The 57,671-nt window shown below is 44.2% G+C and carries 44 protein-coding genes; 18 read left to right on the top strand and 26 right to left on the bottom strand.

All coding sequences use genetic code 11. The annotated features are described in order from the left end of the window. The first annotated feature begins 72 nt into the window (after positions 1 to 72). Entirely contained in the window at positions 73 to 1,275 is a 1,203-nt protein-coding gene (gene nhaA / locus H9653_RS02735) for a Na+/H+ antiporter NhaA (RefSeq protein WP_191690292.1), read from the top strand. Between the two features lie 103 nt (positions 1,276 to 1,378). Continuing rightward, positions 1,379 to 2,764: an oxygenase MpaB family protein gene (locus tag H9653_RS02730; RefSeq protein WP_191690290.1), complete on the top strand. Its 1,386-nt coding sequence runs from the start codon at positions 1,379 to 1,381 to the stop codon at positions 2,762 to 2,764. A gap of 256 nt (positions 2,765 to 3,020) precedes the next feature. On the opposite strand, the gene H9653_RS02725 is transcribed toward H9653_RS02730, so the two are convergent. Beyond that, a complete protein-coding gene (locus H9653_RS02725) occupies positions 3,021 to 3,758 on the bottom strand; it encodes an NUDIX hydrolase (protein ID WP_191690288.1) in 738 nt (245 codons plus the stop codon). A gap of 122 nt (positions 3,759 to 3,880) precedes the next feature. Between H9653_RS02725 and H9653_RS02720 the strand changes: the two genes are divergently transcribed. Together H9653_RS02720 and H9653_RS02715 are read left to right on the top strand one after the other, a co-directional pair. Further along, on the top strand, positions 3,881 to 4,396 hold the full coding sequence (locus H9653_RS02720; RefSeq protein ID WP_227514902.1) for an HPP family protein: 516 nt from the start codon (positions 3,881 to 3,883) through the stop codon (positions 4,394 to 4,396). Positions 4,397 to 4,755: 359 nt separating this feature from the next. Further along, positions 4,756 to 5,319 carry an NUDIX hydrolase gene (locus H9653_RS02715; protein ID WP_144297815.1) on the top strand — a complete coding sequence of 188 codons (564 nt, stop codon included), beginning with the start codon at positions 4,756 to 4,758 and terminating at the stop codon, positions 5,317 to 5,319. A 121-nt stretch (positions 5,320 to 5,440) separates the two neighbouring features. On the opposite strand, the gene H9653_RS02710 is transcribed toward H9653_RS02715, so the two are convergent. After that, positions 5,441 to 8,506: an insulinase family protein gene (locus H9653_RS02710; RefSeq protein WP_191690286.1), complete on the bottom strand. Its 3,066-nt coding sequence runs from the start codon at positions 8,504 to 8,506 to the stop codon at positions 5,441 to 5,443. Between the two features lie 392 nt (positions 8,507 to 8,898). Between H9653_RS02710 and H9653_RS02705 the strand changes: the two genes are divergently transcribed. Then, a complete protein-coding gene (locus H9653_RS02705) occupies positions 8,899 to 9,360 on the top strand; it encodes a universal stress protein (protein ID WP_068403584.1) in 462 nt (153 codons plus the stop codon). Between the two features lie 152 nt (positions 9,361 to 9,512). Here H9653_RS02705 and H9653_RS02700 read toward each other — a convergent pair whose 3' ends face one another. Continuing rightward, positions 9,513 to 10,445 (bottom strand): LysR substrate-binding domain-containing protein, encoded by a 933-nt coding sequence (locus H9653_RS02700; RefSeq protein WP_068403587.1) that lies wholly within the window; start codon positions 10,443 to 10,445, stop codon positions 9,513 to 9,515. A 201-nt stretch (positions 10,446 to 10,646) separates the two neighbouring features. On the opposite strand from H9653_RS02700, the gene H9653_RS02695 reads away from it, so the two are divergent. Beyond that, positions 10,647 to 11,729, top strand: a complete 1,083-nt coding sequence (locus tag H9653_RS02695; RefSeq protein ID WP_191690284.1) for a YeiH family protein — start codon at positions 10,647 to 10,649, stop codon at positions 11,727 to 11,729. Positions 11,730 to 11,926: 197 nt separating this feature from the next. Here H9653_RS02695 and cspE read toward each other — a convergent pair whose 3' ends face one another. Beyond that, positions 11,927 to 12,136 (bottom strand): transcription antiterminator/RNA stability regulator CspE, encoded by a 210-nt coding sequence (gene cspE / locus H9653_RS02690; RefSeq protein WP_068403593.1) that lies wholly within the window; start codon positions 12,134 to 12,136, stop codon positions 11,927 to 11,929. A gap of 281 nt (positions 12,137 to 12,417) precedes the next feature. After that, positions 12,418 to 12,843, bottom strand: coding sequence for a YbaN family protein (locus H9653_RS02685; RefSeq protein WP_191690282.1), 426 nt, complete (start codon positions 12,841 to 12,843; stop codon positions 12,418 to 12,420). 718 nt (positions 12,844 to 13,561) lie between these two features. On the opposite strand from H9653_RS02685, the gene H9653_RS02680 reads away from it, so the two are divergent. Continuing rightward, on the top strand, positions 13,562 to 14,458 hold the full coding sequence (locus tag H9653_RS02680) for an ABC transporter substrate-binding protein (protein ID WP_191690280.1): 897 nt from the start codon (positions 13,562 to 13,564) through the stop codon (positions 14,456 to 14,458). Between the two features lie 70 nt (positions 14,459 to 14,528). Here H9653_RS02680 and H9653_RS12595 read toward each other — a convergent pair whose 3' ends face one another. Next, positions 14,529 to 14,657 (bottom strand): hypothetical protein, encoded by a 129-nt coding sequence (locus H9653_RS12595; RefSeq protein WP_263612362.1) that lies wholly within the window; start codon positions 14,655 to 14,657, stop codon positions 14,529 to 14,531. A 302-nt stretch (positions 14,658 to 14,959) separates the two neighbouring features. Here H9653_RS12595 and H9653_RS02675 point away from each other — a divergent pair, with 302 nt between their 5' ends. Beyond that, positions 14,960 to 15,925 (top strand): DUF1311 domain-containing protein, encoded by a 966-nt coding sequence (locus H9653_RS02675; RefSeq protein ID WP_191690278.1) that lies wholly within the window; start codon positions 14,960 to 14,962, stop codon positions 15,923 to 15,925. Between the two features lie 216 nt (positions 15,926 to 16,141). Here H9653_RS02675 and H9653_RS02670 read toward each other — a convergent pair whose 3' ends face one another. Continuing rightward, on the bottom strand, positions 16,142 to 19,111 hold the full coding sequence (locus H9653_RS02670; protein ID WP_191690276.1) for a valine--tRNA ligase: 2,970 nt from the start codon (positions 19,109 to 19,111) through the stop codon (positions 16,142 to 16,144). Between the two features lie 251 nt (positions 19,112 to 19,362). Between H9653_RS02670 and H9653_RS02665 the strand changes: the two genes are divergently transcribed. Beyond that, positions 19,363 to 20,508, top strand: coding sequence for a formate/nitrite transporter family protein (locus tag H9653_RS02665; protein WP_191690274.1), 1,146 nt, complete (start codon positions 19,363 to 19,365; stop codon positions 20,506 to 20,508). A 266-nt stretch (positions 20,509 to 20,774) separates the two neighbouring features. On the opposite strand, the gene H9653_RS02660 is transcribed toward H9653_RS02665, so the two are convergent. From H9653_RS02660 to H9653_RS02635, 6 genes are all read right to left on the bottom strand, one after another. Further along, positions 20,775 to 21,698: a bile acid:sodium symporter family protein gene (locus tag H9653_RS02660; RefSeq protein WP_191690272.1), complete on the bottom strand. Its 924-nt coding sequence runs from the start codon at positions 21,696 to 21,698 to the stop codon at positions 20,775 to 20,777. Positions 21,699 to 22,111: 413 nt separating this feature from the next. Then, positions 22,112 to 22,600: a YbjQ family protein gene (locus H9653_RS02655; protein WP_191690270.1), complete on the bottom strand. Its 489-nt coding sequence runs from the start codon at positions 22,598 to 22,600 to the stop codon at positions 22,112 to 22,114. Between the two features lie 48 nt (positions 22,601 to 22,648). After that, entirely contained in the window at positions 22,649 to 23,119 is a 471-nt protein-coding gene (locus H9653_RS02650; protein WP_191690268.1) for a YbjQ family protein, read from the bottom strand. A 91-nt stretch (positions 23,120 to 23,210) separates the two neighbouring features. Beyond that, complete coding sequence (locus H9653_RS02645; protein ID WP_191690266.1) at positions 23,211 to 23,768, bottom strand: UPF0149 family protein; 558 nt, start codon at positions 23,766 to 23,768, stop codon at positions 23,211 to 23,213. A gap of 250 nt (positions 23,769 to 24,018) precedes the next feature. After that, positions 24,019 to 24,255 (bottom strand): PA3496 family putative envelope integrity protein, encoded by a 237-nt coding sequence (locus H9653_RS02640; protein WP_191690265.1) that lies wholly within the window; start codon positions 24,253 to 24,255, stop codon positions 24,019 to 24,021. Positions 24,256 to 24,444: 189 nt separating this feature from the next. Further along, complete coding sequence (locus H9653_RS02635; protein WP_191690263.1) at positions 24,445 to 25,950, bottom strand: hypothetical protein; 1,506 nt, start codon at positions 25,948 to 25,950, stop codon at positions 24,445 to 24,447. A gap of 450 nt (positions 25,951 to 26,400) precedes the next feature. On the opposite strand from H9653_RS02635, the gene serB reads away from it, so the two are divergent. The 6 genes from serB (at position 26,401) to hemJ (ending at position 32,098) form a co-directional block, all read left to right on the top strand. Next, positions 26,401 to 27,588 carry a phosphoserine phosphatase SerB gene (gene serB, locus H9653_RS02630; RefSeq protein WP_191690261.1) on the top strand — a complete coding sequence of 396 codons (1,188 nt, stop codon included), beginning with the start codon at positions 26,401 to 26,403 and terminating at the stop codon, positions 27,586 to 27,588. Positions 27,589 to 27,726: 138 nt separating this feature from the next. Continuing rightward, positions 27,727 to 28,737 carry a DUF368 domain-containing protein gene (locus H9653_RS02625; protein WP_191690259.1) on the top strand — a complete coding sequence of 337 codons (1,011 nt, stop codon included), beginning with the start codon at positions 27,727 to 27,729 and terminating at the stop codon, positions 28,735 to 28,737. Between the two features lie 225 nt (positions 28,738 to 28,962). Beyond that, entirely contained in the window at positions 28,963 to 29,352 is a 390-nt protein-coding gene (aciT, locus tag H9653_RS02620) for an AciT family ciprofloxacin tolerance protein (RefSeq protein WP_068403623.1), read from the top strand. Between the two features lie 211 nt (positions 29,353 to 29,563). Continuing rightward, positions 29,564 to 30,070, top strand: coding sequence for an SCP2 sterol-binding domain-containing protein (locus H9653_RS02615; RefSeq protein WP_068403625.1), 507 nt, complete (start codon positions 29,564 to 29,566; stop codon positions 30,068 to 30,070). A 322-nt stretch (positions 30,071 to 30,392) separates the two neighbouring features. Further along, entirely contained in the window at positions 30,393 to 31,559 is a 1,167-nt protein-coding gene (gene bioB, locus H9653_RS02610; protein ID WP_191690257.1) for a biotin synthase BioB, read from the top strand. 104 nt (positions 31,560 to 31,663) lie between these two features. Then, the gene (gene hemJ / locus H9653_RS02605; protein ID WP_191690361.1) at positions 31,664 to 32,098 is read left to right on the top strand and encodes a protoporphyrinogen oxidase HemJ; all 435 of its coding nucleotides are present in this window, start codon (positions 31,664 to 31,666) and stop codon (positions 32,096 to 32,098) included. 140 nt (positions 32,099 to 32,238) lie between these two features. Here the strand turns inward: hemJ and H9653_RS02600 are convergent, their stop codons facing one another. The 5 genes from H9653_RS02600 to H9653_RS02580 form a co-directional block, all read right to left on the bottom strand. Beyond that, positions 32,239 to 33,087, bottom strand: a complete 849-nt coding sequence (locus H9653_RS02600) for a hypothetical protein (protein WP_191690255.1) — start codon at positions 33,085 to 33,087, stop codon at positions 32,239 to 32,241. A gap of 360 nt (positions 33,088 to 33,447) precedes the next feature. Then, positions 33,448 to 33,939 (bottom strand): hypothetical protein, encoded by a 492-nt coding sequence (locus H9653_RS02595; protein WP_191690253.1) that lies wholly within the window; start codon positions 33,937 to 33,939, stop codon positions 33,448 to 33,450. Between the two features lie 73 nt (positions 33,940 to 34,012). Beyond that, the gene (gene rph / locus H9653_RS02590) at positions 34,013 to 34,729 is read right to left on the bottom strand and encodes a ribonuclease PH (RefSeq protein WP_191690251.1); all 717 of its coding nucleotides are present in this window, start codon (positions 34,727 to 34,729) and stop codon (positions 34,013 to 34,015) included. A gap of 225 nt (positions 34,730 to 34,954) precedes the next feature. Beyond that, the gene (locus H9653_RS02585) at positions 34,955 to 36,676 is read right to left on the bottom strand and encodes an AMP-binding protein (protein WP_404814801.1); all 1,722 of its coding nucleotides are present in this window, start codon (positions 36,674 to 36,676) and stop codon (positions 34,955 to 34,957) included. A 546-nt stretch (positions 36,677 to 37,222) separates the two neighbouring features. Further along, positions 37,223 to 38,950: an AMP-binding protein gene (locus H9653_RS02580; RefSeq protein WP_191690247.1), complete on the bottom strand. Its 1,728-nt coding sequence runs from the start codon at positions 38,948 to 38,950 to the stop codon at positions 37,223 to 37,225. A 742-nt stretch (positions 38,951 to 39,692) separates the two neighbouring features. Between H9653_RS02580 and parC the strand changes: the two genes are divergently transcribed. Then, a complete protein-coding gene (parC, locus tag H9653_RS02575; protein ID WP_191690246.1) occupies positions 39,693 to 41,990 on the top strand; it encodes a DNA topoisomerase IV subunit A in 2,298 nt (765 codons plus the stop codon). A gap of 142 nt (positions 41,991 to 42,132) precedes the next feature. Here the strand turns inward: parC and H9653_RS02570 are convergent, their stop codons facing one another. Continuing rightward, the gene (locus H9653_RS02570; protein WP_191690244.1) at positions 42,133 to 42,612 is read right to left on the bottom strand and encodes a BLUF domain-containing protein; all 480 of its coding nucleotides are present in this window, start codon (positions 42,610 to 42,612) and stop codon (positions 42,133 to 42,135) included. Positions 42,613 to 43,178: 566 nt separating this feature from the next. Between H9653_RS02570 and H9653_RS02565 the strand changes: the two genes are divergently transcribed. Next, positions 43,179 to 44,009 (top strand): Cof-type HAD-IIB family hydrolase, encoded by an 831-nt coding sequence (locus H9653_RS02565; RefSeq protein ID WP_191690242.1) that lies wholly within the window; start codon positions 43,179 to 43,181, stop codon positions 44,007 to 44,009. A gap of 88 nt (positions 44,010 to 44,097) precedes the next feature. Here H9653_RS02565 and H9653_RS02560 read toward each other — a convergent pair whose 3' ends face one another. Then, complete coding sequence (locus tag H9653_RS02560; protein WP_191690240.1) at positions 44,098 to 44,361, bottom strand: hypothetical protein; 264 nt, start codon at positions 44,359 to 44,361, stop codon at positions 44,098 to 44,100. A 383-nt stretch (positions 44,362 to 44,744) separates the two neighbouring features. On the opposite strand from H9653_RS02560, the gene H9653_RS02555 reads away from it, so the two are divergent. Continuing rightward, on the top strand, positions 44,745 to 45,866 hold the full coding sequence (locus H9653_RS02555; RefSeq protein WP_191690239.1) for an ABC transporter substrate-binding protein: 1,122 nt from the start codon (positions 44,745 to 44,747) through the stop codon (positions 45,864 to 45,866). A gap of 132 nt (positions 45,867 to 45,998) precedes the next feature. Here H9653_RS02555 and H9653_RS02550 read toward each other — a convergent pair whose 3' ends face one another. From H9653_RS02550 to aroK, 6 genes are all read right to left on the bottom strand, one after another. Continuing rightward, complete coding sequence (locus tag H9653_RS02550; RefSeq protein ID WP_191690237.1) at positions 45,999 to 47,234, bottom strand: FUSC family protein; 1,236 nt, start codon at positions 47,232 to 47,234, stop codon at positions 45,999 to 46,001. 235 nt (positions 47,235 to 47,469) lie between these two features. Further along, positions 47,470 to 48,891 (bottom strand): FAD-dependent oxidoreductase, encoded by a 1,422-nt coding sequence (locus H9653_RS02545; protein ID WP_191690359.1) that lies wholly within the window; start codon positions 48,889 to 48,891, stop codon positions 47,470 to 47,472. Between the two features lie 140 nt (positions 48,892 to 49,031). Next, entirely contained in the window at positions 49,032 to 53,495 is a 4,464-nt protein-coding gene (gene gltB / locus H9653_RS02540; protein WP_191690235.1) for a glutamate synthase large subunit, read from the bottom strand. Positions 53,496 to 54,312: 817 nt separating this feature from the next. After that, positions 54,313 to 55,440: a hypothetical protein gene (locus H9653_RS02535; RefSeq protein WP_191690234.1), complete on the bottom strand. Its 1,128-nt coding sequence runs from the start codon at positions 55,438 to 55,440 to the stop codon at positions 54,313 to 54,315. A gap of 207 nt (positions 55,441 to 55,647) precedes the next feature. Then, positions 55,648 to 56,823 (bottom strand): 3-dehydroquinate synthase, encoded by a 1,176-nt coding sequence (gene aroB, locus H9653_RS02530; protein WP_191690232.1) that lies wholly within the window; start codon positions 56,821 to 56,823, stop codon positions 55,648 to 55,650. A gap of 62 nt (positions 56,824 to 56,885) precedes the next feature. Continuing rightward, positions 56,886 to 57,449, bottom strand: coding sequence for a shikimate kinase AroK (aroK, locus tag H9653_RS02525; RefSeq protein WP_191690230.1), 564 nt, complete (start codon positions 57,447 to 57,449; stop codon positions 56,886 to 56,888). Between the last annotated feature and the right edge of the window lie 222 nt (positions 57,450 to 57,671).

The raw sequence follows: 57,671 nt of genomic DNA, 5'->3' as shown, positions 1-57,671 counted from the left end.
CAAACCAAATAACAGTAGGTACTTGAAGTTCTTGAATGATTTAGCACGTTTTATTTAGTTAATGAGGATAATATGGCAATACAAAGAATCAAAGCGTTTTTCAACCTCGAGGCGTCAGGCGGCATTGTCTTAGCGCTGGCAGCTATCGCGGCAATGATTATTGCCAATACCCCTCTGAATACTTGGTATGAATCCTTTATTCATGCCCCCGTTGTCATTCAAATCGGCAGCTTTGCGATTGCAAAAGACGCCCATCATTGGATCAACGATGGTCTGATGGCCGTGTTCTTTTTCTTAGTCGGTCTTGAGCTCAAGCGTGAAGTACTCATCGGCGAGCTCTCGAACGTCAAACAAATTATCTTACCAGCTGGCGCGGCATTGGGCGGCATGATTATGCCTGCTATTGTCTACTTGCTTTTTAACTATAATGAGCCTGAGTTTTGGAAAGGTTGGGCAATTCCGGCGGCGACCGACATTGCCTTTGCCCTTGGTATTTTAAGCCTACTTGGCAATCGTGTACCAAACTCACTCAAAGTCTTTTTGGTATCCATCGCTATTTTTGATGATATTGGTGCTATTTTAATCATCGCTTTATTTTATACCAGCGACTTATCACTTGGTTCATTGGCTATCGCCGCTTTATGTTTACCGTTCTTATATCTACTCAATCGCCGTAACGTCACCAGCATTACCCCTTACATATTAATCGGGGTGATTATGTGGATTGCCGTGCTCAAATCCGGCATTCACGCGACCTTAGCTGGGGTGGTACTGGCATTATTTATTCCACTATTTGACCGTACGGATCCTGAACACTCGCCGCTTGAAGAACTTGAGCACGATTTGCAAAATACCGTGTCTTACGGCATTCTGCCTTTATTTGCCTTTGCCAATGCCGGTATCTCGCTTAAGGGCGCAGGCTTTGCAGAGCTATTTCATTCCGTGCCATTGGGTATTGCCGCCGGACTGTTTATCGGTAAGCAAGTAGGCGTCATGCTGATGTGCTGGTTGATTTTCAAACTGGGTATTTCTACTATGCCAAAGGGCATGAACTTTAAGCAAATCTACGGCGCAGCGTTACTTTGCGGCGTTGGCTTTACCATGAGTTTGTTTATCGGCGGCCTTGCTTTCGGTGGCGCAACACCATTATTTGATGAGCGCCTAGGTATCATTATGGGTTCAATCGTATCTGGTATCGCAGGTTACTTGATGCTAAAAGCCACCTTAAAAGAAGAGGTCAGCAATACCTCGGTGGACTTAACCCATCATTCTTAAGCACTCATTAAGCGTGAGCGACTTATAGCTATCACGCTAAATAAGTCGCTTAATGCGCTTAAGATGAGTGGATAAAAGCAGACGATATAAAGTAGCTAATCATATGGGTCCCATCGATATCGCTAAAGAAAATGCCAAAGCCAATAGCGCCAGCGCTCGGCAAAAAGCTGACCCTAACCCGGCAATTCATGCTTACCAGCGCCATGGACGCACGACGGCGATTGACGACCATAGCGACCTACAAGTCTTAAAGCGTATTAAGCGTTATTTATTGCCAAAAGACTTTGTTATCTCGCAAGAGTTATTGCAGGAAATGGTTGCCGGCTACGATATTGGTGATTCACTAGCCGATGCGTTGGCCGCTGACGGTATTCGTTTTACCAAACCCTTGCAGCAATTTATCATTAACGATAGTAATGGTGGCAGTGACAGTAACTTCGATGCTACCCTTTTAAGCAACCCTGCATTTAATACCTTAACCGAGCAATTTAGCAGCCATCCTGCTTGGTTTGACCCCAAGCTTGCACAAATCGGTGCGGTTGCTTACCGACGTTATCCATTGATGCTCATTTGGCTGTTGCGCAATGTCGCGCTAATGGCCGGCTATAGTATTCCCGCCCTCTCCCTGCCGCTCATTCAAACGGGCGCCTTAATGCACGACGCCCTACCGCGCTTGATGCGTACTTATGCCTATATTCTAGCCGTCTCTGAACACCCACAACTAAATTCTAGCTCTTATAATAACCGTCAACCGATTAAGCAGGTATTGGCAATTGGCTCAGAAGGCTGGCGGCAGTCTATCAAGGTGCGGCAAATTCACACGACGGTGCGGCAAAACTTGCTCAGAGGTAAAGGCAATGCCGCTAAAGGTGTCATACCCGATGCCGACCAACACCACAATGTAGATGGCAGCTGGAACACCGACTATTGGGGTATTCCTATCAATCAAACCGATATGATTGCTACCCATTTGCAGTTTTCATTATTGATTATGCGTGGGCTACGGCTGCTTGGTGCCCGTATCAGCGGCGAGGAAGCCGAAGGTATCTTACATCTATGGAATCTTGCCAGCTATTGGATGGGCGTTGATTTACAGCGCTTACCGAAGGATGAAGCCGCTTGTTGGGAATGGCTTTATACCTATTTATCAGTTCAGCAACTTGATTTTAAAATGGGTCAGCCACTGGCAAAAGCCCTGCACGATTTACCGCGTCAGCTGATGGGCGAAGACAATCGACGGGGGCGTTTCGTTGAGATGGTCAATGCTAGCGTGACCCGTACTTTGGTCGGCGATGATATCGGCGATGGGCTGGATTTGCCAAAATCAAAAATCCGCTTTGGCGTCTTATCGTCAGTGCCGATTCTCTTTGCGCTCGATACGGCACGCCAACACAATCAAAGTGTGGCTGAAAAATTAGAAGCCTTCCGTGCTAAACGCCAAGATAATATGAATTGGTGGTTAAAGAAAAATGACGATTATTATAAATAACTTGTGCTAATTACAGATACTCTAAGAAGAATAATCACTCAGTATTAGATAAAACCAATAACGAATAATATTATGCAAATCTATAACCATAACCAGAGGGCATAAGTCGAATATTATTAGTAGTAAATAGAATATATCAAGCCATTATCAACCGCCTCTACAATAACTATAATAAATCCGCAAAAGACGCGCTTGGTTTGATTAGAAAATGGTTTTATTGTAAACAATTCAATGGCTAATTCCACCGCTATAAGGGTTAATTACGCGTATCTTGAATGCGGTAATACCACTCAAGCTGCCGATCAAAGCCCGTCTCTAGCAAGCTGGCGATGACGCGTCCTGTCAGACCCCATATTGTTTCGCCATCTACTTGCCAGCTTGGCGTGAGGATGGTCGCAGTCTGATCTTGCATCGTATACTCTATCGCATACTCAACGGTAGGCTGCGTCAGCAAGGTTTCAAAATCTGCCCAAAAAATACGCGAGATTTCATCAAGCTCCGGCACTAACAATAAATCTGGCGCAATTAGCGCCACAATAGGACGCACACTCATGCCACTTTTAGAGGTTTGAATCGGTAATTGACCAAGTAGCTGCACTTTATTGGGTGGTAGCGCGGTCTCTTCGCAGGCTTCACGCAAGGCGGTGATGACATTATTACCGTCACCGGCGTCATGTTTACCGCCTACGCAAGACACTTCGCCAGCATGACTGTTCATATGCGCAGCGCGGCGCGTCAGTAGCAGCTTTGGATGGCGCTCATGAGTGATGGCAACCAATACCGAGGCATCAGCAATCGGTGTCTGATACAGACTCTCTAAAATACGCTCGCTAAGAGAAGTATGAGAGCTATGGTATAACGCAGGATTGGTGACCGCATTTAAGGTCTCATGCTGCACGCGTTCCGCAAGTTTTCTAATAGTGGGATAGCGAATAAAGTCTGGCACAGCGACGGAAAATTCATCGAAATGGACAGACTGCGGGGGGAGTAACATTATTATTGCCCTATGTTTTTATCAGTATCAAGCATCAATGCCGTTCAACATAAATAACCATTAAATAAGATGCTGATTACGCAAGTAAGCACTTTAAGATTACATGTTTTTAGGAAATATTTGTGGATAAGATTTTTTCATTAAATAAAATGCAGGGCAAAACCGATGATTGCCCGCAAAGATTGCCATTAATTATCATTGCCCTTGCTTGGGTTGGCGGTACTTTCGCCACCGCCATACTGGCGCTACTGGGCAGCTGGCAAAATGTCGCCATGATTTTGGGCTCATTTGGTGCCAGCTGTTTGCTTATTTTTGCGTATCCAGAGAGTCCATTTGCCCAGCCTAGAAACATCGTTGGCGGTCATCTTATCACCACTTTTACGGGGCTATCGTTCTTGACCTTGTTTGGTATCGAGTGGTGGAGCTTGTCGCTAGCGGTCGGTACAGCGATTGCGCTGATGCTATTGCTGCGCGTGCCGCATCCACCGGCAGGCTCTAATCCCTTAATCGTCATGCTCGGCGGCGTCAACTGGCATTTTTTAGTCACCCCTACGCTAATCGGTGCGCTAGCCTTGGTCGCAGTGGCGCTGATTTATAACAATATCGGTCGCGGTCGCCATTATCCGCGTTATTGGTAAATCCATCCTTCAAGGTAAAAAGTAAAGCGATCATTTATTATTTAACATCAGTCTAGTCTAGACTAGCTTAATCTAAAAGCGGCTGCATATACTTTATGTGACTGGACTGATGCGCAATCGCAGCGCTGACAATGACGCTTAAAAAGACTTCTTTCATAAACGTAAGCCTAGCTACCATCAGTTTAGCAAAAATGTGTGCTTTTTATTATCACTGCCAGTGCGATGGAAATTTGTGTTATCTTAGGCTTCATAGCTATGATGCCAGCTGACAAGCGAACGTCATAACATAAGAATTATAATTCTTACAACACCGATAACCTTTTTTCCATCTTTCGTTTATCTTATATAAGGCAGTTGATATGCGCTATTGTCTACAATGCGGCCATGAAGCAGAACGCAAAATACCAGCCACCGATAATATGCCGCGTTTGGTATGCCCAAACTGCAATTATATTCACTACGAAAATCCAAAAGTGATTTGTGGCTCACTGGTCGTACATAAAAATAGAGTGCTGCTATGCCGCCGTGCGATTGAGCCACAATATGGCTTATGGACGCTGCCAGCTGGCTTTATGGAAAACGGCGAAACCATGGCAGAGGGCGCGGCGCGAGAAAGCTTTGAAGAGGCGGAAGCAGTGGTTATCAACCCGCATTTATATTGCTTATATGATATCCCCGATATCGGGCAAATCTATAGCATTTATATCACCGAGTTAAAAGACGGCGCTTACGGTATTGGCTCTGAAAGTCTGGACTGCGCGTTATTTGCTGAAGAAGACATCCCGTGGGATAAGCTTGCCTTTGAAGCCGTGCGCCGTACCTTAAAAAGCTACTTTGCCGACCGCAAGGAGTTTGACGACCATAACGACTTTCCTATTCATCAAGATTTGATTGGCAAAGACCAAGCGATTAAGCGTTATTAATACAGCTTTTTAAAATACTTACTGGCAATAAAAACCGCCGCTTTCAATACAAACACTGAGAGCGGCGGTTTTTTTATACAGTCAATGATTTGCGATGACTGTTTTTGCGCTAAATTAACAACTAGCTTTTAATTTTACAAACGTTAAAACCTAACTCTTTTACGGCTTCTTCTTTATCATAGGGTGCTAATACGGCACGCACGTGTTTTTGTCCTTGCAGATATTGCTTAGCGACGCGCTGCAAGTCAGCAACCGTCACAGATAATATCGCCGCGCGCATTTTACGCTGCCAGTCGACGCCGCGATGATGCAGATTGGCAAAGCAGGCTTTTACCGCCTCTCCTGCTGGAGAGCCAGGTTTATCCATGCCTGAGATAATACCCAAAATCGCTTCTTCTAATTGCTCATCGGTTTGCTGCTCATTTAATAACCACTCGATACTGGCTTCAAAATGCGCAAAAGTTTCAGCGCACTGCGGATCGCGATAGCTAAAGAACTTAAAGGCACAAGCATTGGCATCGTAACCTGCACCGCCGCCATAAGCACCGCCGCGCTCACGAATGGCACTATGCAAGTAACCATTGCGCAGGTACGGCGCTAACACCATTAAGGCTGCCGTATCAGGATGGTCGGCGGCTGGTACAGTATAAGCGCTGGCATTATGATAAACGTTGGTCGGCACTAGCCACGCCAAATCGTCAGCAGTAACCTCTTCTAATTGAGCGCCATCATTCTTACCATTGAGCGCCGAGTCTAACTGTAAATCTGCAAACTCACTTGGAATGCTCGCTTCAATAGCCGTTTCAGTATTACTTAATTTTTCCGCAATTTGTGACGCTTTACTGTTTTTCCAGCTCTCAACAATTAAATTACTTAAACGTTCAGTTTGCTCGGCTTCACAGATAATGACGGCGTGTTTCGGCAAACTTATTATACGCTGATGTAAATCCATCAAACTGCTTGCCAATTTATCCCACTGCCTATCGTCACTACTGGCGTGGGTTAAGAAGTCTTTTAGCGCGTTCAATGCTGGCAGCCCGCTACGCACATATTCTAACTGCGCTTGACGGCTCATGCCGCGACTGGCGGTTTGCATAGCATACGAATGCCCAGAACCGGCAAGGTTTGATTGCCAACCAGCTGCGCGCTGCTGCAAAATCTCTTTAATACGGTTATGCTCGCTAAAGACGCTGTGCTCCATGACTTCTTTAAGCAAATCAATGGCTTCAGCCTTACGATTTAGCGCGCGTGTAGCGACGACGAAGTAGCTGCTAATCGCTTGGCTATCATCGATATTGGTACGCTGGCTGATACGCGCCGTCACTCCTGATGAATGCGCCGCTTGCTTGGCCTGCATTTCATGAGCGCTTAGCGAGTCCGTGCCCAGTTCTGACAATAAGCTTAAATAGATCGGCAATAGCGGATGATTGATGACTTCATTAACCGGTAGCTCGCTGGTGTCTTGATTACCAATCGCATCGGTCAATGGCACTATCACTTGGTAATAATACAAGCCATTAGTGCCCGCTTCATATTCAAATAAGGTGCTGTCTTGCCCGCTTAAATTTACTTGTTTTTGCGTGCCTTGTTTAAAGCTGATATCGGTTGGCACGTCTTCTAGACCAACTTTTGGCAATAAGCTTAAATCATCAGGCGCAGCTTGGCGCGCTGCCAAATCAAGCGCTTGCTGTTTTAAGATAGCTTTATCATCAGCGGTCAAATCCATCGCAATGGTATCAAGACGGGTTTGCTCAGCGGCTGCCAAACGGGCAGTTTTTTCGCTATCAGGCGTCAACGTGACACGGACACGATGCTGATTATCGAGCAAATGGGTCTTTATTAAATTCGGTAACCACTGTTCGTCTTTGACTTGCTCACGCAGCCATTGCAAGTGCTCATCAACTTCCCACACATCGATAGGGTTGCCATCATGAATCGCCGTGCTAAAGCCCTCTAACATAAGGTTTAAACCATACGGCATGCTATCACCGCCGATATGGCGCTGATCAATCTCGATTTGGTGCAAAATGGTTTCGATGGTTTCATCATCAATCGGATTGCTCGCGACCTCTTTAAGTAAATCAAGAATGCCCTGCTCTACCGCTTCGGCATGCTCAGGGTTTGAACCGCGTAGACCGGTATAGAATACCATTTCATAATGACTGTCATCGAGACCCAATAGCGGACTCGGCGCTTTACCGAGTGGATGGCTGTCCAAATACGCACGCAGGGGCGAACCAGCATGCTCAACCAACACGCCTTCTAATAGACGCAGTGCCAAACGCTGCTTTGGATCAGTAATCGATGGCAATAACCACGCCACCACATGATGCGTTTGGTCAGGACCGGCTTCATCAGCAGTATAAGTATCGACCGCACTAATCGGTCCAGACAAACGCTGCTCTGGACGCGAGACGTGTTTTTTGCCCGCTTCAAATTGAATCAAGGCATCTTCATGGATTTTCGCTTGCGTTTCAGCAACCGGAATATTACCAAAGCTCATAATCACGCTGTTTGATGGGTGATAATGGCTTTGATGAAATTCAACCAGCTCATGATGGGTCAAATCAGGAATATCAGCAGGATCGCCGCCCGAATTGTAATGATAGGTCGTCGTTGGGAACAAATGATGGGCGACCGTATGATAAAGCTGGTCAATCTCGCCACTCATTGCGCCTTTCATCTCATTGAAAACAATACCTTTAAACTGCGGCTTATCATTTTCATCTAATTCTACGCGAATACCTTCTTGGGCAAAATCCAGCGGATGAATATTGGGGAAAAACGACGCATCAAGATAAACAGCCAGTAAGTTAAAGTAGTCGTTTTTATTTTGGGTCGCGTACGGATACGCCGTCCAATCGGCGGCGGTCATGGCATTCATAAAGGTGTTTAATGAGCGTTTAATCATCGAAAAGAACGGGTCGCGAACAGGGAATTTCTCAGAGCCACACAAAGCCACGTGCTCTAAAATATGCGCCTCACCTTTTGAGTCCATTGGCTGGGTACGAAAGCCGACCAAAAAGGCATTTTCATCGCTTGGATGCGCCAAATGGTAATGCATGGCGCCTGTCTTGACGTGCTGGCTTATCAATACGTCCATCGACAATGCATCGATATGACGGTGCTCAAGCAGCTCAAACGCTGGATGTAGGGTTAAATCAGCGGTAAATGGCGTGTCAGTCATAGTTGTCCTTATAGAGTAACCTGATAGCTTCTTCGTTAAGCGCTCATGTGGCCGTTAAATGATAAAGCAGCTCAGGATAAACAATCAAAAATGGAAAGGTTTATATTTATAAAATTGATTGGTCTAAAATTAATAGCGTTGTAAAAGTTATAAAAATAGCAGTGTTATAAAAATATAGGTAATCTTTAAATAGAATGGCAATTATCAGCTAAAAAGGATTTGCCTAACGAAACTAGATGGGGCTTAGGGCTTGATAAGTCAAGATAGCGCTAGGAGAAAAATAATAACGCTTCAACAATACATCATAAAGATAGTGTGGATTTAACAAAGCATACTTAACAGCAGTCAGTAGTAGTGCTATAGTTGAAATCATCTGTCAAAAGGAGCAGCTCATGAGTTACGAACATATTTTATTGGTCACCGACTTGATGTCCGACGCTGATGTGGTCGCCCAAAAGGCCAAACGTATCGTCGAGAATCGTCCGAACGCCAAATTATCGGTATTACATATCGTCAAAGATACCATGGTCGGCTTTGGCTATGAGCTGGTGCCTGCCTCAAGCTTATACGATGAAATCGATGATGAACGCTGCCAAGAAGCGCGCGCCAAACTGGCTCAGTTTTTGGAGCGTAATGACTTACACGCGGTCAACTCTGAAGTAACAACCGCTATCTCTAACAGTGAGGGTATCGTCAATTATTGCCATAAGCATGACGTTGATTTATTGGTCATCGGTCGGCATGAGCGCCACGGTATCTCGGCTTGGCTTAGTGGCGCGACGGCAGATAATATCTTGCCAAACGTCCCATGCGACAGCTTAGTGGTGCGACTCGATAAACCTGTTAATAAATAACGCTAAGAACAGACTTAACATAATTCCCAAGTTATTAAAAAAGCTCATTGAGAAAAGCGCACTGTGTGACAGTGCGCTGTTTTATTATCCATCAAAATAGTAGGGACTCTATCCAATGCCTCTATCCAATGCCTCTATGTTTACTACTAAAATCAATCTTCTGTCAAAATATCAATAAAACTCTGCCAAATGGGGCTTTGATGACGCGCTTTATGCCACACCAGCCACCACGTGCGCGCTAAATCAATACCTGCTACTTTCACCTGCACCAGCTCTGCTTTATCCAATTCTGCTTGAATGACATACTGCGATAAGCAGCCAAGCCCAATATCGGCGCTGACCATATGCTTAATGGCTTCTGACTGCTGAATTGCCATGACAATCTCGGCATGCGGTAGATGCTGCAATAACTGCTCATCGATAATCTGCCGCGTCCCCGAACCCGCCTCTCGTACCAGTAATGGCAGCCTTGCCAATCGTTCCACGCTGAGCTCATAGCATTTTTCTTTATGGTTATAGTCCATGTTTGCCAGCCATTTACTATGAGATTTAGCAAATACCATCAAGGTATCGGTCCGCCAAGCGCGCTGCTCAATGACTTTCATATCTGTCGGGCGCGGCATACCTTCTACAAGCGCAATATCGATATTTAATTGCTCAACCTCGCCGACCACTTCTTGGGTATTGGCAATATACATATCGATATGGGCATCGGGTAGCGCTTCGTACAATTTGGCAAGCAGCGGTGGCAATACATAATTACCGATAGTCGTACTAGCACCAATATGAATCTGCCCTGCTTGATGCTTATGATAATGCTCAAGCGTTAAAGCTTGTCCCAAAATCGCTTGCGCCTGTATATAGATAGGATGGGCGTTTGGATGCTGATTAAGCCTGCGACCGACGCGCTCAAATAGCGGCATTTGTAACCGCGCCTCCAGCTCAGTGAGTGCACTGCTGACCGCTGACTGCGATAAATGCAGCTCTTCACTGGCACGGCTGGTACTGCCAGTTTGATAAATACTGACAAACACCGATAGCTGCTTAAGGGTAATCCTCGGTAGCAGCTGCATAACTTTTTTCATGATTGGATCACCTCTTTCATCGGCCTTTTATCTTTAACTAATTAGGACATGACCTAGCCTACAACAACTTACTAACCTAAAAAATCGATAGTTTATATCTTATTAATCTGTTTTTATTATAAATCGGTTTATCTTATACTGTCTATTCATAAGCTTATGCTTATTTCGATTATAGATGATAAAAAATAGGATGCGTACGATATGAACGCAGTAGCACAAACCATGAATAATTACTTCCCGCATAATCGTCATGCGATGGGACTTATTGTCGTGCTGATTGGGAGCTTGTTTTGTTTGTGGTTAAATGTCAGCCTAGACACATGGTCAAATGGACGCATTGTTGGTCTGTCATCGTTGACGCTAGCAATTTTACTTGGCATGGTACTTGGCAATACGATTTATCCAAATTTTTCTGATCAATTAAGTGCGGGTGTTGGTTTTGCTAAAGGTCAAATACTGCGCCTAGCCATTATATTTTATGGTTTTAAACTGACTTTAACCCAAGTCGCAAGCGTTGGTATGCCCGCCGTAATGACTGATGCATTGGTATTAACCTCAACGTTTTTACTTACCTATTGGCTCGGTACAAAGTGGCTTAAAGTCGATAAGCAAACGACCTTATTGATCGGCTCAGGGGCAAGTATTTGTGGCGCTGCAGCGGTAATTGCCGCAGAACCCGTGGTCAAAGCCGAAGCGCATAAAGTCACCATTGCCGTTGCCACCGTGGTGGTCTTTGGCACGATTGCCATGCTGCTCTATCCATTTTTATATCAACTTGGCTGGCTACAACCTTGGCTAAACGCTCAGCAATACGGCATTTATACTGGTTCAACCATTCATGAAGTCGCGCAAGTAGTGGTTGCTGGTAACGCTGTTAGCACTGAGGTTGGCAATACAGCGGTCGTGACCAAGATGATTCGCGTTATGATGCTGGCACCTTTCTTATTGATTTTATCGTTTGCCTTAACCAAGAGCAGTAACGATAATGGCGAAAAACCATCATTTATCAATCGCGTGCAACAAGTGAAAGTCCCTTGGTTTGCCTTTATCTTTATTTTGGTGGTGGTATTGCATACGTGGATACCGATGACGGCAAGCTTTGAGCAGAGTATGGTCATGCTTGATGATGTGTTATTGACGATGGCAATGTTTGCCCTTGGTTTGACCACGCATATGAGTGCCATTAAACAAGCTGGCGTCAAACCATTGATACTCGGTGCCATTATGTTTACTTGGTTAATTATCGGTGGCGGCTTGATCAATATTGGCATCGCTTCACTATAAAAAAGCTATTAACGCACCAATAAAACTAAAAATGCCGACGATTATTCCTATAATCGTCGGCATTGTTGTCCTAAGACTTTATTCAACACTTTACTATTTATTTATCAAAAGCAATAAACATAAATAATAGGCGAAAAAAAACGAACCCTAAGGCTCGTTTTTTTATTCATCTTGCTCTAGTTGTCTATAAAGACGAATTAGATAGCAACGATGTTATGTGCTTGTGGGCCTTTTTGGCCTTGAGTTACAGTGAACTCAACTTCTTGGCCTTCAGCCAAAGTTTTAAAACCTGAACCAGTGATTTCGCTGTAATGAGCAAAAACGTCTGCGCCATTTTCTGGAGCGATGAAACCAAAGCCTTTAGCTTCGTTGAACCACTTAACTGTACCTTTTTGAACGTCTGACATAGTCATAACCCTGATATTTAATTTATTTTTGGCCTAATTGGCCGATAACGCTTGCAAATAGCTACTGAACGATAAATATTAAAACGAAGGATTATAACTAATACTACGAGGTAATGATTTGGTGCAGAACTGCTCTTAAGCTTGGAAGTATTATAGGTGGCCTAGCGCAGTATCGCAAGCCTTATCTTATCTTTAGTGTAACAAAGCGCAATTATTGGCTATTTTTTGCACTTATTTGCTTTATTTTTAGATACTTAACAAAAATTTTAAGCATTTAACCGCTAAGTATAGGCATTTGGCAAACGAAATAAATATATAGCGACGCTACTACATACCGCTGCAACTAGCCACGCTACCCATAGCGTATCGGCTGGCAAGCGATAAAATAACATCGCCGTCGATATAGACATCATAATCGTGGCTAACCACTTGGCATATAGCGGAACAGCGCGGCGCTCTTCCCAATCGCGAACAAACTTACCAAAATACTTGTGATTAATCAGCCAAAAATGAAAGCGTCGTGAGCTTCGTGCCCAGCAACCTGCTGCTAATAAGATAAAAGGCGCGGTCGGCATCACGGGTAATAATGCGCCAATAATTCCCAAGACAAAAAATATCCAACCAAATATCAAAAATGCCCAACGCACCGCTGGGCTATTGTGTTGATTGGTCTTTGGGCGGTAGTAGAAGTGCTTTTTTTGGCTCATAAAGGATGTCGTTGGATAGTGGATATCGTTGGATAGTGTCAGATAATCAGGTTTTGGCCGGCAAATTTATGACAAAGACGGCGGCTTATAGAACTCACTAAGGATGCCGTATGAGGAGATATGCTACAAGACTATTTTTATGAGGGTTTTGCTATCAATCGGTATGTTTGGTTAGTGATTGGGTAAGTACCAATTACAGATAGTGCGCTCTTCTATTAACACGTCGATTGAAAGCGCCTATAAGATTGAAAGCGCTTATAAAAAGCCGTCACAAATGAGAACTGTTATAAAGGACGGTTAACGAGCGTCAGTCATCACCTTTCATTGTCATTCCTGATACGCTTGCATCACCGCTTACAAGTCGTCTATGATAATGCAGTAGCTATCGATAATAGTCATTAGCAGTACGGATTCATGAGCAGTACTGATCAAAAATAATGCAGCACCACTCAATCTTGTCGGGGTGCTTTGCTTTTAACCTTGTAACGATTGTTAAAACCATCGCTGAGAGACACCCGTGAACCTGAAGCAGTTAGCACTGACGTAGGAAACAAGCATGACAGACCCTAAGCAGTCTATGAATAAGAGAAACCTCTACCTGACGCGCTGATCTGATGGCGTATCTGACTTTGAGATTTTTCCTTTCTTGTTTTGCCTTTTTTGTTTTATTTAAACAGCATCAGTCTGATTGTTTTCTATCATTAAGAAGGAAACAACCATGCAGTCAACCACCAAACTTACTCTGACCCTCGAATGGTTTTTAAACCCTGATCACCTGCCCTTTATCGCGGGTGTGACCACAGGCGCATATGAGCAGGCAGGGCTAGATATCACTATCATTGAGCCTGATGACCATTATGATGGCTTTGCTGAATTGCAAAATCAAAGTATCGATCTGCATGTGAATGAGCCGATTCATCTGTTTGAGCATTATGCGCCTAATCTGCGTGCGCTTGGCTGTTTTTTTGAGACCGATGGCGGCATATTGATGCAGCAATCCAGTATGGATAAGCTCAAGAACAATCAGCCGATTCGCATTTGTACCCCGGCGGCTGAAGAAAAAACCAATCGCATTGGCTTTGAGATATTAGCGCGCTATGCTAAGAAAAACGGCTTTACTATCAGTCGTGACAATGTGAGCTTTGTACAAAAGGACTTTTATCATATAAAAAACTTGCAAGAAGACCCAAGCCTAGATGGTGCATGGCTATGCTTTTATAACTTTGAAGGGGTTGAGGCAACTCATGAAGGTTTAGACTTTACGTTTATTGACCAGCATCTGTCACCTTATCCGAATTTTTCGGCGTTAGAGATTCTCACGACGGATGAGATCTATAGTGCGAAAAAAGACGGGATAGATACCTTTATCCAAGTGACCAATCAGATGACAGAACACTGTAAAAGTGAGCCTGAGTCTGCGCGCCGCATGTATTATGACTATAGTAAAACTGACGCAGATGCTCTGATGGACAGCATCATTGATAATACGTTAGGCAGATTGATCACACCAATCACACCTAATGCAAATAAATGGCAAGCCCTACGCGAGATGCTAGCTGAAATCGATATCGTGACGTTGACTGATGAGCAGTATCAATCGCTTTGGGCGCTATAAGCGTTAAAATAGTTTGAGTAATAAAAAACCGCCATCGTGTTTGCTATGGCGGTTTTTTATTGCTTTTAAATTAAACTAATATAAATATGATATCAATCCCTATCGGACTTTGGCGAGTAAATTTAAGCGTGATAGGTGCGGTATCGTCAATAGCAAGGTTGCTTAATGGTGCGCGTTGTCCGACAGTAAGATGGTTCATGGTGCTTCCTTACGTTAGCGTGCTATTCCTTTAGAAATAATAGACTAATTGAGGGCACAAAAAAGCCGCTAAAGCATAAGCCATAACAATTTTTAAGGCAAACTCCAATCTAGTTATAACTAAAAAACTAAAATTACTTATTGAAGATAGAACTTTAGTTTGCCTTATTAAATGGCAATTAGCGAAAAATTCAGGCATAATTTTTATGTTTCTTAATTATGTATTAAAAGTAACTATTTATGACCCCAATAATTCTAAATTATTATTTAATTCGCTAATTCGCGATACATTACAGGTGATTTATGAGGTTAAAATTTGCGATTGTGCTTTCTATACCCTTCTTGATCGGTCTTAGTGCCTGTGATAAAGGTCTTAGTGCTATATCTAATAACAACACAAACTGTGGCGATGAAAGTTCTCTTCAATTAATTCAATCTTTGTTAGATGATAGCACTCAATCTTACGTTAAAAGGATCGCTTCCAATGAAGGTGTATCAACAGATAGTTCTGCTTTGAGAGCTAGTACTAGTCAAATTACTTATTCATTAGAAGATGTCCGTACTTCTAAAACTGATCCCAACAGCACAAAAGTCTTTTGTGTTGCAGCATTGTCTACAAATTTGGATACTGAAACAATTGATCGTGCTAATTTAGTTAATGAGTACTATGGAATATCAGAAGTTAATGAACAAGCTTTTCAACAGGATATTGACATGGATGGTAATGTTATAAACTATTCAATTGAATACTCTATACAACCTACTGATGATGGAAAAAATATTTATGGTCAATTACAAAATGGTTCAGAGCTTATCGATTTTATTAGTACGACAGTAGTCAGTGCTCTTCAGAAAAACAATGTACAAGCAATGAAGTCTCAAGAACAAAAGGATAATGCACAAAGAGCTATTGCTGAAAAACAGGCGATGGAAGCTGAAGCTTTATCAATCGCAGAGGCTGAAGCAAATGCGAGTATGGAAGCTGCGGAGGAGCTTGCCAATATTTCTTCTGAAAAAGCCAAAGCTAAGGCTACAATGGATTATAAACGTAATGAATTTAACGAATTATGGAGTTCAGCATCGACTGAGATTAGAGAGTCTTTGGCAGAAGGACAAAAGGAATGGGTAGCAGAACGTGACGAAATTTGTATCAACCGTGCTCAAGAGTCAGAAGTAGCTTGGCAAGAAGTTGTTCGTATGGAATGTATATCAGAGTTACTGGGTGACCGTTATTATCAAGTAAAAGAATATATCGATACATACAGTTGAGACAAATCTAATATCAGTAAAGTATTCATTGAAAAAAACCGCTACAGCATGAAATTGTAACGGTTTTTTCACTTCAGGCAAATTAGAAACTTAATTTTAGACACTAAGAGTGAGTAGTAAATTATTTGTAACTACTTCACAGATATTATTCAACTTTGCATAATTATAAATCACAAAATAAAATCTTAGGCCATGCTCTTTAAGCTTCTCCTTTTTTTACAACGCCTTTAACTGCTCAATCTGTGCATTCATCGTATCGAGCTGCCCTTCTAGCTCAGCCAGTTTCGCTTTCTCTGCATCGACCACTGCCGCAGGGGCTTTACTGACAAAGCCTTCATTGCCCAGCTTGCGCGCGATGCCGTCGGCTTGCTTCTGTAGCTTTTCATGCGCTTTACCTAGACGTGCCAGCTCAGCCGTTGGATCGATTAGCCCTTTCATCGGTACGAGTACACGTAGCTGACCGACCATACTTGATGATGATAGTGGTACTTCATCGCCTTCTTTGACGATATCTAAGCTCTCGACTTTCGCCAGCGCTTTGAATTGGTTTTTGATACGTGACAGACGCGCATCTTCATCTTGAGAGACGTTTTGTAGTAGCACTGGCAGACGTACCGCGTTACCCAGTTTCATCTCACCACGGATGTTACGGACGCTCGCGATTAGTTCTTGTAACCATGCCATATCCGCTTCAGTCTGCTCACTGATTTGGCTGGCATCAGTCTGTGGATAGTCAGCGATCACGATGCTGTCGGTGTTTTTACGATCCAGTAGCGGCGCGATGGTCTGCCAGATTTGCTCAGTCAGATACGGCATGATTGGATGCGTGAAGCGTAGCGCCGTCTCTAGCACGTGCAGTAGTACATAGCGGATTTGCGCTTTACGCGCATCCGTCACCGAGTCATCATTTAGGCTGGCTTTGGCAAGCTCCACGTACCAGTCACAGTACTCGTTCCAGATAAATTCATAGATATCTTGGCTGACCATATCGAGACGATACTGGGCAAAATGCTGATGGATATTGCTAATGGTCGAGTTAAGGCGACTCATGATCCATTTTTCTGGTAATTCCCATACGTCAGGGTTCGCCGTTTGGTCAATAGGCTTGGCATTGCTGTCACCATCGACACAGTTCATAAGGACAAAACGGCTGGCGTTCCAGATTTTATTACAGAAGTTACGATAGCCCTCGACACGCTTGAGATCAAAGTTGATATCGCGACCCGTACTGGCTAAGGATGTGAAGGTAAAGCGCAGTGCATCGGTACCGTAAGCTGGAATGCCCTCTGGGAACTCTTTACGGGTTTGCTTTTCAATTTTGGCCGCGTCTTTTGGATTCATCATATTGCTGGTGCGTTTTTCAACCAGCGTTTCTAAGTCGATACCGTCAATCAAATCGATAGGATCTAAGACATTACCTTTAGATTTTGACATTTTTTGACCATTGCCATCACGTACCAAACCATGAACATAGACGGTTTTAAACGGTACTTGCGGCGTGCCATCTTCGTTTTTGACGAAGTGCATGGTCATCATGATCATGCGCGCAACCCAAAAGAAGATAATATCAAAGCCGGTGACCAACACGCTGGTTGGGTGAAAGGTTTTAAGCACGCGCGGATCAGCGTTAGGGTCTGCCCAATCAAGCGTACTAAAGGTCCAAAGTCCCGAGCTAAACCAGGTATCAAGCACATCATCGTCTTGGCGCAATTTAACATCGTCGCTTAGATTGTACTTAGTGCGTACTTCCGCTTCATCACGGGCAACATAAATCTCACCAGTCGCATCGTCATACCATGCAGGGATACGATGTCCCCACCATAGCTGACGGCTGATACACCAGTCCTGCAAGTCGGTCATCCACGCCATATACATGTTTTTGTATTGTGCAGGGACGAACTCAATTCGGCCATCTTCTACGGCATCAATCGCTGGTTTGGCAAGCTTACTGACGGCCACGTACCATTGATCGGTCAACCATGGCTCAACAATCGTACCACCACGCTCAGCACGTGGGGCTTTGAGTGCGTAGTCTTCGATATCTTCTAGCCAGCCCTGCTCACCTGCTTGCTCAACAAGGAATTTACGCGCCGCAAAACGCTCAAGTCCTGCGTATTCACTTGGCGTCGTCTCCAGCGTTGGCTCACGTGTTTGTAGATCAGGATAAACTTCCATCGCTGGCAAAATGTTAGCGCGCTCATCAAGGATATTAATCAATGGCAAGTTATGACGACGACCGAGTTCATAGTCATTAAAGTCATGGGCTGGGGTGATTTTTACGCAGCCAGTACCAAATTCGATATCAACATAATCATCGGCAACGATAGGAACAATGCGACCAGTGATTGGCAAGGTAATGGTTTTGCCAATCAAATGCGCGTAACGCTCGTCCTTTGGATTGACGGCAACGGCGGTATCGCCAAGCAAGGTTTCAGGGCGCGTGGTAGCGACAACCAAATAGTCCTTACCATCTTGGGTTGTGATATCTTTCTCAGTGAAGTGATAGCGAAAATGCCACAAGCTGCCCTTTTCATCGACGTTTTCAACTTCTAAATCTGATAGCGCGGTTTGAAATTTTGGATCCCAGTTGACCAAACGCTTTCCACGATAAATAAGCCCATCATCATATAGACGAACGAACACTTCTTTGACCGCATTGGATAAACCATCGTCCATGGTAAAGCGCTCTCGCGACCAATCAACCGAGCTACCAAGGCGGCGAATCTGCGTGGTGATATTGCCGCCCGACTCTTCTTTCCACTCCCACACTTTATCGATGAAATCTTCGCGCGTCATATCACGGCGCTTCAAACCTTGCGCCTCCAAACGACGCTCAACGACCATTTGGGTGGCGATACCGGCGTGATCGGTGCCCGGTTGCCAAAGGGTATTATCACCATCCATGCGATGATAACGGGTTAGTGCGTCCATGATGGCATTGTTAAAGCCATGACCCATATGCAGTGAACCGGTGACGTTTGGTGGCGGCAAGGCAATAGAAAATGACTCGTCTTTATCAAAACTTGGCTTAAAATAACCGCTATCTTCCCAGCCTTGATACATGCCTGCTTCGACATCGCTTGGATTGTAGGCGTTCTCTAATTGGCTTAAGGCGGCCTGAATCGATTGGGTCAGGTTGGTTTTGGTGTTGCTCTTGGGATAGTCAGGGGTATTAGGAGTACTCATAATAGAATGGTCTTTTATTAAAAATGAAGGTGGTCAAACAAAGTTATCGAAAAATAGGGAAAATAATTAATAGAGTGATTTTAACGCAGATAAGCAGATTTTGTTAGATGCTAAGGACATTTATCAGTCTTCAATAGAGGCAGGGGCCAATTTACAACAGTAATCGGCTGAACACTCAACATAATAAACGCTGCGCATACGCTAGAATAAAGAGAAACCTAAATTATTATCAGATAAACAGCGAGCCGACCGTGTCTAAAGATAGCGAGCACAACGATAACAATAATAGTAGCAATAGCAGCCGCTCTAATACTGAAAATAGAGAGGATGAACGCTCTATAGATGATGACAATTATTATAAAGGCAATGCTCAAAGAGGTAGTGCTAAAGGAAACAGTGCTAAAGACAAAGTAGAAGGCGATACTGAGGCGCAGAGCGACTCCGATACCACAGAAAACTTAGAAGACGAAGACTTTTCTGAGGATATTAGCGAAGAAGACAAAGAGACCATCAAAAAAGTCGCCAACGATGACAATTTTAGCCAAGCAAAAAGCTATGCCAGTATCTTGGTTGAGCAGGTGATGGATGCCAGAGAAACCTTTGAGCGCTCGCTTGGCTCGTTATTTACCAGTGCTTTTACCGCAGGGCTTGAGATTGGCATCAGCTTCTTTATGATTTTATCGGCTTTTGCGCTTTTGAGTGGCGTGCTCCCCAGTCATTATGCGATCGTCCTCGCTTCCCTACTTTATCCGATTGGCTTTATTATTGTCGTCATTGGTCAATCGCTTTTATTTACCGAACAAACCTCACTGTTGAGCCTGCCTGTTCTCAACAAAATCGAACCGTTACATAAGTTGCTACGCCTTTGGGGCATTGTCATCGCCGGTAACGTCGTTGGTGGCTGTTTGTTTGCCGCTTTGATGATAGGCCTAGGTTTAAATATGCAGCTGTTTAGCGTCAGTGACATCGATGCCTATGCCGAGCATATCTTAGGGTTTAGATGGTGGGTGATATTTGGTAGCGCCATCTTGGCGGGCTGGATGATGGGCATCACCGCCTGGCTTGTCACATCGGCGCGCGATACCTTTAGTCGCATTGTTTTAGTGACCTTGATTACCGGCAGTATTGGCTTTTTAGGTTTGCATCATAGTATCGTCGGTAATATCGAGATATTTTCTGCTTTGCTTTATGGCAATACCGTCAGCTTAGCGCGCTATTTGCTATTTTTGGCGGTGATATTGGTTGGCAACACCGTTGGCGGGGTGGTATTTGTCGCGGTACTAAAAAACCGTACCTTCTTATTTGATATTGCCAAAGCAAAAGAAAAAACCGCCACAGATAAAGCAGATGAAGAAAATAATATAAACAGCCGTATAAATACCCGCCGACCTTATTAACAATAATTAGCAGTAAAATCCTCAAGCTAATTTCCCATGACAGATTTTAAGCATTTAAACCTGTTATGGGATTTCATGAACGAGTGATATATAGTAAATTCCATTTAGAAATGTTATAGGACTGCTAGAATAAATTTTTCGAAGCCTCTGGAGTGCGAAGCACACAGCAAGCGAGGAAGATTTATTCCAGCAGAGCGCTATTTTAAATGAACCACTTTTATATTGAATTGGCTATAGATGCTTAACGTCTGTCTAAATCATTAGCGTTAAAGCATGCGCGCGGCTAATACACTGCTTTCTATTTCAGATTTTCTCAGTTTATTGTGCCGTGCGCTAAATATGCGTACCAAAATCCCTGCCGTCAAGAACATTACCAAGGTATAGATGGCTGGCATCATCGACATATCGTAGTTCGATAATAGTGTCAACGCCATAAATATCGATAAAGTACTATTTTGGAGCCCGACTTCTAGCGTGATTGACGTTCTTTGCGCCAAATTTAGACCGAACCATTTGCTACTATAATAACCAAGCGCCATGGTTGAAAGGTTCAATATTATCGACACAGGGCCGGTAGCGATAAAGGCATCGACGATGATATCGCGTTGCACATAGCCCAAAAATAGCACTAAAAACGTTAAAAACAGCACGCCAAAGCGCGACACATAGACTTGTGAGCGATCGGCGACTGCTGGCGCGTAACGCTTAATCAGCATGCCGATACTAATAGGCACAATCGTTAGCAGCACCAAAGTAAGCACCGTTTTTAATACGGGCAATTCAAACGCGCTACCGCTGCCCATAAAATAAATCAACGAAAAGCTCAGTACAATTGGAATGGTAAATACCGTGATAACGCTGGCAATCGCGGTCATCGTCACCGACAGCGCGACATCGCCTTTGGCCAAATAAGTAAATAAGTTTGAGGTAGTGCCGCCCGGACATAGCACGAGCAGCATAACGCCGACGGCATACTCTGGGCGTAATGGCATGATATTGGCTAAGGCAAAGCCGATGATTGGCAGCAGTATCAACTGATTGGTCAAGCCTATACCGACGGCTTTGGGGTATTTTAGCACCCGTTTAAAATCGTTGGTGACGAGGGTCAAGCCCATGCCCATCATGATTAAAAACAAGCAAATAGGAATAATAACTGAGTTTACTAAAGTGACTAGCGCCAAACTTTCCATAATGACATCCCTGTAAATATGACCTATTCCTAGATCAACTGCTAATGATTAAGTGATACTTGCTTAGCATTCCTTGCTAAGGCTGGTTAATAGCGGCTAACGCTTAGCATCAACGGCCATCACTCATTGTTATGCTGAATTGCTGTTATATAGTCAAAATATCCTAAAAACGAGACGGTATTGCTGATATATCGATATTATTTTTCACTCACTATAGCTTTCATGAGAGTGCTTATAGCATAAAAGTCAGCAAAACATATAGCGAGTATATAGCGCAAATGTCATACATATTTGCTTTATTCAACGACTCATCAGTCAAGTGTAAAATGTGGGAATAGAGTAGAAATAGAAAGGGTTTTAGTCTAAATAAGAGGATTTGCCAGAAGGTTTAATATGGTTAGGGTTAAATGGCTTTAAAGGATTGAGGCTTTATCAGAATTCTCACAACTATGGACGGCGGTACCATAGGCAATGGCTTCGACCATACTGCCCAACTGATTGACATTACTGACTTCAAAACGCAGGCCATAAATATGATTATAGCCTTTCGCCTGCGCTTGGCTACGCATACGTACGGCGGCTTCACGGCGCGCGCGGTCGAGCAAAGTTTCATAAGTAGTGAGATTTTTACCAAAGATACTTAAAACGCGAGCAATGACCATTTTAAAATAATCTTGCGCAATCACCACGCTGCCAAGTACCAATTCACCCTCAGTATGAGCTGCAAGTTTGGGTACATAAAAGCGCTCGGTCGAGACGACAATATGACCAAGCTCTTTTTCAGCGATTTTTAATTGTGCCAAGTGCTGACGCTCATGCCGTGAGCCAAAAAACCAGCCGACCACAAACAACACCAGAAGCGGCGCGTAGTTGATGAGCATTTGGGTGAGAGAATTATTCATGGACCGTCTCGAGCGTCAAAAAGCATTGCTGCTTTTTTTACTGGTTAATTAACCAAAAGGATTGAAACGTGGCAAATCATCAGCAGCAGCGGTTGGGTTTTGCAGTGCTGCTTGGTTATGATTTTGCAAACCTGTAGGACCAGAAGGAGTGCTCGGCGGTTGATGAGATGACGGCGAAGAGATTGACTGCTGCGGCATGGGCACGGCTTTAACCGCGGTACCATAAACAAACAGCTCAGAAGCGCCTTGGGCAATACTAGAAGTCGAAAACCGCAGACCTACCACAGCATCAGCACCCAAGGCCTCTGCCTTGATGACCATACGATCGATCGCTTCTTGGCGTGACTCTTCTAACAGCTCGGTATAGGCCGTCAGCTCACCACCAACGATATTTTTTAGCCCAGCGAACAAGTCTTTGCCCACGTGCTTTGAGCGCACAGTACTACCGTAAACGACGTCCAAGCGCTCGGTAATCTGATAGTTGGGTAAGTGCTCAAGGTTGGAAAGTTGCACAGTCATGCTACAGCCTTATCGGTGACTTATATGGGTTCAATGAACATTTATGGTTTCAATGAATAATAAACAATCAATATTGTTGAAACAAACCATGCTAGTCGTTGGTATGAAACAATAAAAACAGCTCGGTCAAATTGCCTTCGATGCTATTGGCCATTTGCGCCATTTTATCTTCATCAGCGCGCATTTCGGCAAGTTCAGGATCTTCATCATCGATACCGCTTAGCACAATCATTGGTAAGGTTAAGACCGCCACATCTTCTGCCGTTTCTTCATCTTCAAACCAGTCACTGGCTTCATCACCATACATCGCATCGACAAAACCAATCGACCAAGCAACAATGTCAGACTCTTCTGAAAAATCGACCGCCACTTCTTCATCACCCGCATCTTCACCAAAGGGTAGCTCGATCGGCGTCTCGTTTTTTAGCTCAGCCATAATCGAGTCGCGCCAGCGCTGAATACCGTCAATCACATTTGCAGGAATGTCACTGACGTGACCTTCAAATAGCGCATCGAGCCAATTTGGCAACGGACGACCAATAACTGTCGCGGTCAAAAAACCGTGGGTGGCAACACTATCCAGCACAAACGGGCTCTCATCATTGTCCAAATAGTCTAATAATTCATCGAAACTGAGTGGGTTATTCATAGCGTGGGGTCCTCGGCGGCTAGATTACGGCGTACGCCATACATGAGTATGGCAACATAAAAAGAGCTGATTGCAGCATCATTTTTAACAATTTAATATTATTAAAAACCTCTGACAATCAGCTTAGCACAATATACTTAACATGATGATTGCTTATCTGTGTAACCAGTTAACAACTTTCGGCTAACACAAGCCATTATCTCTACTTTGCCTGATTATCAAGCGGCAAACTTAAAACAGAAATAACGGGTTAAATATCGTCATCATCCCAGTCATCGCCATCTTCATCAAAATTATCGATGTCATCAAGATCGTCTTTGAGCTCTTTTTCTAGACGTTTTTCTTCTAGTAGGTTATCAATCAAACGGCGTTTTTCAAGGCTACTTAAGCGCGTACGCGCACTGGTTTCGGCCTCTTCCACCATCTTGGCGTCGTCATCATCGACAAAATCGTCATCAAAATCGTCATCAATATCAGCGTCACTCATGACAAGCTCCTATCGTTTTTCGGCAAAGGTATTAAAAATACATAAATATATATATGCCTTATAAAGTCTCTCCCAAGCGTTGTCAATCCTTTTTATCACTATGACAACGTTGTGCTCAAAGCTAATAAGCGCACAAACATTTATCTTACAGGCAATTGTAGAGATTCACTGACGTCTAAAGTGACAAATTTACCCCTGCTCTTCTGTCTCTTCAATCATCAATACCGCATTACGTACATCAGCCAGCCGCTGAATCATGGCATCATTACCGCCATCGAATATCGCACATTCGCGCTCATAAACGGTCGTTGGGCGCATGACGCTTTGGAGCTGCACATGATGATTGATTTGTTTAATACCCGCATTTGGTAGCAAAATAAGCATCTGCTCTTTTTTACCGACGCTCTCTAATAAATGACTCATCGCCTCAACTTGCGCATTGTCACTGACACCCGCTTTCGCTGGTAAGGCAAATCTTGACAGCTCGATATGCTTATCGTGGATAATTTTATTGAGCATGAGATACAGCTTAGCGAGCATCACCCCTGCCAATGCTACTTTGGCATGGCTATTATCTGCCTTTAGCATCACATAAGCGCCGCTTTCATCAAAGTGTGGCTCATTAATCGCGCTGACCCCAAGCAATAATGGCTGCTTGAGTAATTCGGTCACCGCTTGATTTAATAACTGCGTACATAATGCCAAATAAGGCAGGCGCTGCGACGGCGCTAAGCGCTCGAGCATATTGAACTCATCATGAAAGACTATCTGGACGCTGACACTATCAAATGGACGGTTGGCAGACAGCCGAGCCATACCATTAGAGCCATTAGGCCTATGGCTGTCATGATTGTTAGCATTGCCAGCAGTCAGTTGGTCCTGTAGATTGTCCGCGCCATCGTTACTCATAGCACGTGCAGTTGTGTCATGAGTCGCATCAAGCTCAAGATTTTGACCTTGCTGCCCTCTAACGTATTGATTGACCGCACTATGAATATCGAGTTTACGCAGTAGGTCTGATTTATCAGCATTTGGATTGCGGCTGGTAGCCGCGGCATTGGCGACACTAGCGGATTCTGTTGACACATCTTCTGTTTCATCACCACGCTCAAGGTTGCGCTCATAACCGCGCGCAAATTCGCGCTGATCGATCTGCCTGTACTGCTCGCGATGTAAATCTTGAATATCGCGGCTTAGGGCATTGATTTGCTCCTTAGTTGGGCGCGCAATATAACCATAAATCAGCCATAGCAATAAATGCAGCAGCATCGAGCCAATCACAAACGGCCACTGCATGGCGATAATCTCACCCTTGCTAATGTCTTTAAGCGTCAAGGCCACGCTACCGATGACTGCATCGCCTTTGGTGGCAATTTGGCTAATGGTATCGCCTTGCTGCATCGGTGCATTACCGACTGGCACCAAGACATCGCCATTATTGTCTTTAATCAAAATGCGGGTGACGTCCTGCTCGCTGGTATAACGATTGGCTATGACGCTAAGGCTGACGCGGTCTTTATTTTCTAAAGATAAGCGCGCTTCATCAATGAGCTGAGCGACCATTTGCTCGCCCTTTTGGGCACGGCTATTGCTCAGCTGCTGATCGGTACTGATGACCAATAATAGGGTCTGCAAACAAAAACTAACCAGAAGAATAATGGCAAACAACCCTTGCCGCGGCGCTAAATACGTCATGATATGGTAAACTTTTTTGGATAAATGGAATTAAAAAACGAGGCTATGGCTCATTTTCTGGAAGAGTATGCAGCTATCTTTTTTATATTTACTTTGGCTCAATTTACTATCGCAGCTACTCGCTAAATAATATTTAATCAAATGTCATTTACGAGACCTGACTATCGTACATGAGATTTGTTGTGCAAGTATGTTTGGCGCACGCGCACATCAACAAATCCCCGTTTATTTTCTCTACTATATCATCATAGTAAGGGTTATGGCGTTAGCGAATCGCATAAATTTATTGTAAGAATTTTCTTCTATGCGGCGGCGCTTTTTAGGCCTGTTAATTGGGTATGCTAAGCGTTTTTATCAGACTGTGAGACTTTGTACCTCATCTATAGGCGCTGCCCAGTAAAGCTGCTATTATTCCCAATCTTATATCAGCATACAAGGGACAATTGAGCGATGCAAAAAAATACATCTTACTCGTTACCAAAAGACAGCAAAGCTTGGCAACAAGCGGTCGATTCTGTAGCCTCATTATTGCCTAAAGGCACAAATCTACATGATTTTGATGCGCTACAATCCTTGCCTGTGTTTGCCTTAATTGTGGTATTGCCGACGCATGTATCTTCGCTCGATATTCATCAATATGTGCAGTCTTGGGTCGATGAGCAGCCAAACTGGCACTTGGTCACTGTCGCAGAAGACGCCGACGCCAATTTTGTCGATATTGAGATTGCTGATATAGATACCACACAGCCATTTGCCAAGCGCTCGTTTATTGATGTGCAAGTGTTCCGCTATCTGCTGGTGCCCGTCACCGATACTCTCATGCACCCTGCTAAAAAGACAGCAGCGGCGCACATTATCGATGACCAATTGACCACCCGTCTGCGCCACGAATTAATTGAAGACTATAAAAACTCGCAAACTGCCATAGGTAGCGAGCATTTAGATGTGGTCGACTGTCATATCTTGTCGGTCGGTCATATGCTACGTACCCATAAGCTGGCCTGTTTTGATATGGATTCGACGTTGATTGAGCAAGAAGTCATCGTTGAGCTGGCAAAAACTGCAGGGATTGGCGAGCAAGTTGCAGCCATTACCGAAGCGGCGATGCGCGGTGAGATGGATTTTGATGAATCCTTTGCACAGCGCGTGGCGTTATTAAAAGGCATATCGACCGATGTGCTCGATGATATTTGTAGCCGTTTAACCTTATCAACAGGCGCGCTGACCACTATTAGCGCCCTTAAAGCTCTGGGTTATCATACGGTCTTGGTCTCAGGCGGCTTTACCTACTTTGCCCGTTATATCGCTGAGCAACTAGGCATCGATGAAGTGCACGCCAATGCGCTAGATATCGAAGACGGCGAAGTGACCGGTCATGTGCAACTGCCGATTATTAATGGCGCCAAAAAAGCGGCGATTGCTGAACATACTGCTGAGCGCTTGGGTATTGATATGTCGCAAGTGGTTTGCGTCGGCGATGGTGCCAATGATTTACCGATGATGGCGCTGGCGGATTTGGGCGTGGCGTTTAATGCCAAACCCATCGTGCAAGCGCGTGCAGACGCTGCGGTCAATGTTACAGGGCTTGAAGGCGTGCTTTATGCGCTTGGCTATCCAGCCTTTGCCCGCACTAAATAACGCTTAACCATTCTAAAAAATTAGCTAGGTTAAGGATTTGTCTTTAGCCTAGCTTTTATGGTTGAAGCTTTTTTATATCTACATCTCTTTTACCCTATTCATCTTACTTTCATCTTGTTAAATAAAAAAGGACTGTCCATGACGGCAACACAATCACCGCGGCCAGATGCGCCGTCATCTTCCACTCCTCTAGATAATGAATATTCAGTTCAGGAAAGCACCCCTATTTATAATGACAGTCCAAAGCAGCTATTTGGCGTCTATGCCAAAGGCATTGCGATGGGTGCAGCAGACATTGTACCCGGTGTTTCTGGCGGTACGATTGCTCTAATTGCAGGGATTTACGAGCGCTTGATTAATGCTTTGAGTAGCGTCGGCCCTCATCTTTGGCAAATATTTCGTCAACAAGGCGGGCTTAAAGGCTTGGTCGCCGTCTGGAAGCAAGTCGATGCCACTTTTTTGGTGTGCTTGTTACTTGGTATCGCCACCAGTTTTGCTACGTTAGCTGGATTTATTAAGCATTTACTCGACCATCAGCCTTTACTGATTTGGTCATTCTTTTTTGGTTTGGTGGTGGCAACAGTCTTTATCTTATTGACTGAGATTACGCGCTGGAATATAGGACGGGTGGTATTGTTCTTGCTAGGCGCTGGTAGCGCGGTTGTCATCAGTAGCTTGCCCTTATTGACCACCGTGCCAAGTTTGCCTTATTTGTTTCTTGCAGGTGCAATTGCCATTTGTGCGATGATATTACCCGGTATCTCAGGCTCCTTTATATTATTGTTGATGGGCGCTTATGACACCGTACTCGAAGCGGTGCATACGCTAAACTTTAGTATTATTTTTACCGTCATAGCTGGCATGGCAACGGGGTTATTATTATTTACGCGTATGCTCAAATGGTTGCTATCACGCTATTATCAAGCAACCCTTGCTTTGCTGACAGGTTTTATCGCAGGCTCGCTGGTGAAAGTTTGGCCATGGAAAACCGATGCGCTCGGTACATTAAATAGCGCTGCTATCAATAACGTCATGCCATGGCAATATCCTACGGGTGCTCATTGGCTAACCACTTTAGGCTTAATGCTGTTAGGCGCTGTTTTGGTCACCGCCTTATCATGGTGGGGGCGCCGCGGCGTTCGTCCTTAAAGCCAAATCTACGTTAAAAGTAAATTAAGTCCAAAAAAGCGCCTACGATTAAGGCGCTTTTTTGTTGCTATTGACGGCAATATTTGCGCGTAAGTTTCTTAAAACTGTTTAAAAAAATCAAACGTCAGCTGTTGTCGCAAAGTCGTCGCTAGCCTCTTTAGCTTTAGCTCGCAAACTTCCATAATGACCCTGTTGGAATTCACCTGATAAAGAGCGAGATGAACAATGTTATTAACCATATTTTCTACTTTTGCCAGTGAGACATGGGGCGCAGGTGCCATATTGGGTACTGGACTGCTAATGGGCTTGGTGCTTGCGCTGGCTTTATCAGCGCAGCGTTGGTTACTGTGGTATCTGTTTGGTGGCATGGCGTATTGGTTGGCGGTTGAAGCCATTTATAGCTTATTAAGTTATTGGTCGGTACTATCAGAATGGCACAATTATGTGGTCGCGATGGGTATTAGCTGGTTGCCTTTGATAGGTTGGGTACTCTATAGAGCTTTGCGTTACGAAGACGTCAGCCGCACTGTACATCAGCAGCGCGAGCTACAAGCCGCCCGCTATATTGAACACACGCCCGTTTATGATGATGACTATCAACCGCGCTTTCACTAATTCAGTCATTTACTAAGCTTGTCCCTATCATACGGCTGTCATCGAATGTTACAAGATACTTAAGGCACTCTACGTAAACCCTAAAGAATGGAAACTTATTATCTGTTCAATCGTTTATAATCTAATTATATATTTGTCATAAAAATTGTTATAAAGTACGCATTATTTTGCGTTTCATTTCTCATTCTTTAGGTTGTTTAGGAGTTCGATTATGTTTACTGTTCCTGTATTAGATATTAAGTCTGACCCATTAGATGTGTTATTAGCGGTGATTGGTTATCGTTTATCGATGCTCGCTGATAGCGAAGATGAAGACGTTAAAGCGCTGTTTGCTGATCGCAAAGTCACTATCGAGCTTGCCAGCACTGACGCTGATATTGCGCGTTACTATAGCTTTGATAATGGTCAATTTAGTCAACATAGCGGTCATGCCAAAGACGCTGATTTGACGATTAATTTTAAAGACTCGATGACTGGCGTTAAGCTATTGACCAAAGGCAGCCTGCCTGCTTTTATGACTGCCGTGCAAGAAGGCAATTTGAGCATCGAGGGCGACTATAGCCTCATGATGTGGTTCAATAAGCTTGCCAAACATATCGTGCCAGCGGTGCCAGAACAGTACAAACCTTATATTCAACAAGCCAAGCCTTACGCCTATAAAGCGCAGCAGTTTGCCAATCATTGGATCGGCGTTGCTAAGCATAAATTGGGTAAATAATAACTCAATCGAATAAGTAATGTCACGAATGAAAATAAGCAGATAGTAGCTGGCTAACGTCCATATAATCTAGCGTAAAAACAATTTAGTGTAAAAACAGTCTAGTGTAAAAACAACCTAGATACGTTTCACTACTTAGCACTATTCTGATTTTCTAAAAAGGTTGCGGTATACTATACGGCAACCTTTTTTTATTGCCTAAATTATTTTGTCTACACTTTAACAAAGGCATAAACCCAAGGTTACTCAATTTTTCTTAATTTAACTAATCGCTATTAATTTATCTAATACCTCTTAATATCGTTATAAAAGGATTTATCTCATGGCAGGATTGCTTAATATCTCAGAACCAAATGCCAATAACCATAGTCATAATAATACTGATTCAATACTTAATAATAACAATGCGTCCCATGATTTTTTAGCAAGCTTAGCGACAGACGCGACTAAAAACCGCGAGAAAAAATACAGCCGTGAACAAATCGCTCAGTTGTTTGACTTGCCGTTGATGGATTTATTACTGCAAGCACAGACGATACACCGCCAACACTTTAGCGCTAATGAAGTACAAATCAGCACCTTACTGTCTATCAAGACCGGTAACTGTCCTGAAGATTGCGGTTACTGCTCGCAGTCCGGTCACCACCGCGATACCACTAAGCTACAAGCAGAAAAGCGTATCGAAGTCGATAAAGTCATTGCCGCCGCCAAACGCGCCAAAGCCACAGGTTCATCGCGTTTTTGTATGGGTGCAGCATGGAAACACCCAAGCGCAAAAGACATGCCTTATGTGGTCGAACTGGTCAAAGAAGTCAAAGCATTGGGACTTGAAACCTGTATGACTCTCGGCATGCTAGATACAGACCAAGCGGCACAGTTAGCGGATGCAGGTTTAGATTATTACAATCATAATCTCGATACCTCGAGAAGTTACTACGAGCAAGTGGTCAGTACGCGCAGCTATGATGAGCGCTTAGATACCATTGCGAATGTACGCAATTCAGGTATTAACGTTTGTAGCGGCAACATCGTTGGCATGGGTGAAAGCCGTAATGATCGCATCGCTTGGATCCATGAGTTACTAAAAATGCCCAAAGCGCCTGAATCTATTCCAGTCAATTTACTGGTGCCTATTCAAGGGACGCCGATTGGCGATAAAGTATTAGCAGAAGGTCAGCTATCTGTCCTTGAATGGATACGGACGATTGCCGTAACGCGTATCTGCTGTCCAACCAGCTATGTACGCTTATCTGCTGGACGCGAAAGTTTATCTGATGCTGAGCAAGCACTGGCATTTATGGCAGGGGCAAATTCATTCTTTTATGGTGATAAGCTTTTGACCACCGGCAATGCTAGCCAATCAGGTGACGATAGGCTGATGCGCGAGCTTGGCTTAACCAAGCAATTTGCCGCGCCACGAGCGCCAAAGCAAGTACCGGTGCTTGACGCCATGAGTGGTCATCAGTCGCAAGTTGTCTTAGCAGAGTAAATGCCTTGCGTGCCGCTACCATTATCACGTAATCTGCGCTAAGCTTGCCGACGTTATGAATCAAGAAATTGTGCATAAGATATCAAATCGTAAGAGAGAATATGATGGCAGATTATTTCAATTGGATTAAAGCGGCACACATTATCTCTATGGTGTGCTGGTTTGCGGCGATATTTTATTTGCCGCGCCTATTCGTTTATCATGCGATGAGCGAAGATAGCATCAGCCACGAGCGCTTTGCCATTATGGAGCGCAAGCTCTATCGCGGTATCATGACACCATCGATGATAGCCACCTGGTTGTTTGGTTTATGGATGTTGGGAATGGGCTGGGATGTTTATAAAACTCAGGGCTGGCTACACGTAAAATTATTATTGGTGGTGCTACTTTCTGGTTATCATGGGGCTTGCGGATTTTATCGTAAAAAGCTCATTGATAATCCGCATTATAAATCGCATAAATTTTGGCGCTGGTTTAATGAAATTCCAGTATTTGCGTTAATCTTTATTGTGATTTTAGTGGTGGTAAAACCCTTTTAAAAACAGCTAACAATAAGGCTTATTTACCTTATAAGCATTTTTATCTTTATTCTAAAATCCATAAAAAAGCGTCCGTTACTCTAACAAGTGACGGACGCTTTTTTTATCTCTCAAGTAAGCTGAATAAATACCCTTAAAAATTAAACGTTTGGTCGCATGATTTGATAGACGTTGCTTAAATCATAAACACGGTAGCGCGCAGGCTCACGGCGATTTTCACCGGCATAGCTCAGTATTAATGCTTGCTTGGCGCGCTCATCGACCCAGCCAACAAACAGTCCGCTATGCTCGACACCATTGTAACCATGATTGATATAATACAGCCAATCACCGACTTCAATATCCTTGCTACTGGCATAAGGGCCTTGACCGTAAGTGCCTTTATGGATGGTATCGCGGCTTACCCCTGCTCGATTAAACACCGCATTGAGATAGTCCCAGCAGCCACCTTTAATAATCGTACGCTCATTTAACGCCATCTTGCGCGCAGTGCTAATCACTTCGCGCGCCGCCCGACTGCTTTGGGTTTCAGCATTGCTCAGCAGCGGTAAATATTCGCTATCGACATTGTCATAATTGCCAGATAAAAATGCGGGCAGAACAGATGGTGCTTGGCGCTGTACTTCAGGATAACGGTAATTGCTTTGGGCATTACCGATGTAAGCATTTTGGTTAGAATAGGAGTTATTAGAGTAGCTGTTATTAGAAGAGCTATTACTAGAATAGCTTGGTTGGCCGTTGCTCGAATTCGAGCGATAGCTAGTGGCATTACCAGCACGTTGAATGGTAGAGCGTGTGCTAATTTTGGCCGAAGGGACCGCTGAGTACGCTGGGGTATATCGGGCGCTATAATCAGGTTGGGCTGATTTTTGTGCAATTAAGGCGCTCATACTATCAGCGTTAGCTTGGCTGACCGGAAAAATTGCAGCAAAGGTAAGTAATAATGCACTGCTCGACGTTGTGATTGACCAAAAGGACAAACGCGACATGACCAACTCCTTGGCAACATATTATTGATGACTTAGTTTGAGCTTTGACCATTCACAAAGTTTGGTCTTTGTAAGCTGGTATCAATAAGCATATTAACGATAAATAAGATAAATTTTTCAATCCTACTTATAAACCATTTGTACAGGAATCTGCAAGTACTATTGCTTTTAGATAAGCGATAAAAGGTATGAAATTGAGGATAAGTGGTAAAACGAGGCTTGGTTTTTATAAAAATATGGTTTTTAGAAAGACATCGGCTTTAGAAATATGAACGGAGATTCAGAAAGAATAATTAGCTATTATCAGATTGTAGACTATTTATAGAAAAACAGACCAAAGGATAAAAGCCAATCAATAATTTACTCATCGCTCATTTTGATATTGGCATGGCGTTTGCTCAAAGCCTGACCTTGTAAGATGGCTTTGGTCGCGGTTGCTTCTTGGATATTATCAAAGCCACTGATTAGATATTTACGAATGTCATCACAGTCGACAATTTGTAGCTGCTCGCCAATTAAGTTAATTTTGTCGCCATCGGTCAGATGGATATGCGCGCGTTTACCTTGATGGTCATGTACCAACTCGCCATCGCGCACCCACAAGACGCCGCTACTAATAACGCCGCTCATGGTTTTTTTACGCTGTTGGCGCTGCCGATTAAAAATAAAACTGCCAATAATCAATAGTGCCAAGGCGCCAATTGCTAAGCGCTCAGGTAGTAAGCTCATTGCCAAAGCGACCGCCACTGCCCCAACCAGTAATGCGGTGCCGAACCAAAACAGCCCGTTATCGGCTGCGGGCGACTGTCCTTGCAAGGTGATTTTGGCGCCGTCATCGGTCAGCTTTAGCATGCATGAATACCTGTTTAAGAGCAGTGGATGGTTAAAAACTGAAATAAGCAGTTATAAAGGATGGGTTGGAAACTTACCAACCCAATGCTGTTTTTTGCATATCGATAAGTTCAGCTATACCTTTTTCAGCAAGGATAAGCATAGCGTCTGCTTGAGCGCGGGTAAAAGGTTTTTCTTCTGCTGTACCCTGTAGTTCGATAAACTCGCCTTTTTGGGTCATCACCACGTTTAAATCGGTATCACAGCTGGCGTCTTCTTCGTAGTTTAAGTCCAAATACGCTTCGCCGTCTTTCATACCAACCGATACCGCAGCGACCAAACCAATCAATGGATCAGCTTTTAGTTTTTTGGCTTTTTGTAGACTCTCTAATGCATCGATAAGGGCAATGGCTGCACCCGTCACGCTCGCAGTACGCGTGCCACCGTCCGCTTGCAAGACATCACAATCAAGATAGATGGTATTTTCGCCAAGTTTACCCAAATCAATCATTGCTCGTAAGCTACGACCGATCAAACGCTGAATTTCTTGCGTACGCCCTGACTGTTTGCCGCGAGCTGCTTCGCGCTGGTTACGGGTATTGGTCGCACGCGGCAACATGCCGTATTCGGCGGTAACCCAGCCTTTACCTTTACCTTTGAGCCAGCGTGGTACGCCTGCCTCCACGCTTGCGGTGCATAGTACTTTGGTATCGCCAAAGCTGACCAATACTGAACCTTCAGCATGCTTCGTATAATGGCGCTCAAAGCTGATTGAGCGAAGTTGGTGAAGCTCACGGTTATCAATACGCATAAAATTTCCTAGTACGATGTTATAAAATCAAAGTGATAAAGCGTTATAAAACAATAGGGTCGTCGCGACGTTAACAGCTATGTTAGCAAGCGAAAAGATGACGTTATCCTAACGTGGCAGCGGCGCAATAGCAAGAATCACCAAGCTATTACGCCGCTACTTTCGCAAGATTTAGTGCTAAAAGTTTGATGCCAAGAGTTTAGTGTTAAAGGACTGCTGCCAACCTTATTCTAACCCTTCTATCTTACGCAATTCTTTACGCAGGATTTTACCGACGTTTGATTTTGGTAATTCATCTACGAACTGAATATGACGCGGACGCTTGTAACCAGTTAATTGCTTTTTGCCAAAATCAATCAGCTCTTGCTCAGTTACCTCGCCTTTTTTGACCACGAACAGCTTAGGATCTTCGCCGCGCTCGTCATTAGGAATGCCGATAGCGCCGCATTCTACCACATTCGGATGCTCGCTCATGGCTTCTTCGATTTCATTTGGGTAGACGTTAAAGCCTGACACCAAAATCATATCTTTTTTGCGATCAACGATTTTGATAAAGCCTTTTTCGTCCATGATACCGATATCGCCCGTTTTCAAAAAACCTTTGGCAGTAAAGGTTTCAGCCGTTTCTTGTGGGCGGTTTTGATAACCAATCATCACCTGTGGCCCTTTGACACAGATTTCACCGCGGTCGCCGAGTGCAACTTCATTTTCATCATCATCGATTAAAATAATGTCGGTGCTAGAAGCAGGAATACCAATTTTACCGGTAAATTCAGAGATGGTCATTGGGTTAAAGGCCACTACTGGTGAGGTTTCCGACAAACCGTACCCTTCAACGATGGGCAAGCCAGTGATTTTATGCCACTCTTTTGCCACGCTGGGCAAGACCGACATGCCACCGCCAATCGAGGCTTTTAGATTAGAGAAATCTAAACCGGCAAAACCTTCTTTATGCACCAAACCGTTAAACAAAGTATTTACCGCCGGAATAAATGCCGGTTTATACTTCGCCATCTCTTTAATCAATCCATCCAAATCACGCGGATTTGGAATCAGCAAGCCAGCATAACCTTGATACATGCCGTACATACCGCAAACCATAAACGAGAACACATGGTATAGCGGCAGCGCGGTCAAAATCACGTCATCGGCATCGACATCGTCGTCGAAGGCGCTATTCATTAAGACACTGATTTGGAGCATGTTGGCGACTAAGTTGCCGTGTGACAGCATCGCACCTTTGGCAACACCGGTGGTACCGCCGGTATATTGCAACAAGGCGACATCGCTTAAGTTTAAATCAGGACGCTTATATTTACTCGCTGAAACGGCATTTAACGCGTGTTTGAAGCTCGTGCTACCGGGCAGGCGGTAGGCCGGAATCATCTTTTTCACGTGGCGCGCAACAAGATTGACGACGGTGCCTTTGACCAAACCAAGCATATCGCCCAATTTACAGACGATAACGTGCTGTACTTGACCTTTGTCTTCGGCTTCTTGGTAAGTTTTGGCAAAGTTTTCAACGATAAATAACGCTTTGGCGCCGCTGTCGTTTAGCTGATGCGACAACTCGCGACTGGTATATAGCGGGTTGACGTTGACCAAAATCATGCCAGCGCGGATGATACCGAGCATCACAATAGGATACTGCAAGATGTTGGGCATCATAACGGCAACTTTGTCACCTTTGACCAATCCTAACGACTGCAAATAACTGGCGATTTGGCGGCTGTATAAATCTAATTGCTTAAAGGTGATTGATGAACCCATGCAAATATAAGCAGGTTTTTGCCCATAACGGCTAAAATTACGTTCGAACACTTCCAGTAAAGACGTATTGTCTTCTGGCATATCGATGGTTGCATTGATGCCATAGCGCTCATACGCGCCTAACCACGGACTGTCGCTATCTATCGTCGGCATGGTAGGAAAGGTATTTTCAACCATTGATTGACTATCTGCCGCAGCGTTATGGTTTTTGGCTTCTTTATTGGTACTGTCCGTCATAATCTTCCCTAAACATTACTGTTAGTAAGTTGCTATCAAAATTTATTAAATAGAATCACCGTGGTTTATTACAATCACTGAGTTATAAAAGCAAAAACTTGTGAATAAGAAGTCTTATGACATAAGAAACTGCTTATTCAAGAGAATTTGTCATACGCTAACTTTTAAGTTAAAAATCTCGAGACATATAGAGCCTGTCTAAGGGTATTTATGACGATAATATTCTACATTTATCGTCAAATACACCTATTAAATACAAAATCTATGGGCAAGAACTATAGCAGTTTTGCGCCCAGTTCTCTATGAATACTAGCAAACCCTTATAGAAAAACAAAAAAAAATGATAAGGTCATTTGCATAAGACCTTATCATCTTTCACCATTCGCCTATCAAATATCAAGATGTTTTTATCAATGCTCAGTATTGATAAAGCGCTATAAAAAGCCCGCTAAATTTGGTATTAGGTTATTTATTATATGAAACGGTTTAAGCGTGTTTCTTTTCTTCTAGGGCGCGTAAGTCTTTATGTAAAATCTTACCGACGTTAGACTTTGGCAGCTCGTCGATAAATTCAACATAACGAGGACGCTTATAACCGGTGAGGTTTTCTTTGGCATAAGCAAGCACTTCCTCTTCGGTCAGGCTACTATCACTACGCACAACAAAAATCTTCGGCACTTCGCCGCTTTTTTCATCGTCGATACCGATAACGCCGCATTCCAAAATCTTTGGATGACCAGACATCACATCTTCTACTTCGTTTGGATAAACGTTAAAGCCTGAGACCAAAATCATATTCTTTTTGCGATCGACAATCTTAAAGTAACCTTCTTCATTCATCACGCCGATATCGCCGGTACGGAAATAGCCATCCGCCGTCATGACCTCAGCCGTCGCGTCTTCGCGTTTCCAGTAGCCCTTCATAACCTGCGGACCACGAACACAGATTTCGCCGCGCTCACCAATTGGCAACTCATTACCTTCTTCGTCCAAAATGGCCATGTCAGTCGCTGGCATCGGTAGACCGATATTTCCTGAGAACTCGCCGGTACCTTGCGGGTTTGCCGACGCGACAGGAGATGTCTCTGATAAGCCATAACCTTGGACGATAATATTGCCGGTTATTTTTTCCCACTTAGCCGCGGTGTCTTTTAATACTGCCATGCCGCCGCCCATCGACATCTCAAGCTTGCTATGGTCCAATGCTTGAAAGGCTTCGCTGTTGGCAAGCGCGTTAAACAGCGTGTTGACCGCTGGGAAAAACGCCGGTGGATAGTCCTTATAAGCCTTGATTAAGCTTGCGCCATCACGTGGATTTGGTACCAATAAGCCGATACAACCTCTATATAAACCGTACATACCGCAAACGGTAAATGAGAAAATATGATACAGCGGCAAGGCGGTCATAATAACCGGCTGCTCGTTACGCTCTTGGAACTTATCAAACGCATCGCCAAGATAAGTATCACATTGAATAAGGTTGGCGACCAAGTTGCCGTGCGTCAGCATCGCGCCCTTGGCAACACCTGTGGTTCCACCTGTATATTGTAGGACCGCCACGTCATCAAGACCGATATTGGTTGGGCGTTTATAGTTTTTGACAGACAATTTATTGAGTGCTTTTTTAAAGTTTACGCTACCGTTAACCTTATAATCAGGCACCAGTTTTTTGACATGGCGCACGACTGCATTCACGATAAAGCCTTTTAACGGGCTCATCAAATCGCCCATCGAGGTAATGACGACGTGATCAACCAAGTCTTTACCGATGTCTTGATAGGTTTTGGCAAAGTTTTCTAGGATGAATAGCACTTTGGTATCAGAGTCTTTTAACTGATGCTCAAGCTCTTTGGTGGTATAAAGTGGATTAACATTGACCAAGGTCATGCCAGCGCGTAACACCCCTAATACAGCAACCGGTAGCTGCAAGATATTGGGCATCATAACCGCTACTTTATCGCCTTTTTGTAAACCAAGCGACTGTAGATACGCGGCAATTTGTTTGCTATAACGGTCTAAATCTTCATAAGAAAGTGTCACATCCATGCACACAAAAGCGGTACGACCTGCATGGGTAACGAAATTCTGTTCGAGGATATCGATCAAAGAAGTGTTGGCGGGCGGCATATCAATATCGTATTGGATGCCAAGTTTTTCGTAAGTTTTTACCCACGGTTTGTCATCGCGACGAATTACGTTACCTTGATTTTCCATAATCTTACTGCTCCTAATAATAGTGTGCTGGTATCAATCCATCCATAATCGAAAAGGTCAAACATATCTAACATCGCCGTACAACCAACCATTGATATAACGTAAGTAATGGTTGGCGGCTAATGATATGGAATATGGTGAAGGATCAACAATATAGCGGTAAATAGCCCTTTGTTGATTAACATACACACTTTATACAAACTACTCAATACAAAAGATTGAAACTTGAGTTCTTAAACTTACTTGACGATATCTATCTTTATTAATATCAGTGACTTAAATACTAAAATTGGTTATAATTACGACTATTTATATAATAAACTTTTATTTGTTATTAAAAAGTTTATCAGTTTTTTCACTATTTTCCACCATTTCTAAAATTATGAAACCGTCAAATTTCTATTTTGCTCAATACTTCATTCTCAATATTTGATATTAAAGCTGTTATATCAAGCGCGTCACGTCCTGTCGTCTATTCTGACTTATCCCTTTTTAATTTTGCCAATATCCTTTACGATAGCACTATCTTATTTTTCCCTATTTTATCGATACAGTCAGTCCTAAATCAACTTAGTACAAGTATTATAACGCGCTACTGGTATTCATTTTCCTTGCTTGCTGTGCCTACGCAGACAGAGGCTGCGCAAAATTAATACCAGTAGCTCTGTGCTTATTTTATAGTGGACTGCCTATATAGACTGATTAAAAACCTCTTTTAAGAATCAAAAGCGAACCCTATTTTATGTCCGATGTTATTGATCATACGATTGACCCTATTATTCCTAATGAACCGATGGATACCCGCTCCGTGGCGGAATTCACCGAGCAAGCCTATCTCAACTACGCCATGTACGTCATCATGGATCGGGCATTGCCCAATATCGCTGACGGTCTAAAACCTGTGCAGCGCCGTATCGTTTATGCAATGAGCGAGCTTGGGCTAAAATCGTCTGCCAAAGCCAAAAAATCCGCGCGTACGGTCGGTGACGTACTGGGTAAATATCATCCGCATGGCGATAGCGCCTGTTATGAGGCGATGGTACTGATGGCACAGCCGTTTAGTTATCGCTATCCGCTGATTACAGGTCAAGGTAACTGGGGTAGTCCCGATGATCCCAAATCCTTTGCTGCCATGCGTTATACCGAAGCTAAGATGTCGGCTTATGCCAATACCTTGCTTGCCGAGCTTGGTCAAGGCACGGTCGATTGGCAAGATAACTTTGATGGCACCATGCAAGAGCCGGTCACCCTGCCCGCGCGCCTACCCAATATTTTATTGAATGGTACAACGGGTATCGCCGTCGGTATGGCGACCGATATTCCGCCGCATAACCTTAATGAAGTGGTACGGGCGGCAATTCGCTTGCTAAAAAACCCTGATTTATCCGTGAAGCAATTGACCCAATCGATACCCGCACCGGATTTGCCAACCCCTGCTGAAATCATTACCAGTAAAAAAGACTTGCAGGCGATGTATGAAAGCGGTCGTGGCAGTTATAAAATGCGCGCCACTTTCCATATCGACCCAAAAGAAAAAAACCTCGTTATCATCGACGCGCTTCCTTATCAAGTGTCAGGCAATAAGATTCAAGAGCAAATCGCTAAACTCATGATGGATAAAAAGCTGCCATGGGTAACGGATATCCATGACGAATCAGACCACGAAAACGCTTGCCGTATCGTACTTGAACTACGTTCATCGCGCGTCGATGTCGAGCGTGTCATGAGCCATTTATTTGCCAGTACTGACCTTGAGAGTAATTACCGCGTCAACATGAATATGATTGGCTTAAATGGTAAGCCGCAGGTCAAAAACCTCAAAGAAATCCTTGAAGAATGGCTCGTCTGTCGCCGCTCAGTAGTCACGCGCCGTCTGCAATATCGCCTCGACAAAATTGATAAACGCTTACATATCCTCGCAGGCTTGCTGATTGCTTATCTGAATATCGATGAAGTCATTCGTATTATTCGTGAAGAAGACGACCCAAAATTATCATTGATGCAAGGCTATGATCTGACTGAAATCCAAGCCAATGCTATCTTGGATATTCGACTGCGCCAGCTGGCAAGACTAGAAGAGATTGAGCTGCGCCGCGAGCAAGATGAACTGGCTGCCGAACGTGCCATCATTCAAGAATACTTGAACAATCCAGACAGCCTGACCAATCTGATGATTGACGAGCTTAGCGCCGACATGAAGGAACACGGCAACGAGCGCGTATCGCAATTGGCAGAACGTGAAGAAGCGCAAGCGTTAAAAGAGTCTGACCTCGTACCAAGCGAGCCTGTCACTGCCATCCTATCGAAAGCGGGCTGGATTCGCGCTGCCAAAGGTCACGACGTCGATGCTGCTGGCATGACTTACCGCTCAGGTGATAGCTATCAAGCGCATGTACGTGCTAAATCCAATGAAAGAATTTACGTACTCGACAGCACTGGACGCAGCTACAGTATCGACGCCCATAGCCTCGCCTCTGCTCGTGGTCAAGGCGATCCGCTGACCAGCGTACTCAAACCGCCAGCAGGCGCCAGCTTTGAGCAGTTATTAACGGGCGATAATAACCAACGTATCATCCTCGCAAGTTCAGCAGGTTACGGTTTTATCAACACCGTTGGCAATCTCGATAGCAATCAAAAAGCGGGTAAAAACATCATCAACCTAGCAACTGATAGCCGCTTGCTACCTGTTGCGCGGATCGATGCTAATGCAGAAGCTAATGGCGATAATAGTGAAGCGGTAACAGCCACACCTGACCATCTTGCTGTCGTGACCAATGCGGGCTATCTATTGATATTTGCTCTTGATGATTTGCCTGAACAGGCACGTGGTAAGGGTAATAAGCTGATCAAATTAAAAGACGGTGAAGAAGTACTTGCCATCACGCCACTCAGTCAGCAAGACAGCTTAATCATCACTGCTGGCAAACGCCACGTGACGCTAAAGCCTAATGATTTGGCCAATTATACGGGCACTCGTGGTAATCGCGGCGGTCAGTTGCCAAGAGGCTTTCAGAATGTGGCGAGTGTTGAGGTTGGTTAATAATAGCTATGCTTAGCATTCTAGTCTTTAACATTTAAAGCTTACAATACTTTTAACAAAAAGCCGCTTATACACAAGGTATAAGCGGCTTTTTTAGGCAGGCTAAAACAGATGACAAGTATTGTCAAAAGACATTACTCATCTAAAAATTGCTAGATTCGGTATCTTTAAAAACTGCTGTCAAAAAGCTTTCAATCTGAGTACTTGTCATTAGATAGGGATTATAGTCAGAACCTGCTGAGAAGCTTTTTAGGGTATATTCTTCATCTTCAGCGCTTGATGTTAGATATTTAACTAAAAACCCATTCCATTGCCGCGATTCAATTTCCTCTATATTAACAATATTAGGGGAAATGGTTGAATGCTTGTCCAGTATTTTTGCTAAGGCAATATTGATAGCAGGCCTTGTCCCTTGAAAACTTTGAACGAAATAACCTTCGCTAATGACCAAAGCGGAAACGATATTGTTTTCCTCAAAATATCTTCGCCAATACTCAAATGCACGAGTCAGCTCGATTCCCGAATCTAAGTCAATATTTTTGGCGACATATGTCATGTTAATAAGAATATGCTCGCCATTTCTTTTTTTCCCTTCAAGGGTATGACTTGTTGTTGTGTCCATAAGGAACCTTATTTACAAAAGCTTATTTAAGCTAAGATACACTTTATTATAAAAAATAATCAATAAGGTTTTTGCATTCTGACCAATTTTCTATCACCTATCGTTATTTCTTGGCTTATAGCTACCGTAGATACACTCTTGGTTTATTAATCACAAAGACGACCCAAACCAAGACTTATAATGAAAAAAGTTATAAGCTACTCCCTAACCCTGCCTTAACTCCAAAATCGGAATAACAAAGTCTTCTTCATCAGTCAAATGTTGCGAGAGTAAGTCGGTTGCATCCACCAAAGTCTGATGCAGTTACAAAGCCAAAAATTAGAAAATCAACTGTTTGCTAGCGAGCGCATCTTAAATATCAAAGGCAAACAACGCAGTAAAGATGATACATAAATTAGCCATAATCACTCTATTACTGTATTTTCAGCCCTGTAAAATGCATACTTATCCATAAATTCAAATTATATTATCAGTCATAACCCTTGAGACTATTCAGCAAATCTCAACGACTTTTTATACTTGCTTTGAATACCTATACAGTCGGTTTTTAAATATAAAGGATACTCATGTTTATTGTAGATAAGGCGGCGCCAGCCAGTATCAATCATACATTGCCTGTACCGAAAGTGATATTTTTTGACATTGATGACACGCTCAGCCGTAATGGCATCATCGCTACGCACAACCAAGCGACGCTTGAGGCGCTGGCCAAAACTGATATTAAACTGGTGATTTCGACCGGACGCTCTAAAGCGATATTGCCAGCGGATATTTTAGCCTTGCTCGAAGCGGATGTCTTAGATGCCATTATTTGTATGAATGGACAATATAGTTTTGATAATAAAGGTTTGATTAGCCATTATCCATTGTCTGCTGAGCAAGCAGACAAAATCGTGCAGTTATGCCAAACCAGTCAGCTGATTCATAAGTTTGACTCGGCGACGCACATTGCTTGGTCAGACGAAAATGAGCGTTTGCGTGATTTTAATGCCAAAACGCCCAACTCTATCGTGGATCCACTCTATTATCAATCAAACCCTGTTTATCAATGCTCAGTGTTTTTTAACAATCAATTCGATAAAATGCAAGATATCGACTTTGCACAGGATGATTTAAAACTGGTACATTGGCATCATATCGGCGCAGACATCCTGCCCGCCAATGCCTCTAAAGCCCGCGGTATCAAAGACGTCTGTCGCTATTATGGCGTAGATGCAAGCGAATGCATGGCGTTTGGCGATGGCATGAATGACTTAGAGATGTTTGATTTGGTCGGCTATGCAGTAGCGATGGGCGATGCCCAGCCTGCGTTGATTGAGCGCGCAGATTTTGTCACCGGTACGATTGAAGAGCGCGGCATCCAGTCGGTACTCGAGCAATTTCATATAGCGTCTTGATAAATAGTTTATAAAAACCGCTATTTATCTAAGGCGTGTCCTCCTTTTTAAAAGAAGAGCACGTCCTAGCAAAGTTTAACGACGCTATTTAACGACGCTTAGCCATTAAACCATAAAGCCAGCTACCGACTTTATAAAATCCGACGATGATTAAAATAATTACCAACGCTGCAAGCACATAAGCCAGCCAATTTGGTACGTGGCTTAACCAGCCAATGGTAAATGCCAAACCCAGATAGGTTTCAACTGGCCAATTCACGATTGGGGTTGGCGAGCCCGAATTAAATACCATCATAAAACCTATGATGCCAATCAAAGCCATCACTATCCCAGCGCGTACACGATTATTCATTGTCTTCCTCTTTTAATTCACTCAAATTGGGTAAAATTGTCTTATTTTTATTGTTTAAAGTCTTATAAGGCAACTATAGTGGCATAAAACCGGCCTATCATGTCGCCTTTTCGACTACGATGCTATGGTAAATCTGTTTATTCTATAAAAGGCTATTGTTAAATCAAGCATGATAAAAATCGGCATTTGTCATCATTTATGATCATTTGGCATATCATTTTTAATCGCCTGAGCTGTAACGATACTAGTAAAACGCTAAGTACGATTGCCCTTTAAATTATGCGCAATCATAGCCATAATGGTTTACATAGCTGTAAATTTAGCATCGTGCCTGTTTTACGGGTTTTCTTGCTTTGCACCATTCTTATTTTAGGAGAGATATTTTGACTCATTTATCATCGTCGCGTGCTGCCGCTCGTAGCGCTCACATGCTTCCAAAAGCCTTATTAGCCGTGGCAGTTGGGCTCGTACTTGTGAGCTGTAGTAAATCAGATAACGCCGCTACCGATGGCGCTGCGCCCAGTGCAGAAACGTTAAACCTGTATAACTGGTCGGAATATATGCCGCAAGAAATCCTCGATGGTTTTACCAAAGAGACCGGCATTCGGGTCAATTACACCACTTTTGACTCGAACGAAGCGATGTACGCTAAGCTTAAATTGCTTGATGATTCCAGCCAATACGATTTAGCGATTCCATCGACGTATTATGTGGAAAAAATGGCCAAAGAAGGACTGCTACAAGAGCTTGATAAATCCAAATTAAGCAACTTTAAAAATCTTGATACCTCCTTTACCAATACCAAGGTTGACCCAGAAAATAAATACTCGATTCCTTATATGTGGGGCAGCACCGGCCTTGCCATCAATGGCGAAGCGGTCGATCCTGCCACCGTAAATAGCTGGAATGACTTATGGCGTCCTGAGTATAAAGGTCAAGTGATGCTAATGAATGACATGCGCGAAGTGTTTGGCATGGCGCTATTGACCCTTGGCTATTCAGGTAATAGTAAAAATCCTGAGGAAATCAAAGCCGCTTACGAGAAGCTAACGACCTTGATGCCAAATGTAAAAACCTTCAACTCGGACGCCTCGCGCATGCCCTATATGGAAGGCGAAACCACGGTTGGTATGAGCTGGAATGGTGAAGCCATCATCGCCAATAACGAAGGCTTGACTAGCTTGGTGTATAAATACCCAACTGAAGGGGCTATTCTTTGGATGGATAACTTTGTTATTCCAAAAAACGCCAAACAAGTCGACGCGGCGCACAAATTTATTGATTATTTACTGCGTCCTGAGAACTCTAAAATCGTCAGTGAAGAGATTGGTTACGCCTCGCCGAATATGGCCGCGCGTGAGCTGATGCCAGAAGAGGTGCGCAACAATCCAACCATTTATCCAAGCAAAGAAGTATTGGTAAAAGCGGAGTTTCAAGAAGATGTCGGTGATGAAGCGTTGCAAGTTTATCAGCAGTATTGGGATAAGCTTAAAACAGGGCGTTAATTCTGTAAGTTAATACACATTTATTAATTGCTGTTTTAGATGCCTATTATCTATCCAAAAAACGCTGACTTTATAGAGTCAGCGTTTTTTATTTGTCTTTTATTTGGTTGCTATTTTTTATTTGGCTTTTATTTATAAGTGCAAATCGGTTTCGCTGCCTTTATGCTCGATACGGCGCTGCTCGCGGCGCTGATAGCGCAACCCAGAGGCAGAAAACCATTGCGGCTGGGTGGTTTGCAATAATTCACTAAGGCGCTGTAACTGTACTTGCAGCGTTTGGGTGAGCCAAAAATAACCTTGCCACTCAAAGCCTAAGTTTTCCACACTTGGATATTCTGATACCGCAATGCGCGTAATCGGGCGAAACACTTCATCATTTGGGCTACGTAATACCGCCGCCATATGCTGCATCGCTTGGGTTAATTCGTGCTGATAATGAATCAGTAAAATATGGTTTTCATCGTCAATTTCGATATTTGCCAAGCGCGGCGCCGCACTTAACAGTAAGTCAATGGTACCGATAATATTGCGATGGGTACGCTGAATGGTCTCTAGCGTTTCTTTATCAATGCCAGATTCGCTCGCTGTGGCGGCGATATGCGGGCGTACGGCAAGCAGGCGCTTATTGATTTTTTGCAGCGCTTTGACCAAAGATTTATTAACGGGTGTATCTGGTACAGCCGGATTTTTTGGGTAAATAATACTGGCTGAACTGGTCGCCTTACTATATTTAAAGGGTTTTGGTACTAAAATCTCGGCATCAATATGATTGCCTACCCCAGCGTATAAATTACCACAGGTTTCAAGGTTGCTGGCCAATAAAAACCGCCACATTAGCGTTGATTTCAGCGGTAAAATCAAGGTCGCAGCGACCGCAACCCCTGCGCCAAGTAAAATATTAATGGCGCGATACAGACCGTCTTGGGTGATATTGCTATGGTCGGGGCTTGAGACAATCATCAGCATGGTAATTCCCGTTAGCAGCCCGATATAACCCAACTGCTTAACCGCCACGTAGCCAATGATGCCGCTGATAATACCAATCAGCCCATAGTATAACCATAGCCAGCCGCCGGTATCTTGAATTAACCATAAAAAGCTCAGCCCGACCACCACACCTAATAAAGTGCCGAGTATCCGCTCTTTGGCCTTGGTATAAATCGCTCCTTGATATTGCAACAAACCCAATATCACGAACACAGTAATGGTCGTCCACTCGCCATGTGGCAAGTGGGTAAACTCATTTAACAACAGGGCAATAAGCACGGCCACGCCCAAACGTATGGCATGCAAAACATCGGCATGCTGATAGCGGGCGTAAGGCTCTACAAACGGCGCGGTAAATCGTTGCCAAAAAGTCGGTTTCACGCAGGGCGTCTCTTATAATGGATAAATAAAAAGTAGCTTAAATGATAACTGCTAGCTTAACCATTCATAAAGCAATTATCAAAAAAATAACGCCTTTTATCCCGTAAAGATAAAAGACGTCAACGTTATAGTTATAAACATGCAAGGGCGTGTCCTCATTTTAAAAATGATGAAAAAGCATATTTGGATTTGGCTATTGATAACTACCAATAGCCAAATACTAGACTTCTAAAAGCTAGACTTCTAAGAAATCTAAAATACCTTCTGCCGCTTCACGACCTTCCCAAATCGCCGTCACCACCAAATCAGAGCCGCGCACCATATCGCCACCGGCAAATATTTTTGGGTTACTGGTTTGGAATTTAAAGGTTTGTTTTTCGGTGGCGACCACTCGACCCGAGCCGTCCATTGTCACTTGCTGACTGGCAAACCAATCGGCCGGGCTAGGACGGAAACCAAAAGCCAGAATAACCGCATCACACGGGATGATTTCTTCTGAGTTAGGAATAGACTCAGGGTGGCGGCGACCATGACTGTCAGGCGCGCCCAGATGCGTGGTAATCACCTTAACCGCATTCACCTTGCCATTTAAGCCAATGATTTCGGTCGGTTGACGATTGAATAAAAACTCAACGCCTTCTTCGCGCGCATTGACCACCTCACGGCGAGAGCCGGGCATATTTTCTTCGTCACGGCGATAAGCGCAAACTACTTGCTGCGCGCCTTGACGCACACTGCTACGGTTACAGTCCATCGCCGTATCACCGCCGCCTAGCACCACCACTTTTTTACCTTTTAAATCGATATAGTCTGCTGGATTTTTTTCCCAGTCATTGCAGCGATTGACATTGGCAATCAGATAATCTAGCGCATCGTAGACGCCTTCTAGCTCTTCGCCTGCAAAGCCGCCGCGCATATAAGTATAAGTGCCCATGCCCATAAATACCGCATCGTACTCGCTTAACAACTCATCAATACTGACGTCGCTGCCGATTTCGGTCTCTAAACGGAACTCCATGCCCATGCCTTCGAAAATGACACGGCGATTGCGCATGACATCTTTTTCCATTTTGAACTCTGGAATACCAAAGGTTAATAAACCGCCAATCTCAGGACGCTTATCAAAGATAACAGGTTTGACCCCGTTTCTGACTAAGATATCGGCGCAGCCCAGTCCTGCAGGCCCTGCGCCAATAATAGCGACTTTTTTATCCGTCCAAACCACCTCGGACATATCAGGACGCCAGCCAAGGGCAAAAGCGGTGTCGTTGATATACTTCTCAACATTGCCAATGGTGACCGCGCCAAAGCCATCGTTTAGCGTACAAGCGCCTTCACACAAGCGGTCTTGCGGGCAGACACGGCCACAAACTTCAGGCAAAGTATTGGTTTGATGACACAATTCTGCTGCCTGAAATATTTGTCCCTCGCTTGCTAATTTAAGCCAGTTGGGAATGTAATTATGTACCGGACATTTCCACTCGCAGTATGGATTGCCGCACTCAAGACAGCGGTGCGATTGCTGCGCTACTGATTCGCTATCGAACGGCTGATATATTTCTACAAACTCTGTTGAGCGCGTAACGATGTCTTTTTTAATCGGCTCAAGGCGCGGTACATCTAAAAACTGAAAACTATTTTCTAAGCGTTTTGCCATGGTATTGTCTCTTTTATAGTGGGTAACGACAGCCAATATCTGTAGCTTAAATGAGGCAAATTTACGGATAAAGGTTGTCATTTACCTGCTTAAAACCTATGAATTAAACTGCTTGTAAACCTATCATTAACCAAGCCAATTTATTGTGGGTCAGCCGTCGTGGTTTTAAGCAGGGTCGCAACGTTTGCCGCTTTGGGTTTCACCAAATAAAACTTACGCGCGTAATGCTCAAAGTCCGCTAAGATGGTTTGTCCCCACGCACTGCCCGTTTTATCGACATGGGTTTCAATCACTTGTTGCAAGTAAATACGATGACCTTCCATTTGCTCGCTTGAGATACGGTTTAAATCAATCAGTTCATGATTACAGCGGTCAAAAAAGTCACCATCCATATCTAGGACATAAGCAAAGCCGCCGGTCATGCCCGCGCCGAAATTCAGCCCCGTACGCCCAAGGACGGTAATGATGCCGCCGGTCATATACTCGCAGCAATGGTCGCCCGTGCCTTCGATAACCGCATGAGCGCCCGAATTACGTACGCCGAAACGCTCGCCTGCTGTACCCGCGGCATACAACTTGCCACCAGTTGCGCCATACAGACAAGTGTTGCCGATGATGGCGGTTTCATGCGTGGTAAAGCTTGAATCTTGCGGTGGATAAATGACAATCTCACCGCCCGCCATGCCTTTACCAACATAGTCATTGGCATCGCCTTCTAGCTCAATATGCAAACCGCCTGCATTCCAGACCCCCAAACTCTGACCTGCGGTACCGTTTAGGTGCAGTTTAATGGGCCTATCACTCATACCAAGGTTGCCCCAGACCTGCGCAATCTCGCCAGAGATACGCGCGCCGATAGAGCGATCACAGTTGCCGACGGCATAGCTGAAATCGCCGCCGTTCCCTTGACGGATACTCAGCAGCATATCGTTAATCATTTGCTCAGCAAGCAAGCCTTTATCAAACGGCTCATTGCGCGCCACCTGACAAGTTTGCGCTTTGCCACTACTCGCTGGATGACTAAACAATAACGGCGTTAAATCCAAATGACGCTGCTTATCGGTATTGCCTTCTAATACGTCAAGCAAATCAGTGCGTCCGACCAGCTCTTCCATACTGCGTACACCGAGAGCGGCAAGCCATTCTCGCGTTTCGGTTGCGACAAATTTAAAGAAGTTAATCAGCATTTCCGCTTCACCAATGAAATGCTCATCACGTAGCTGGGCTTTTTGGGTGGCAACGCCGGTTGGACAGTTATTAAGATGACAAATGCGCAAGTATTTACAGCCAACGGCAATCATCGGCGTGGTGCCAAAACCAAAGCTTTCTGCCCCAAGAATTGCGGCTTTGACCACATCAAGACCGGTTTTTAGACCGCCATCGGTTTGGATACGAACTTTATCACGCAAGCCGTTGACCCGAAGCGATTGATGCGTTTCAGCAAGCCCTAGCTCCCATGGCGAGCCAGCATGGTGGATAGATGACAGTGGCGACGCTGCCGTGCCACCATCATAGCCTGAGATGGTAATTAGGTCAGCGTAGGCTTTTGCCACGCCCGTTGCAATCGTGCCAACACCCGGACGTGAGACCAGCTTCACTGACACCAAAGCATCAGGATTGACTTGTTTTAAGTCAAAAATTAGCTGTGCCAAATCTTCGATAGAATAAATATCATGATGCGGCGGTGGTGATATGAGCGTCACACCCGGCACTGAATAACGCAGTCGCGCAATCAAAGCATTGACCTTACCGCCTGGCAGCTGACCACCTTCACCCGGTTTTGCCCCTTGAGCAACTTTAATTTGCAGCACTTCTGCCGAACGCAGATACGCCGGTGTGACTCCAAAGCGACCTGAGGCAATTTGCTTAATTTTTGAATTACGCAAGGTGCCGTAACGGACAGGGTCTTCACCGCCCTCACCTGAGTTTGAGCGACCGCCAATGGTATTCATAGCAATAGCGATGGCTTCATGCGCTTCTGGCGACAATGCGCCTAACGACATGCCTGCAGAGTCAAAACGCGACAAAATGGCCGAGATATCTTCAACCTCGTCTACTTCAAGCGGATTGTCGGTTTTAAGCTGTAATAAATCTCGCAAAGTGGCGACCGGACGGCTATTGACCAAATCGGCATACTGACGGTAATTGTCATAATTACCAGTTCGTACTGCCATATGTAGACTATTAATCACATCAGGGTTAAAGGCATGGTATTCTTTATTAAAGACAAATTTTAATAAGCCACCTTGATCAAGTGGTGCACGACGCTTAAAGGCGTTAGCCGCGAGCTGCGCTTGATCTGCTGCCAAATCGGCAAAGGTTGCACCTTTAATACGACTTTGCACGCCTTTAAAACATAAGTTAACGACTTCTTCAGAAAGACCAACCGCTTCAAATAACTGCGCGCCGCGATACGAGACAATGGTAGAGATACCCATTTTTGATAAAATCTTCAGCAGACCTTTATCCAAGCCTTTACGGAAATTGACCCGCGCTTGAATCGGATCACCAAGCAGCTCACCCGTCGCAACCAAATCATCGATGACATCATAAGCAAGATACGGATACACACAGGTCGCACCAAAGCCAATCAGTACCGCCACTTGATGTGAATCGCGTGCCAGACCAGTCTCGATAATTAAATTGGCATCGGTACGAATACCTTGGGCAATCAGATAATGATGCACCGCACCAGTGACCATAATGGCGTTGGCCGGTAGTTTGTCGGCGGCGATATTCTTATCAGACAACACAATCAAAGTAAAACCCGCACGAATGCTGCTTGCCACTTGCTCACAGATGGCTTCGATGGCGGCTGCTAGCTCAAGATTGGCATCGCAGTTTAAGTCGATACGCGCCATTTGAAACGCCGGATCAGCCAAGTTTTCAAGCTGCTGCATTTTACTGGCTGATAAAACCGGCGACGATAAGATAATACGATGCGCGTCACGTGCTGATGGTGCAAACACATTGGTCTCAGCACCAAGGCAAGTCTGTAACGACATCACAATAGCTTCACGCAGCGGATCAATCGGTGGATTGGTCACCTGTGCAAACTGTTGACGGAAGAAATCACCAACATGGCGAATTTGCTGCGACAGCACCGCCATCGGCGTATCATCGCCCATCGAGCCGACGGGTTCTTGACCATTTTCGGCATTAGGACGGATGATTTCTGTACGCTCTTCATTGGTGATGTGATACATTTTTTGCAAAGCTTTTAGCGGCTCACCGCGGCAGGCTTGGGCGGCAAGTGTTTCTTCTAAGCGCTCATCATCACGGATACGCGTCGCTTCTTCGCGCAGCCATTTACGATACGGATGTGCTTTTTTCAGTAACGTCGCAATCGCTTTGGTATCCATAATTTGACCAGTCATGGTATCGATAACTAACATCTGACCGGGCCCAACGCGCCCTTTAGCAAGCACATCTTTTGGCGCATAATCCCAAACGCCAACTTCTGACGCCACCGTGATATAACCATTTTTGGTGGTCACCCAACGCGACGGCCGCAGACCATTACGGTCAAGCATACAAACCGCATACCGTCCATCTTGAATCACTAGCCCTGCTGGGCCATCCCACGCCTCCATATGCTGTGAGTAAAATTCATAAAACGCCCGCAAGTCCATATCCATGCTGTCGACATTTTGCCAAGCGGGCGGTACCAGAATTGACATCGAATGGAATAAACTCATACCGCCAGACATCAGGACTTCGAGCATATTATCTAAGCTCGATGAATCCGAACCCGTGCTATTCACCAGTGGCGTCAATTCATTTAGATTAGGCAATTTATCAGACTTTAATTTTGGCGTGCGCGCTTCAGACCAGCTACGGTTGCCGGTGATGGTATTAAGCTCACCATTGTGCGCCAGATAGCGAAAAGGCTGTGCTAGGGGCCAACGCGGCAAGGTATTGGTTGAAAAACGCTGATGGAAGACCACGATATGCGAGGCCAAACGCGTATCTTGCAAGTCTAAAAAGAACGCTGGCAGGTCTGATGGCATGACCAAACCTTTATAGATAATGGTCTGACAGTTTAATGAACAAACATAAAATAACTCGTCATCATGCAGACGCTGTTCGGCTTTTTTACGGGCGACAAATAATTTGCGGTTAAAGTCATCGGCCGCTATCTCGTCTGGTGCATTGACAAATATCTGCTGAAAACCAGGTAATGTCTGACGCCCAATCTCACCAACGATACTTAAATCAAGCGGCACATCGCGCCAGCCCGCCACTGCTAACCCTTGGGCGGCAATCTCTTCATTAAGCACCTGCTGACTATACTGCGCTTTTGTCTCATCCAAACTGACAAACACCATGCCAACGGCAAAATCGGCTGTCAAGGTAAAGCCTTGCTCAGCGGCGATATCGCTAAAAAATACCGTCGGCGTTGCCAGCAATAAACCGCAGCCATCGCCAGTCTTACCATCAGCGGCAACGCCGCCGCGATGGGTCATACAGCTTAGACTATGAATGGCTGTTTTTACCAAATCGTGACTGGCTTGGCCCTCGATATGAGCTATCAAACCAAAGCCGCAGTTATCAGAGAAGTCATCTGGGGTCGCCAAATGCGTAGAGGAGGAAATCATTGACATAGCTTGTCCTTTTGAGTGAGCGGACGGCCTATACTTTCAATATGAAGTAGCAACCAAACTCCGCGGGCAGAACGGGCTAAATATATTCATATAAGCGGATTAATAAAGCGCAAGCGGAGAAAATAGTGCAAGCGTTTTGAGGGTGATAAAAATACTTATCACGACTCTCTTTATTTTATAACCATCACAGCGATTGATTTAACGTTACCGCTAAGACATCTATACCTAAATTCTTATCGGACTCTACTTACTTTTATGTCTGTTTTAACGGTTAAAAACTCAATATGAACGGCGTAAACGTTAATAAAAACGGTGACGCCTTAACCCCTCCAATGGACAATAAGCAAAGCAGCTGATAAGAAAGTTATGGATAAATTGGCGATGAATAGGTTAAACCGCCGTCAAATATGAATATCAGACGCTCTACATTCAAGCGCCTTAACAATCCCAATCGGGATAAAATGAGGAGTTGCGCCACTTGCGCTAAGCTTAAATAGGTAGCAAGTAGCAGCGCTTGAAACGACCATATCGAGGTATGAAATAACAATTTACGATAACTATACAGAACGTCGCCCTCAGTTATCTTAGTTAATGATGATTAAAAAATCTAGTCTTTTCTATCAACTCATACTCTAGTTTTTGTAAAAAAATATATTATCAATGTCGTATTAACGACTAACTATTGAGAATAATTACTTATTCAAAGCCGCTTTTATAAGCGTTACTAAGCTTTTTTAATAGTAAATAAATCGTTCACGAAAAAGCCCCTGCCATAAAATACGACAGGAGCGTTTATAAAACGGTATGCTCGGTGAAGTTAGTTACTTTTTTCCTCAATAAGCTCTTTGATGCTGTCATTATTGCCTTTTGAAGCGTTAGCATTAGCATTGGGGTTTTTACCAGCTGCGTTGGCATTGGGGTTTTTGCCAGCAGCGTTGGTATTTTTATTGGCGGCGTTACTATTTGCATTGGCGCTCGGTGGTTTAGGCGCTTCAACCACCGGCGGTTTTTTCGGTGCATTATTATTGCTTGAGCCATTATTTGTTGCATTGCCAGTGGTTGCTTCAGGCTTACGGTTAGTATCTGTAGAGGAGTGCGTGGTCGTTGGTTGTCCTTCGATCTCGACCGTCCGCTCTTCATTGACAATCAAAGTGTCAGAAGTATCAGCTGACTGACGTATGCTTTCATTAGCGCCATCTTGTGCGCCGCGATTGGCATTATTATTTACCATTTGGCCATTACTGTCATCAGACGTTTGTGTCTGTTGACGTACTGGTACTTCGCGTTTGGTTGGGCGCAAGTTTACATTGCGCGTGCGCTTGGTGCTCAAGTCCTTAACCGGATCCGGACGTTCATAATTATCGATGATACTGACGTAACGATTGATCTCTTCAGGTAAGACGCGTACATTTGCAGGTAGTTTAAAATCTATCAATTTCGCGGCACCGACCGCCTCTTGTGGACTGCTCATCAGCCCGTAAGTCAGCATATAACGTACCTGCTCATTTTCATCGAGGTAGCGGAAATAAGCGAACTTATCGCGATCTTCTCGGCTTTCTAAATAGCTGACAATGACATCATTTTCAGCGACATTCATCACCTGCACTGTCCACTTGCCTTTGTTAGCGAGCAGATAACGCTTGTCTTTAAACTCATCAGGATAGCTGCGTAAGTCTTTAACCGTGGTATCAAAACTAATCGGCTGCACGTCTGTATCGAGCTCATGCAAAGACTCTATCTTTAGCGGCTGCTCAAGCTCAGCGGTTGAGGTTTGTGGCGCTGAAATTGGCTCATTCTCAATCTTAGCACCCATCGCTGGCGTTTGGCTAAACATCCAAACTAAGGCGGTAAACACGCCCAATAGCAGGGTTGCTATCAGCCAGATCAGTGCTTGACGGCGATATTTCTGCCCAGCTGTGCGAGTCGTCGAGCGTGATGCTGCCATGGAGAGGTCCTTGGAAAAGGGTACTTATAAAAAGATACTTATAAAAGAGTTTTATATAATAATGGTCTTAAAAAAACAATGCTCAAGATTGTCGAAATATATCACAGCTAAAAATAGCTGGAATGATTATTCTAAGCGTTTAACGATTATTTATTAACTGATAAATTAAACGTGCAACTCACCTACTAACGACTTAATGAGCTTGTACTATTGATGCTGCGACAAAACTTCGGTCAAAAGCTTGGCATCAAAATCATTGGTCAACACCGCTTTACCTAATGATTTTAACAAAATAAGGCGGATTTGTCCGTGTTTGACTTTTTTATCATGACCCATCAAACCTAAAGCCGTTTGTACGTCAATAGCGGGTGGCATGATAGGTAAATTTGCCAATAGTAATACGCGTTTAATACGAGCAACATCATTACTCGTTAACCAACCAAGCTTTTGCGACAGCTCAGCCGCTTGCACCATACCGGCCGCGACCGCCTCACCGTGTAGCCAATTACCATAGCCTTCATAGGTCTCAATCACATGGCCAAAAGTATGACCGAAGTTTAACAAAGCGCGTACGCCGGACTCTCTTTCGTCTTGGGCGACGATATTGGCTTTATATTGACAGCAGCGCTTCACTGCCTCGCCAAGTACGGCTAAATCTAACGCCATCATCGCTGGTAGATTGTGCTCAAGCCACGTCAAAAACTCTGCATCCATAATCAGCGCGTACTTGATGACTTCTGCCAAGCCTGCTGATAACTCACGCACGGGCAAGGTTTTTAGCGTGCTCATATCGGCAAGCACCATTTGCGGCTGCCAAAATGCGCCAATCATGTTTTTACCTTGCGGATGATTGATGCCGGTCTTGCCGCCGACGCTCGAATCCACCTGTGATAACAGAGTGGTTGGGATTTGAATAAAATTGACCCCACGCATAAAGCTTGCCGCGGCAAATCCTGTCATATCGCCGACCACGCCGCCACCAAGCGCGATTAAGGTCACATCACGGTTAAAATGCTCTGCCATCAGCGCATCATAAATCTGGTTAATACTGGTCTGGTTTTTATACTGCTCACCATCTGGCAGCACACAAACCTTGACCGTAAACTGCGCTTCAAGCTCATCCTGTAGAGCCTTTAAATATAAAGGCGCAACCGTCTCATTGGTGACGATAAGGACTTGATGACCGGTAATATAAGGCGCGATCTGGCTTGCCATGCTGCTTTTTTTAGCGCCATTTTCAGCAATGTTATTGGCGCCATTTTCAGTAATATTACTAACAATGTTTTTAGGGTTGCCTGCATTACTATCTTCAGTAATGACGATAGGATAATCATGACTTTGCGTCTGTACTGTTAGGTTGGCATGAAACAGTGGCGTTGCCATGAAAATCTCCTTAAGTATGAGGATTGAGTTAAATTGAGCGGCGTTGTTTATTAAACTTTTTCTTATTCATCTTCTTGATGTACTGAGCTGATAGAAGTTGAGGCACAAAATGCGTCTAGTTGCTGCAATAACTGATTGACCATATGGCGCGGATAGGTATGGCCGGTCGGCATAATAATATGCGCCACTTGCCGATATAAGGGGTCGCGGGCGCTGTATAAATCTTGCAATATTTTTCTAGGATTCGGTTGTTGTAATAATGGTCGCGACTTATCTTTGGCCGTACGCGCCATTTGCACGTCCACCGGAGCATTGAGATAGACGACGATGCCGCGCTCTTTAAGAAAGGCACGGTTTTCAGCGGCCATTACTGCACCGCCGCCGGTCGCTAAGACGATTTGTGATTGCTGCGTCAGCTCATCAATGGCGCGCGTCTCCCGTTCGCGAAAGCCCGCTTCGCCTTCTTTGGCGAATATCCAAGCAATATCAGCCCCAGTTTGCGATTCAATATACCAATCACTGTCTACAAACGAGCGTCCTAACTGCTTAGCAAGCAATCTGCCAATGGTGGTCTTCCCCGCTCCCATCGGCCCCACTAGAAATACCGACGGTAATTCCTCAACCATAATACGCACTCAGCTAAATTAGGTATGATACAACGTCATGGATATTCTGGCTAGTAACGTGTATTGATTATTGTCAGTAAAATCTAGTCAGGCACAAAACTTACCTATAAAAAAAGCAAGCGTTGCTGCTTGCTTTTTTTTATTACTTAGATTAACACATGAAGTGCAATACCAAATGCAAGGTGAAAAAAAGACCTAGATGCGCTAGCATCAAAGTTTTTA

The organism is Psychrobacter communis (assembly GCF_014836505.1).
GTDB classification, from domain to species: domain Bacteria; phylum Pseudomonadota; class Gammaproteobacteria; order Pseudomonadales; family Moraxellaceae; genus Psychrobacter; species Psychrobacter faecalis.
The sequence above is the reverse complement of the archived record's forward strand: the minus strand, read 5'-3'. Positions and strand labels throughout refer to the sequence as shown.

Bases quoted from the DNA above. Each gene is read 5' to 3' on its own strand.
- nhaA (WP_191690292.1), top strand. From the start codon at position 73: ATGGCAATACAAAGAATCAAAGCGTTTTTCAACCTCGAGGCGTCAGGC.
- H9653_RS02730 (WP_191690290.1), top strand. From the start codon at position 1,379: ATGGGTCCCATCGATATCGCTAAAGAAAATGCCAAAGCCAATAGCGCC.
- H9653_RS02725 (WP_191690288.1), bottom strand. From the start codon at position 3,758: ATGTTACTCCCCCCGCAGTCTGTCCATTTCGATGAATTTTCCGTCGCT.
- H9653_RS02715 (WP_144297815.1), top strand. From the start codon at position 4,756: ATGCGCTATTGTCTACAATGCGGCCATGAAGCAGAACGCAAAATACCA.
- H9653_RS02710 (WP_191690286.1), bottom strand. From the start codon at position 8,506: ATGACTGACACGCCATTTACCGCTGATTTAACCCTACATCCAGCGTTT.
- H9653_RS02705 (WP_068403584.1), top strand. From the start codon at position 8,899: ATGAGTTACGAACATATTTTATTGGTCACCGACTTGATGTCCGACGCT.
- H9653_RS02700 (WP_068403587.1), bottom strand. From the start codon at position 10,445: ATGAAAAAAGTTATGCAGCTGCTACCGAGGATTACCCTTAAGCAGCTA.
- H9653_RS02695 (WP_191690284.1), top strand. From the start codon at position 10,647: ATGAACGCAGTAGCACAAACCATGAATAATTACTTCCCGCATAATCGT.
- cspE (WP_068403593.1), bottom strand. From the start codon at position 12,136: ATGTCAGACGTTCAAAAAGGTACAGTTAAGTGGTTCAACGAAGCTAAA.
- H9653_RS02685 (WP_191690282.1), bottom strand. From the start codon at position 12,843: ATGAGCCAAAAAAAGCACTTCTACTACCGCCCAAAGACCAATCAACAC.
- H9653_RS02680 (WP_191690280.1), top strand. From the start codon at position 13,562: ATGCAGTCAACCACCAAACTTACTCTGACCCTCGAATGGTTTTTAAAC.
- H9653_RS12595 (WP_263612362.1), bottom strand. From the start codon at position 14,657: ATGAACCATCTTACTGTCGGACAACGCGCACCATTAAGCAACCTTGCT.
- H9653_RS02675 (WP_191690278.1), top strand. From the start codon at position 14,960: ATGAGGTTAAAATTTGCGATTGTGCTTTCTATACCCTTCTTGATCGGT.
- H9653_RS02670 (WP_191690276.1), bottom strand. From the start codon at position 19,111: ATGAGTACTCCTAATACCCCTGACTATCCCAAGAGCAACACCAAAACC.
- H9653_RS02660 (WP_191690272.1), bottom strand. From the start codon at position 21,698: ATGGAAAGTTTGGCGCTAGTCACTTTAGTAAACTCAGTTATTATTCCT.
- H9653_RS02655 (WP_191690270.1), bottom strand. From the start codon at position 22,600: ATGAATAATTCTCTCACCCAAATGCTCATCAACTACGCGCCGCTTCTG.
- H9653_RS02650 (WP_191690268.1), bottom strand. From the start codon at position 23,119: ATGACTGTGCAACTTTCCAACCTTGAGCACTTACCCAACTATCAGATT.
- H9653_RS02645 (WP_191690266.1), bottom strand. From the start codon at position 23,768: ATGAATAACCCACTCAGTTTCGATGAATTATTAGACTATTTGGACAAT.
- H9653_RS02640 (WP_191690265.1), bottom strand. From the start codon at position 24,255: ATGAGTGACGCTGATATTGATGACGATTTTGATGACGATTTTGTCGAT.
- H9653_RS02635 (WP_191690263.1), bottom strand. From the start codon at position 25,950: ATGACGTATTTAGCGCCGCGGCAAGGGTTGTTTGCCATTATTCTTCTG.
- serB (WP_191690261.1), top strand. From the start codon at position 26,401: ATGCAAAAAAATACATCTTACTCGTTACCAAAAGACAGCAAAGCTTGG.
- H9653_RS02625 (WP_191690259.1), top strand. From the start codon at position 27,727: ATGACGGCAACACAATCACCGCGGCCAGATGCGCCGTCATCTTCCACT.
- aciT (WP_068403623.1), top strand. From the start codon at position 28,963: ATGTTATTAACCATATTTTCTACTTTTGCCAGTGAGACATGGGGCGCA.
- H9653_RS02615 (WP_068403625.1), top strand. From the start codon at position 29,564: ATGTTTACTGTTCCTGTATTAGATATTAAGTCTGACCCATTAGATGTG.
- bioB (WP_191690257.1), top strand. From the start codon at position 30,393: ATGGCAGGATTGCTTAATATCTCAGAACCAAATGCCAATAACCATAGT.
- hemJ (WP_191690361.1), top strand. From the start codon at position 31,664: ATGGCAGATTATTTCAATTGGATTAAAGCGGCACACATTATCTCTATG.
- H9653_RS02600 (WP_191690255.1), bottom strand. From the start codon at position 33,087: ATGTCGCGTTTGTCCTTTTGGTCAATCACAACGTCGAGCAGTGCATTA.
- H9653_RS02595 (WP_191690253.1), bottom strand. From the start codon at position 33,939: ATGCTAAAGCTGACCGATGACGGCGCCAAAATCACCTTGCAAGGACAG.
- rph (WP_191690251.1), bottom strand. From the start codon at position 34,729: ATGCGTATTGATAACCGTGAGCTTCACCAACTTCGCTCAATCAGCTTT.
- H9653_RS02585 (WP_404814801.1), bottom strand. From the start codon at position 36,676: ATGGTTGAAAATACCTTTCCTACCATGCCGACGATAGATAGCGACAGT.
- H9653_RS02580 (WP_191690247.1), bottom strand. From the start codon at position 38,950: ATGGAAAATCAAGGTAACGTAATTCGTCGCGATGACAAACCGTGGGTA.
- parC (WP_191690246.1), top strand. From the start codon at position 39,693: ATGTCCGATGTTATTGATCATACGATTGACCCTATTATTCCTAATGAA.
- H9653_RS02570 (WP_191690244.1), bottom strand. From the start codon at position 42,612: ATGGACACAACAACAAGTCATACCCTTGAAGGGAAAAAAAGAAATGGC.
- H9653_RS02565 (WP_191690242.1), top strand. From the start codon at position 43,179: ATGTTTATTGTAGATAAGGCGGCGCCAGCCAGTATCAATCATACATTG.
- H9653_RS02560 (WP_191690240.1), bottom strand. From the start codon at position 44,361: ATGAATAATCGTGTACGCGCTGGGATAGTGATGGCTTTGATTGGCATC.
- H9653_RS02545 (WP_191690359.1), bottom strand. From the start codon at position 48,891: ATGGCAAAACGCTTAGAAAATAGTTTTCAGTTTTTAGATGTACCGCGC.
- gltB (WP_191690235.1), bottom strand. From the start codon at position 53,495: ATGTCAATGATTTCCTCCTCTACGCATTTGGCGACCCCAGATGACTTC.
- H9653_RS02535 (WP_191690234.1), bottom strand. From the start codon at position 55,440: ATGGCAGCATCACGCTCGACGACTCGCACAGCTGGGCAGAAATATCGC.
- aroB (WP_191690232.1), bottom strand. From the start codon at position 56,823: ATGGCAACGCCACTGTTTCATGCCAACCTAACAGTACAGACGCAAAGT.
- aroK (WP_191690230.1), bottom strand. From the start codon at position 57,449: ATGGTTGAGGAATTACCGTCGGTATTTCTAGTGGGGCCGATGGGAGCG.